At 67.6% G+C, this 56,863-nt stretch carries 52 protein-coding genes (2 of these 52 only partly in view); 31 read left to right on the top strand and 21 right to left on the bottom strand.

From position 1 onward, the window contains the following. From AKI39_RS20235 to AKI39_RS20300, 14 genes are all read left to right on the top strand, one after another. A protein-coding gene (locus AKI39_RS20235; RefSeq protein ID WP_066640159.1) for an ABC transporter transmembrane domain-containing protein crosses the window boundary here: on the top strand, positions 1-2,201 show its 3' portion. Its footprint begins 496 nt before the window's first position; 2,201 of the gene's 2,697 nt are visible here — the last part of the coding sequence; its start codon lies beyond the left edge, outside the window; it ends in the stop codon at positions 2,199-2,201. Positions 2,202-2,407: 206 nt separating this feature from the next. Further along, entirely contained in the window at positions 2,408-3,694 is a 1,287-nt protein-coding gene (locus AKI39_RS20240) for a glycosyltransferase (protein WP_066640162.1), read from the top strand. A 12-nt stretch (positions 3,695-3,706) separates the two neighbouring features. Beyond that, positions 3,707-4,435, top strand: a complete 729-nt coding sequence (locus AKI39_RS20245) for an SDR family oxidoreductase (protein WP_066640165.1) — start codon at positions 3,707-3,709, stop codon at positions 4,433-4,435. Beyond that, positions 4,426-5,022 (top strand): D-glycero-alpha-D-manno-heptose-1,7-bisphosphate 7-phosphatase, encoded by a 597-nt coding sequence (locus AKI39_RS20250; protein ID WP_066640168.1) that lies wholly within the window; start codon positions 4,426-4,428, stop codon positions 5,020-5,022. The genes AKI39_RS20245 and AKI39_RS20250 overlap by 10 nt, the downstream gene beginning before the upstream one ends. After that, positions 5,019-6,299, top strand: coding sequence for a glycosyltransferase family 9 protein (locus tag AKI39_RS20255; RefSeq protein ID WP_235610687.1), 1,281 nt, complete (start codon positions 5,019-5,021; stop codon positions 6,297-6,299). The genes AKI39_RS20250 and AKI39_RS20255 overlap by 4 nt, the downstream gene beginning before the upstream one ends. A 90-nt stretch (positions 6,300-6,389) precedes the next feature. Continuing rightward, positions 6,390-8,129: a carbamoyltransferase family protein gene (locus AKI39_RS20260; protein ID WP_066640173.1), complete on the top strand. Its 1,740-nt coding sequence runs from the start codon at positions 6,390-6,392 to the stop codon at positions 8,127-8,129. A 65-nt stretch (positions 8,130-8,194) separates the two neighbouring features. After that, complete coding sequence (locus AKI39_RS20265; protein WP_066640176.1) at positions 8,195-9,178, top strand: glycosyltransferase family 2 protein; 984 nt, start codon at positions 8,195-8,197, stop codon at positions 9,176-9,178. Next, positions 9,175-10,317, top strand: a complete 1,143-nt coding sequence (locus AKI39_RS20270; RefSeq protein WP_066640179.1) for a glycosyltransferase family 9 protein — start codon at positions 9,175-9,177, stop codon at positions 10,315-10,317. The genes AKI39_RS20265 and AKI39_RS20270 overlap by 4 nt, the downstream gene beginning before the upstream one ends. Then, the gene (locus tag AKI39_RS20275) at positions 10,307-11,278 is read left to right on the top strand and encodes a glycosyltransferase (RefSeq protein WP_066640181.1); all 972 of its coding nucleotides are present in this window, start codon (positions 10,307-10,309) and stop codon (positions 11,276-11,278) included. The genes AKI39_RS20270 and AKI39_RS20275 overlap by 11 nt, the downstream gene beginning before the upstream one ends. Then, positions 11,275-12,273: a UDP-glucuronic acid decarboxylase family protein gene (locus tag AKI39_RS20280; protein WP_066640183.1), complete on the top strand. Its 999-nt coding sequence runs from the start codon at positions 11,275-11,277 to the stop codon at positions 12,271-12,273. The genes AKI39_RS20275 and AKI39_RS20280 overlap by 4 nt, the downstream gene beginning before the upstream one ends. Positions 12,274-12,329: 56 nt before the next feature. Continuing rightward, on the top strand, positions 12,330-13,061 hold the full coding sequence (locus tag AKI39_RS20285; protein ID WP_158515194.1) for a PIG-L family deacetylase: 732 nt from the start codon (positions 12,330-12,332) through the stop codon (positions 13,059-13,061). Further along, positions 13,058-14,134: a glycosyltransferase family 2 protein gene (locus AKI39_RS20290; protein ID WP_066640186.1), complete on the top strand. Its 1,077-nt coding sequence runs from the start codon at positions 13,058-13,060 to the stop codon at positions 14,132-14,134. Before AKI39_RS20285 ends, AKI39_RS20290 begins: the two co-directional genes overlap by 4 nt. A gap of 683 nt (positions 14,135-14,817) precedes the next feature. After that, complete coding sequence (locus tag AKI39_RS20295) at positions 14,818-15,297, top strand: hemerythrin domain-containing protein (RefSeq protein WP_066640189.1); 480 nt, start codon at positions 14,818-14,820, stop codon at positions 15,295-15,297. Between the two features lie 30 nt (positions 15,298-15,327). Further along, positions 15,328-15,540 (top strand): hypothetical protein, encoded by a 213-nt coding sequence (locus AKI39_RS20300; RefSeq protein ID WP_066640192.1) that lies wholly within the window; start codon positions 15,328-15,330, stop codon positions 15,538-15,540. 126 nt (positions 15,541-15,666) lie between these two features. Here AKI39_RS20300 and AKI39_RS20305 read toward each other — a convergent pair whose 3' ends face one another. Further along, on the bottom strand, positions 15,667-16,275 hold the full coding sequence (locus AKI39_RS20305) for a DUF4142 domain-containing protein (protein ID WP_066640195.1): 609 nt from the start codon (positions 16,273-16,275) through the stop codon (positions 15,667-15,669). Positions 16,276-16,474: 199 nt separating this feature from the next. Here AKI39_RS20305 and AKI39_RS20310 point away from each other — a divergent pair, with 199 nt between their 5' ends. Continuing rightward, a complete protein-coding gene (locus AKI39_RS20310; protein ID WP_235610688.1) occupies positions 16,475-17,383 on the top strand; it encodes a glycosyl transferase in 909 nt (302 codons plus the stop codon). A gap of 50 nt (positions 17,384-17,433) precedes the next feature. Here the strand turns inward: AKI39_RS20310 and AKI39_RS20315 are convergent, their stop codons facing one another. Then, positions 17,434-19,161, bottom strand: coding sequence for a chloride channel protein (locus tag AKI39_RS20315; RefSeq protein WP_066640201.1), 1,728 nt, complete (start codon positions 19,159-19,161; stop codon positions 17,434-17,436). Between the two features lie 62 nt (positions 19,162-19,223). Next, positions 19,224-20,120: a LysR family transcriptional regulator gene (locus AKI39_RS20320; RefSeq protein WP_066640207.1), complete on the bottom strand. Its 897-nt coding sequence runs from the start codon at positions 20,118-20,120 to the stop codon at positions 19,224-19,226. 88 nt (positions 20,121-20,208) lie between these two features. Between AKI39_RS20320 and AKI39_RS20325 the strand changes: the two genes are divergently transcribed. Continuing rightward, a complete protein-coding gene (locus tag AKI39_RS20325; protein ID WP_066640209.1) occupies positions 20,209-20,550 on the top strand; it encodes a 2Fe-2S iron-sulfur cluster-binding protein in 342 nt (113 codons plus the stop codon). 56 nt (positions 20,551-20,606) lie between these two features. Here AKI39_RS20325 and AKI39_RS20330 read toward each other — a convergent pair whose 3' ends face one another. Beyond that, complete coding sequence (locus AKI39_RS20330; RefSeq protein WP_066640212.1) at positions 20,607-20,834, bottom strand: hypothetical protein; 228 nt, start codon at positions 20,832-20,834, stop codon at positions 20,607-20,609. Positions 20,835-21,078: 244 nt separating this feature from the next. On the opposite strand from AKI39_RS20330, the gene AKI39_RS20335 reads away from it, so the two are divergent. Next, the gene (locus AKI39_RS20335) at positions 21,079-22,053 is read left to right on the top strand and encodes a tripartite tricarboxylate transporter substrate binding protein (protein WP_066640215.1); all 975 of its coding nucleotides are present in this window, start codon (positions 21,079-21,081) and stop codon (positions 22,051-22,053) included. A gap of 135 nt (positions 22,054-22,188) precedes the next feature. Here AKI39_RS20335 and AKI39_RS25765 read toward each other — a convergent pair whose 3' ends face one another. Continuing rightward, a complete protein-coding gene (locus AKI39_RS25765) occupies positions 22,189-22,812 on the bottom strand; it encodes a hypothetical protein (protein ID WP_066643439.1) in 624 nt (207 codons plus the stop codon). Between the two features lie 435 nt (positions 22,813-23,247). Between AKI39_RS25765 and AKI39_RS20345 the strand changes: the two genes are divergently transcribed. The 3 genes from AKI39_RS20345 (at position 23,248) to AKI39_RS20355 (ending at position 26,070) form a co-directional block, all read left to right on the top strand. Continuing rightward, positions 23,248-23,940 carry a DUF2239 family protein gene (locus AKI39_RS20345; protein ID WP_066640218.1) on the top strand — a complete coding sequence of 231 codons (693 nt, stop codon included), beginning with the start codon at positions 23,248-23,250 and terminating at the stop codon, positions 23,938-23,940. 49 nt (positions 23,941-23,989) lie between these two features. Continuing rightward, complete coding sequence (locus AKI39_RS20350) at positions 23,990-25,438, top strand: NYN domain-containing protein (RefSeq protein ID WP_066640221.1); 1,449 nt, start codon at positions 23,990-23,992, stop codon at positions 25,436-25,438. Between the two features lie 68 nt (positions 25,439-25,506). Next, positions 25,507-26,070: a Dps family protein gene (locus AKI39_RS20355; protein WP_066640224.1), complete on the top strand. Its 564-nt coding sequence runs from the start codon at positions 25,507-25,509 to the stop codon at positions 26,068-26,070. Positions 26,071-26,072: 2 nt separating this feature from the next. Here the strand turns inward: AKI39_RS20355 and AKI39_RS20360 are convergent, their stop codons facing one another. The 3 genes from AKI39_RS20360 to AKI39_RS20370 all read right to left on the bottom strand — a co-directional run bounded on the left by AKI39_RS20360 (position 26,073) and on the right by AKI39_RS20370 (position 29,276). Continuing rightward, positions 26,073-27,350, bottom strand: a complete 1,278-nt coding sequence (locus AKI39_RS20360) for an RNA polymerase sigma factor (RefSeq protein WP_066640227.1) — start codon at positions 27,348-27,350, stop codon at positions 26,073-26,075. A gap of 186 nt (positions 27,351-27,536) precedes the next feature. After that, positions 27,537-27,890: a YciI family protein gene (locus AKI39_RS25595; RefSeq protein ID WP_066643441.1), complete on the bottom strand. Its 354-nt coding sequence runs from the start codon at positions 27,888-27,890 to the stop codon at positions 27,537-27,539. An 81-nt stretch (positions 27,891-27,971) separates the two neighbouring features. Beyond that, positions 27,972-29,276 (bottom strand): methyl-accepting chemotaxis protein, encoded by a 1,305-nt coding sequence (locus tag AKI39_RS20370; RefSeq protein ID WP_066640229.1) that lies wholly within the window; start codon positions 29,274-29,276, stop codon positions 27,972-27,974. 286 nt (positions 29,277-29,562) lie between these two features. On the opposite strand from AKI39_RS20370, the gene AKI39_RS20375 reads away from it, so the two are divergent. Continuing rightward, on the top strand, positions 29,563-30,000 hold the full coding sequence (locus tag AKI39_RS20375; RefSeq protein WP_145925333.1) for a hypothetical protein: 438 nt from the start codon (positions 29,563-29,565) through the stop codon (positions 29,998-30,000). A gap of 187 nt (positions 30,001-30,187) precedes the next feature. Then, positions 30,188-30,787, top strand: coding sequence for an NAD(P)H:quinone oxidoreductase (gene wrbA, locus AKI39_RS20380; RefSeq protein WP_066640234.1), 600 nt, complete (start codon positions 30,188-30,190; stop codon positions 30,785-30,787). 53 nt (positions 30,788-30,840) lie between these two features. Here the strand turns inward: wrbA and AKI39_RS20385 are convergent, their stop codons facing one another. Next, complete coding sequence (locus AKI39_RS20385) at positions 30,841-31,740, bottom strand: ketopantoate reductase family protein (protein WP_066640236.1); 900 nt, start codon at positions 31,738-31,740, stop codon at positions 30,841-30,843. A 286-nt stretch (positions 31,741-32,026) separates the two neighbouring features. Here AKI39_RS20385 and AKI39_RS20390 point away from each other — a divergent pair, with 286 nt between their 5' ends. The 3 genes from AKI39_RS20390 to AKI39_RS20400 all read left to right on the top strand — a co-directional run bounded on the left by AKI39_RS20390 (position 32,027) and on the right by AKI39_RS20400 (position 35,349). Next, positions 32,027-33,292: a DUF445 domain-containing protein gene (locus AKI39_RS20390; RefSeq protein WP_066640239.1), complete on the top strand. Its 1,266-nt coding sequence runs from the start codon at positions 32,027-32,029 to the stop codon at positions 33,290-33,292. A 215-nt stretch (positions 33,293-33,507) separates the two neighbouring features. Further along, positions 33,508-34,011 (top strand): hypothetical protein, encoded by a 504-nt coding sequence (locus tag AKI39_RS20395; RefSeq protein WP_066640242.1) that lies wholly within the window; start codon positions 33,508-33,510, stop codon positions 34,009-34,011. A gap of 375 nt (positions 34,012-34,386) precedes the next feature. Beyond that, the gene (locus AKI39_RS20400) at positions 34,387-35,349 is read left to right on the top strand and encodes an N-carbamoyl-D-amino-acid hydrolase (RefSeq protein ID WP_066640244.1); all 963 of its coding nucleotides are present in this window, start codon (positions 34,387-34,389) and stop codon (positions 35,347-35,349) included. Between the two features lie 711 nt (positions 35,350-36,060). Here AKI39_RS20400 and AKI39_RS25770 read toward each other — a convergent pair. Then, on the bottom strand, positions 36,061-36,606 hold the full coding sequence (locus tag AKI39_RS25770) for a hypothetical protein (RefSeq protein WP_066640246.1): 546 nt from the start codon (positions 36,604-36,606) through the stop codon (positions 36,061-36,063). On the opposite strand from AKI39_RS25770, the gene AKI39_RS25775 reads away from it, so the two are divergent. Continuing rightward, positions 36,515-36,868, top strand: coding sequence for a fucose-binding lectin II (locus AKI39_RS25775; RefSeq protein ID WP_235610689.1), 354 nt, complete (start codon positions 36,515-36,517; stop codon positions 36,866-36,868). The genes AKI39_RS25770 and AKI39_RS25775 overlap by 92 nt on opposite strands. A 198-nt stretch (positions 36,869-37,066) precedes the next feature. After that, positions 37,067-37,846, top strand: coding sequence for an SGNH/GDSL hydrolase family protein (locus AKI39_RS20415; RefSeq protein ID WP_083228955.1), 780 nt, complete (start codon positions 37,067-37,069; stop codon positions 37,844-37,846). Here AKI39_RS20415 and opgC read toward each other — a convergent pair. Then, the gene (gene opgC / locus AKI39_RS20420; RefSeq protein WP_083229142.1) at positions 37,827-39,077 is read right to left on the bottom strand and encodes an OpgC domain-containing protein; all 1,251 of its coding nucleotides are present in this window, start codon (positions 39,075-39,077) and stop codon (positions 37,827-37,829) included. The two genes, AKI39_RS20415 and opgC, sit on opposite strands and share 20 nt — an antisense overlap. Before the next feature lie 404 nt (positions 39,078-39,481). Here opgC and AKI39_RS20425 point away from each other — a divergent pair, with 404 nt between their 5' ends. Next, positions 39,482-41,092: an EAL domain-containing protein gene (locus AKI39_RS20425; RefSeq protein WP_066640254.1), complete on the top strand. Its 1,611-nt coding sequence runs from the start codon at positions 39,482-39,484 to the stop codon at positions 41,090-41,092. 79 nt (positions 41,093-41,171) lie between these two features. On the opposite strand, the gene AKI39_RS20430 is transcribed toward AKI39_RS20425, so the two are convergent. Next, positions 41,172-42,575, bottom strand: coding sequence for an MFS transporter (locus tag AKI39_RS20430; RefSeq protein WP_066640257.1), 1,404 nt, complete (start codon positions 42,573-42,575; stop codon positions 41,172-41,174). A 149-nt stretch (positions 42,576-42,724) separates the two neighbouring features. Between AKI39_RS20430 and AKI39_RS26185 the strand changes: the two genes are divergently transcribed. Next, positions 42,725-43,075, top strand: coding sequence for a DUF378 domain-containing protein (locus AKI39_RS26185; RefSeq protein ID WP_255364351.1), 351 nt, complete (start codon positions 42,725-42,727; stop codon positions 43,073-43,075). A 101-nt stretch (positions 43,076-43,176) separates the two neighbouring features. Here the strand turns inward: AKI39_RS26185 and AKI39_RS20440 are convergent, their stop codons facing one another. Further along, the gene (locus AKI39_RS20440; protein WP_066640260.1) at positions 43,177-44,118 is read right to left on the bottom strand and encodes an AEC family transporter; all 942 of its coding nucleotides are present in this window, start codon (positions 44,116-44,118) and stop codon (positions 43,177-43,179) included. Between the two features lie 173 nt (positions 44,119-44,291). Here AKI39_RS20440 and AKI39_RS20445 point away from each other — a divergent pair, with 173 nt between their 5' ends. Beyond that, on the top strand, positions 44,292-45,170 hold the full coding sequence (locus AKI39_RS20445; RefSeq protein WP_066640263.1) for a LysR family transcriptional regulator: 879 nt from the start codon (positions 44,292-44,294) through the stop codon (positions 45,168-45,170). A 9-nt stretch (positions 45,171-45,179) separates the two neighbouring features. Further along, positions 45,180-47,030 (top strand): ABC transporter ATP-binding protein, encoded by a 1,851-nt coding sequence (locus AKI39_RS20450; RefSeq protein ID WP_274532988.1) that lies wholly within the window; start codon positions 45,180-45,182, stop codon positions 47,028-47,030. Between the two features lie 532 nt (positions 47,031-47,562). Here the strand turns inward: AKI39_RS20450 and AKI39_RS20455 are convergent. From AKI39_RS20455 to AKI39_RS20490, 8 genes are all read right to left on the bottom strand, one after another. Beyond that, positions 47,563-48,813, bottom strand: a complete 1,251-nt coding sequence (locus AKI39_RS20455; protein ID WP_066631610.1) for an IS256 family transposase — start codon at positions 48,811-48,813, stop codon at positions 47,563-47,565. Positions 48,814-49,956: 1,143 nt separating this feature from the next. Continuing rightward, positions 49,957-51,456 carry a M81 family metallopeptidase gene (locus tag AKI39_RS20460; protein ID WP_066640266.1) on the bottom strand — a complete coding sequence of 500 codons (1,500 nt, stop codon included), beginning with the start codon at positions 51,454-51,456 and terminating at the stop codon, positions 49,957-49,959. Continuing rightward, positions 51,453-52,715, bottom strand: coding sequence for a Zn-dependent hydrolase (locus AKI39_RS20465; RefSeq protein ID WP_066640269.1), 1,263 nt, complete (start codon positions 52,713-52,715; stop codon positions 51,453-51,455). The genes AKI39_RS20460 and AKI39_RS20465 overlap by 4 nt, the downstream gene beginning before the upstream one ends. Before the next feature lie 206 nt (positions 52,716-52,921). After that, positions 52,922-53,620, bottom strand: a complete 699-nt coding sequence (locus AKI39_RS20470) for an ABC transporter ATP-binding protein (RefSeq protein ID WP_066640271.1) — start codon at positions 53,618-53,620, stop codon at positions 52,922-52,924. Beyond that, entirely contained in the window at positions 53,617-54,384 is a 768-nt protein-coding gene (locus AKI39_RS20475) for an ABC transporter ATP-binding protein (protein ID WP_066640273.1), read from the bottom strand. The genes AKI39_RS20470 and AKI39_RS20475 overlap by 4 nt, the downstream gene beginning before the upstream one ends. Positions 54,385-54,532: 148 nt before the next feature. Beyond that, positions 54,533-55,516, bottom strand: coding sequence for a branched-chain amino acid ABC transporter permease (locus tag AKI39_RS20480; protein ID WP_066640275.1), 984 nt, complete (start codon positions 55,514-55,516; stop codon positions 54,533-54,535). Between the two features lie 76 nt (positions 55,517-55,592). After that, positions 55,593-56,450, bottom strand: coding sequence for a branched-chain amino acid ABC transporter permease (locus AKI39_RS20485; protein ID WP_066640277.1), 858 nt, complete (start codon positions 56,448-56,450; stop codon positions 55,593-55,595). Positions 56,451-56,619: 169 nt separating this feature from the next. Then, positions 56,620-56,863 carry the end of an ABC transporter substrate-binding protein gene (locus AKI39_RS20490; protein ID WP_066640279.1) on the bottom strand. Its footprint extends 956 nt past the window's final position, so only the last 244 of its 1,200 coding nucleotides appear in the window; its start codon lies beyond the right edge, outside the window; it ends in the stop codon at positions 56,620-56,622.

Here is a 56,863-nt window from a genome sequence, read left to right on the forward strand (position 1 = left end):
ACGACCTGTGGTTCGCCGGGATCGTTGGCGCCACCTTCGCGGTCTATGCCACCGTCACCTATGTGCTCACCAAGCGCCGCATTTTCTACCAGCGCATGATCAACGAGCTGGATTCCGCCGCCGGCGGTCGCATGGTCGACAGCCTGCTCAACTATGAATCCGTCAAGGTCTACACCAACGAAGCCACCGAATCGCGCCGGCTGCGCGAACTCCTGGACCGCTGGCGCGCCATCGGCATCGACAACCAGCGCGCGCTGTCGACGCTGCACATCTGCCAGAGCGCGGTCATCGCCCTGGGCGTGGGCGCCGTCATGCTGCTGGCCGGGATGAAGGTGACCGGCCGCGCGATGACGGTCGGCGACCTCGTCCTGGTCAACGCCTACATCATCCAGATCTGCCTGCCGCTGAATACCCTGGGACTGGTGTTCCGCCAGACCAAGGAAGCCATGATCAACGCGGAACAGGTGTGCACGCTGCTGCGCCTGCCGCCCGAGAGCGATCCCGATGTCCCGCTGCTTCCCTTCGAACCGACCCGCGGCGAACTGCGGTTCGACAGCGTCAATTTCTCTTATGAACCGGGCCGGCAGATATTGTGGGACGTCAGCCTGCACGTCCCGCCCGGCGGCACGTTGGCGGTGGTGGGCGGCAGCGGCTCGGGGAAATCCACGCTGGGACGCCTGCTCTTCCACTTCTATGAAGCCGATTCCGGGCGGGTCTGCGTGGACGGCGTGGACGTACGATCGGTGGACCCCACCAGCCTGCGCCGCTATCTCGGTATCGTGCCGCAGGACACGATGCTCTTCAACGACACCATCGCGTACAACATCGGCTATGGCAGGCAGGGCGCCTCGATGGCAGATATCATCGAGGCCGCCAAGGGGGCGCGGCTGCACGATTTCGTTCAGAGCCTGCCGGCGCAGTACGACACGGTTGTCGGCGAACGCGGCGTCAAGCTCTCGGGCGGCGAACGCCAGCGCATCGCCATCGCGCGCGCGATCCTGAAGAATCCCCCCATCCTGCTGTTCGACGAGGCGACCTCGGCGCTGGACACGCGTACGGAACGCGCCATCCAGGCCGAACTGGACCGCATCTCGCAAGGCCGCACCACGCTGATCATCGCGCATCGGCTGTCCACCGTCGTGGACGCCGACGAGATCGTCGTGCTCGAGCACGGACACATCGTTGAACGCGGCAAGCACCAGGACCTGCTTGCACGCAACGGCATCTACGCGCAGATGTGGGCCCTGCAGCGGCAGCAGAGCGAATTGGAAAAGGCCGGTACGCGGGAGTCCGCGCAACCCGTCAACCTGGCGGCGCTGGTTGCCGCCGTGCTGGACGGCATACGCCATGTCATCGACGAGAAATGCATCACGCTCTATACGGAACTCAGTATGGAGAATGCCCGCGTGACCGGCGACCCGAGCGTACTGCAGCAGACGATCTGGGACATGTGCCTGAACGCCATCGCGGCCACGCCTGCCGGCGGGCGTATCGAGTTGAGCCTGCGGCGCGCGCAAGACAGCGCGCGCCTGGCCGTCACGGATGGGCGTCTACCGCCGGCCGACGCGGCGGCGCTCGGTGTCGGGGAACAGATGAATGCCGTGCTTGCGGACAGGCCGCCGCTGGACGTGATGCATGCGCGCGCCGACATCGAAAAATTCGGCGGCCGTTTCGGCACCGAGCCGTCGCCGGCCGGACCGGGCCGCACGTATTGGCTCGAGATGCCGATGCGCGCGCCCTCCACGCCCACGCTGCCGCTGGTCGGCCCCGTCCCGCCGGTGTCCCTGCAGGGCGCGAGCGTCTTCCTGGTTGACGACAATGAAGAGGAGCGCGCTCGCGTGGGCGGCGCCTTGCAGAGCGCCGGCGCCACGGTGCGGAACTTCAAGACCGGCGCGGCCGTGCTCGATACGCTGCGCGACACGCCCGCCGAAGGCTGGCCCGATGTGCTGATATGCGACGTCACGCTGGATGACATGGACGGCTACGCCATGGTGGCCGCGGTACGCCAGCTCGAAGCCGAGCGCGGCACCAGCCTCGCGCACCGCTTGCCGGCCATCGCCATCTCCGGCCACTCCGCATCGGAAGGCCGGTTGCGCGCCTTGATGGCGGGCTACCAGACGCACTCCGCGCGGCCCGCGGACACGCAGTCGGTGATCCAGACCACCGCCAGGCTCATGAGTGAGAAGTTCCAAAGCGTGTAAACGCTACGCACATGCATGGATGAGCAGGGCATCCACCGGAGAACCGTTACACGAGAACCGTTACACGCGATGCGATATATCGGCACGGTGCTTGCGTTCGACGGCTGCCCGAGCAGAGGATGAGTCAACACACCACGCGACACGCGCGGCAAGCGGCTTGGTTCTCGATTCAGCGGCCTGAGATATCGACCGGTATGGAGAGAACTATGCGAAGAATCGCCATCGTGAGTGAACACGCGTCGCCCCTGGCGCTGGCCGGCAGCGTCGATAGCGGAGGGCAGAACATCTACGTCGCGCAGATCGCGCGGCACTTTGCCCGGCAGGGCCACCTGGTCGATGTCTTCACCCGCGCGGACAGCAGGCGTCTTCCCGCTGAAGTGGCATGGGAAGACAACGTACGCGTCATCCACGTGCCCGCGGGTCCCGCGCGGCAAATCCCCAAGGAACAGCTGCTGCCCTACATGGGCGCCTTCGGCGATTTCCTGTTGCGCCATTTCTCCGGCCATCCTCGCCGCTATGACATCGTGCATGCCAACTTCTTCATGTCCGCGCTGGCGGCGATGCCGGCAGCGCGCGCATGCGGCATTCCGCTGGCGGTGACCTTCCATGCGCTGGGACGCGTACGCCGCAAGTTCCAGAAAGAAGCCGACCTTTTTCCGGAGTGCCGCTTCGACATCGAGGATGACATCATCGCGCGCGCCGATCGCATCATCGCGGAATGCCCGCAGGACAGGCAGGACATGATGGAACTGTATGGCGCGGATCCGCGCCGCATCTCCATCGTGCCCTGCGGCTACGACCCCGCCGAGATGCTGCCCATGGACCGCGCGCGGGCGCGCGCCGAACTGGGCTGGAACGACAACCGGTTCACCCTGCTGCAGCTGGGCCGCATGGTGCCGCGCAAGGGCGTGGACAACGTGATACGTGCCCTGAGCCGCCTGCGACACCGCCACGGCGTCGATGCGCGCCTGTGCGTGGTGGGCGGCAACAGCGCGACACCGTCGGAAACCGCGACGCCGGAGCTGGCGCGGCTGCGCGCCATCGCGCGCGAGGAAGGCGTGCTGCCACACGTGGAGTTCACGGGACGCCGCGATCGCCTGCAGCTGCGCGCCTACTACTGCGCGAGCGATGTCTTCGTCACGACACCGTGGTACGAACCTTTCGGCATCACGCCGCTGGAAGCCATGGCCTGCGCCCGCCCCGTGGTGGGCGCGGATACCGGCGGCATCCGGTATTCGGTGCGCGATGGCGAAACAGGCTGGCTGGTGCCGCCCAAGGATCCCGACGCACTGGCCGACCGGCTGGCGCTGCTGGCGCGCGACAGCCTGCTGCGCCATCGCATGGGAGAGGCGGGACTGCAACGCGCGCGCAAGCACTTCACCTGGGATTGCGTCAGCCGCCAGTTGCTGGACATCTTCGAAGAAATCATGGCCCCGGCGACCGTGCCGGACGCCGTTCCCGCGCCCGCGGACAGCGCGCGCGCCATCGCCTGAGGAGCAGCTTGAATGCGTGATACCGATTCATTGACCCTGTCCGGCCGCGTGGCCATCGTTACCGGCGGCGGCAGCGGCCTGGGCAAGGCCATCTGCGAAACGCTGGCCGATGACGGCGTGCGCGTGGTCGTGGCGGACTACGACGCCGGTTCCGCGCAGCGCGTCGCGGAGGCGCTGCCCGACAAGCGCGGTACGGCCTTGCACCTGGACGTGGGCAACGAGGAACAGGTGCGCGATGCGCTGCGCCAGACTGCGGAACGGCATGGCCGGGTGGACATCCTGATCAACAACGCAGGCGTGGACGTGACCGCCCCGCTGGAAGAACTGCAGGTCGCGGATTGGGAGCGTGTGGTTCGCACCAACCTGACCGGCCCCTTCCTGGTGTGCAAGTACGGCCTGGACCATCTTGGCAAGGGCGGTCACATCGTGAACATCGCGTCCACGGCGGCGCGCCGCGCCTGGCCCAACGCGTCCGTGTACCACGCGACCAAGTGGGGCTTGATGGGCCTGTCCCACGCCCTGCACGCGGAGCTGCGCCCCAGGGGCATCAAGGTGTCGGCCGTCATCGCGGGCGGCATGCGCACGCCCTTTCTGCTGGATCGCTTTCCCGACATCGACGCCGGCACGCTGCAGGATCCGGCCAACGTCGCGCGTGCGGTGCGCTTCCTTCTCACCCAGCCCGAGGAAACCGTCATTCCGGAAGTGATGGTGCTACCCATGCGCGAGACCTCATGGCCATGAAGCCGGCAATCTTCCTGGACAAGGACGGCACGCTGCTGGTCGACGTTCCGTATAACGTGGACCCGTCGAAGATGGAGTGGGCCCCCGGCGCGCGCGAAGGGATTGCCCTGCTGGGCAGGCTGGGCCACCCATTGATCGTGATCAGCAACCAGCCCGGCGTGGCCCTGGGCCATTTCGACGAGGCGGCGCTGGGCGCCGTGCGCCGCCGCCTGGCCGTGATGTTCCGCGTCCAGGGAGCGCGCCTGGAGGGCTTCTACCATTGCCCGCACCATCCGCACGGCACGCGGCCCGGCTATGCCGTTTCCTGCCTCTGCCGCAAGCCCATGCCGGGCTTGTTGCGCCGGGCGGCCGCCGACCACGGCATCGACCTGCGCGCATCCTGGTTCGTGGGCGACATCCTGAACGACGTGGAAGCAGGCGCACGCGCGGGCTGCCATACCCTCCTGCTGGACAACGGACACGAGACCGAATGGGTGCGCGGACGATGGCGCACGCCGGACGACGTGGCCCCCGACCTCTTCATGGCCGCCCGCCTGATCGCCCAGAAACTCCGTTCCGCCACTGTGCGCGGCAAGGAGACGGCATGAGCGCCGCCGCGCGGCCGCCCGAAGGCGGCGCTCCCTCCCTTGGGGAGGCAGCCGCGCAGCGACAGGAGGGCTCATCATCCAGCGCGCCCGCGCGGCCGCCCGAAGGCGGCGCTCCCTCCCTTGGGGAGGCAGCCGCGCAGCGACAGGAGGGCTCATCGTCCAGCGAGACCCCCATGGCCGCGGGCTGGGACGAGGCGCGCAATGTGCTGTGCATCCGGCTGGACAACATGGGCGATGTCCTGATGACCACGCCGGCGATGAGGGCCTTGAAAGGCGCGTTGCCGGGACGCCGCCTTACCCTGCTGGCATCCCGCTCCGGCGCCGCGATCGCGCGCCACGTACCGGAAATCGACGAGGTCATCGTCTACGAGGCGGCATGGGTGAAGAATGCCGGCAGCCCCCCGGACACCTACCACGCGACCGTCGATCGGCTGCGCGCCTGCCGCTTCGATGCCGCCGTCATTTTCACGGTCTACAGCCAGAGCGCTCTGCCGGCCGCCTTGATGTGCCACGCGGCGGGCATCCCGCGAGTGCTGGCCTACAGCCGCGAGAATCCTTATCACCTGATCAGCGACTGGGTGCGTGAGGTCGAGCCGCTGCCCGAACCGCGGCACGAAGTACAGCGCCAGCTGGATCTGGTCGCGACGATAGGCGTGCAGGCCGTCGACACCGGCCTGTCCTTTCGCGTCGACGACGCCGACCAGGAAGGGCTGGACAGGACACTGCGCGCGCACGGCGTTGCGCTGTCGCACGGCTGGGTACTGGCGCATTGCGGCGCGACGGCCGAATCGCGCCGCTACCCCACGGCGCTGTTCGCGCAGGCCATCGACATGCTGGCGGGCGCGGGCGAACGCGTCATCCTGACCGGCTCGCCCGACGAGCGCACCCTGGTGGACGAGGTCGTGGCACGCAGCTGCGATCCACGCAGGCTGGCGAACCTGGCCGGCGCGCTCACGCTGGGGGAGTTCGGCGCCCTGGTCGCGCGCGCACGCCTGCTGGTGTCGAACAATAGCGGCCCGGTCCATATCGCCGCGGCCCTGGGCACGCCGGTGGTGGACCTCTACGCCCTGACCAATCCCCAGCACACGCCCTGGCAGGTGCCCCATCGGCTGCTGTATCGCGATGTGCCTTGCAAGTATTGCTACCGCAGCGTCTGCCCGCTGGGCCACCACGCCTGCCTGAGCGCCGTGGATCCCTCGCAGGTGGCCCAGGCGGCATTCGAACTGCTGGAAAGCCATGCGCGTGCACGGCCGCCGATCATGATCGAGGCGGCGTAGACGACCAGGCCAAGCTGCGCGACGGAAGCATCGCGGCCGGCACGGCCGCACCCGATCCAACAGGACAACGAGCGTCAAAAGGACAAGGCTATGTATACATTGGGCATCAATGCCGCGTTTCACGACTGTTCCGCCACGCTGGTGCGCGATGGCGTCGTGCTGGCGGCGGCGGAAGAAGAGCGTTTCACCCGCGTGAAGCACGGCAAGCGGCCGGTGCCTTTCACCACATGGCAACTGCCCTATCATGCCATCGATTACTGCTTGGCCCATGCCGGCATCGCCTTGCATGAGGTGGACCATGTCGCGTACTCCTTCGATCCCACGTTGCTGGTCGGCGCGCGCAGCCTGCCGGAGACCATCGCGCTTCCCCTGGAACCCTCCCGCCAGCCGCGCGGGCCGGACGGCCAATCGCCCTGGGATCCCCTGTTCCTTTCCTACATCGTCAATGCGCCGCGGCAGTTGATCGGCGGCGCGCCGCACCACCTGCGCAAGCGCTTCGAGGGCCTGACGCTGGAACAGCTGCAAAGCCGCTGGCATTTCGTGGAGCATCACCTCTCGCATGAGGCCAGCGCCTTCCTGGCGGCGCCCTGCGACGACTGCGCCGTGCTGACCATGGACGGCCGCGGTGAACGCGCGACCACCAGCTACGGGCATTTCTCGAAGGGGCGCTATCGCCGGCTGAAGCAGATCGACCTGCCCAATTCGCTCGGGCTGCTGTACGAGGACGTCACCGAGTACCTGGGATTCCTGCGCTCGTCCGACGAATACAAGGTCATGGCGCTGGCGTCCTACGGCAAGCCGGAGCACGTGGACCTGTTCCGGCAGATCGTGCGGCTGGACAAGGAGGGCGGCTACCTCATCGAGCCGATGAATCTGGTAAGCCGCTTCGGCCCCGCCCGCAAGTACGGCGCGCCGTTCGAACAGCGGCATATGGATATCGCGCATTCGCTGCAAAAGGTGCTGGAGGAAACCGCCCTGCACATGGCGCGGTGGCTGCACGCGCAGACAGGCGCGCGCCACCTGAGCATGGCCGGCGGCGTGGCGCTGAACTGCGTGATGAACGCACGCATCGAGGCGGAAGGTCCCTTCGAATCGGTATGGGTACAGCCCGCGGCGGGCGATGCCGGCACCTCGCTGGGCGCGGCCTTGTGGGTGGACTACGAGCGGCGCGAGTCGCCGGGACGCCACTGGACGATGCAGCACGCCTACCTGGGACCCGAGTATGCCGATGAGGAAATCGAGCGGCTGCTCGATCGTTCGCGGCTGGCCTATCGTCGGCTGGACAATGTGGCGGAGGAGGCGGCCGAGCTGCTGGCCCAGGAAAAAATCCTGGGCTGGTTCCAGGGCCGCATGGAATTCGGCCCGCGCGCGCTCGGTGCGCGCTCCATACTGGCCTCTCCCCTGGACACCGCCATGCAGGCCAGGCTGAACGGATTGAAGGACCGCGAGGACTTCCGCCCGGTCGCGCCCGTCGTCATGGAAGAACGCGCGCACGAATGGTTCGATGCGCGCGGCGCCGCGCGCATCTGCGCCCCCTTCATGCTGTTCGTCTACGACGTCCTGCCGCATCGCGAGCGGCAGATACCCGCCGTCCGGCACATCGACGGCACGGCGCGCGTGCAAACCGTGCGGCGCGACCAGCACGCGCTGTACTACGACCTGCTGGCCGCCTTCGAGCGGCGCACGGGAGTACCGGTGCTGGTGAACACTTCGTTCAATACGCGGGGCCTGCCCGTGGTGTGCTCGCCGCGCGATGCACTGGAGTCCTTCTGGACCTCGCCGTTGGACGCGCTGGTCATCGGCAGCTACGTCGTGGAAAAGCCGGTATGAACGGCATGGACAGGGCCGCGGCAAGCCGGCCTGGAGCGTATGAACCGACATGACAGGATGAACCGATGCGTGCAGAAGCCACACCCCGGATATCCGTGGTGGTTCCCACTTACCGCCGCCCCGACCTGCTCGAGCGCTGCCTGGGCGCACTGTTGCGCCAGACGCTGCCGTCGGCGGACTATGAAATCATCGTCTGCGACGACGGCCCCAGCGACGCCGCCCGCCAGACCGTCAGCAAGATGACACCCGTGGCCGGCGGACCCTCCGTGCGCTACATCCCGGTAACGGCCACCCAGGGCCCGGCGGGCGCGCGCAATGCCGGATGGCGCCACGCCCGCGCGGAGCTGATCGCCTTCACCGACGACGACACGGTTCCCGACCCGGCGTGGCTGGCCGCGGGCCTGGCCGCCTTCCGGCCCGGTGTCGACGCGCTGTCTGGCCGCATCGTCATGCCGCTGCCGCCCAACCCCACCGACTACGAGCTGGACGCCAGCCGGCTGCAGGACGCGGAGTTCGCGACGGCGAACGTGTTCCTGCGGCGCGCCGCCCTGGAGCACGTCGGCGGCTTCGACCCCCGCTTCCGCCTGGCCTGGCGCGAGGACTCGGACCTGCATTTCGCGCTGATGGAGCACGGCCTGCGCATCGAGCGCGCGCCGCAGGCCATCGTCGTGCATCCCATCCGCCCGGGCGCCTTCGGCGTCGGCATGGGCATGCAGCGCAAGATCGTCTTCGACACCCTGCTGTACAAGAAACATCCCAGGCTGTATCGCGAACGCATCCGGCCGCACCCGCCGTGGTTCTATCTGTCCGTGACGGCGCTGCTGCTGCTGGCGCTGGGCGCGCTTGCGGCCGGCTGGCTGCCCGGCGGCGTGGCGGCCCTGGCGGCTTGGGCGGCGCTGACGGGATGGTTCAGCCTGCGGCGCCTGCGCGGCACGCGCCGCACACCGGATCACATCGCGGAAATCGTCGTGACCTCCGCCGCCATCCCGCCGCTGTCCATTTTCTGGCGCGTCGTCGGTTCGCTGCGCTATCGGGCGGGGTTCCCATGATGGATGATCTGTGGCAGCCGCGGCCGCGCCGCATCGCCATCTTCCGGGCCCTGCAGCTGGGCGACATGCTTTGCTCGGTGCCCGCGCTGCGCGCGCTCAGGCAGCATAGTCCCGATGCCCACGTCACGCTGATCGGACTGGACAACGCCGGCCCCTTCGTCCGCCGCTTCCACCGCTACGTCGACGAGCTGCTGCCGTTTCCCGGCATCCCGGCCTTTCCAGAACAACCCGCGCGCCCCGACGCCCTGCCCGCCCTCTATCGCGAGGCCCAGGCGCGGCGGTTCGATCTGGCGGTGCAGCTGCACGGCAGCGGCACCTTGTCCCTGCCCATCGTCCGGGCCCTGGGCGCCCGCGCCCATGCGGGCTTCGTACCGCGGGCGGACATGGCCCGGCCCGGCCGGCTTATGCCATGGCCCGACCATCTGCCGGAACCGCTGCGCTACACCGACTTGATGCGCTTCCTGGGCGTGCCGGTGCACAGCGATGCCCTGGAGCTGCCGCTGTCCGCCGAGGACCGCGACGAGGCGCGGCTGCTCGCATCGCAGGCGCGCTTCGATCCTGAACGCACCGTCTTCGTCCACCCCGGCGCCCGGCTGCGGTCGCGGCGCTGGCCCGCGGAGCGATATGCCCAGGTCGCGGCCGCGCTGACCCGCCAGGGGTGGCGCATCGCCGTCACCGGCAGCGATGGCGAGCGTGCCTTGACGGCGGAGGTGTTGCAGGCCGCCGGCCCCACCGCCGTCGACCTGACAGGGCGCACGTCGCTGGGCGGATTGGCGGCGCTGCTGTCGCGCGCGCCCCTGCTCGTATGCAACGACACCGGCGTGTCGCATATCGCCGCCGCGGTTGGCACGCGCAGCGTGGTGGTGGCCTGCGGCAGCGATACGCATCGCTGGGCGCCGCTGGACCACGCGCGCCATACGGTCATCGCCGACTATCCTCCCTGCCGGCCCTGCGCCCATGAAGACTGTCCCATCGGGCATGTGTGTGCCCTGAACGTTTCCGTTGCCGCGGTGCTGCAGGCCATCGCCGCCAAGCTTGGCGAGGACGCCGTGCGCATGGTGGACGGCTTGCCGCCGCCGCGCGCGGTGGGCGTCGTCGCCCACCCGGCGATGGAAGAAAGGAGCAGCCATGCCGCGTAGCGCCATCCCGTCGCGTCCGCTGCGTATCCTTACCTGGCATGTGCACGGCAACTATCTCTATTCGCTCACGCGGGTGCCGCATGAATTCCTGGTGCCCGTGCGCGCCGGCAACCCGTCCGGATACGGGGCGCTGGGCAATCGCATTCCCTGGGGCCCGCATGTGCGCGAAGTGGCGGCCGATTCGCTGCGCGACACGGCGTTCGATTGCGTCGTCTACCAGTCGCGCGCCACCTACGAGGAGCGGGAGCGGCTATTGTCCCCCGAGCAGCTCGCGCTGCCCTGCGCCTACATCGAGCATGACCCGCCGCTGCCGCACCCCACGGATACCGCGCACGTGTTCCAGCACGAACGCGGCATCCTCGTCCATGTCACCCACTACAACCGCGCCGCCTGGAATAACGGCGGGATGCGCACTGCCGTCATCGAGCATGGCGTACCCGCGCCGCAGCTGGCGTCGGAACAAGCCCGGGTGGCGCGCGGCATCGCGGTGATCAACCATCTGCGCCGGCGCGGACGGCGCATGGGCGCGGACTTGTTCGAGCAGGCGCGCGAACAGGTGCCGCTGGACCTGATCGGGATGGATTCGGAATCGATGGGCGGATTGGGCGAAATCCCCAACATGGAAGTCGGCCCCTTCGTATCGCGGTATCGCTTTTTCTATAGCCCCATCCGCTACACCAGCCTGGGCCTGGCGCTGATAGAAGCCATGATGGCGGGCCTGCCCGTGGTCGGCTTCGCGGCAACCGAGCTCGCGCGCGTCATCGACAACGGACGCAACGGTTATATCGATACCGATCCCGGCCGTCTCATCGACGTCATGAAAACGCTGATAGACGACCCGCGCCTGGCGGCATCCTGGGGTGCGGAAGCAAGAAAGACAGCGTTGCAGCGCTATGGCATGGACCGCTTCGTGGGGGATTGGAACGCCCTGTTCCACAGGCTTATGGGAGATACGCAATGATCCAGGCTTTTCCTCGTCCTTTGCGCGTGCTCGTGTCGGGCGGCGCCGGCTTCATCGGCTCTCATCTGTGCGCGCGGCTGCTCGACAAAGGGCACACCGTCCTTTGCCTGGACAATTTCTATACCGGCCAGGTCCAGCACGTCGAACCCCTGAAGAACAATCCGCGCTTCACCTTGATCACGCACGATGTCGTGGAGCCCTTCGACGCGGAGGTCGACCGCATCTACAACCTGGCCTGCCCGGCCTCGCCCATCCACTACCAGACGCAGCCGGTGCATACGCTGCGCACCTGTTTCATGGGCGCGATGAACATGCTGGAGCTGGCCCGCAAGACCGGCGCGCGCATCCTGCAGGCATCCACCAGCGAAGTCTACGGCGACCCGCAGGTGCATCCACAGCGCGAAAGCTACTGGGGCCACGTCAACCCCATCGGCGTGCGCTCCTGCTATGACGAGGGCAAGCGCTGCGCCGAGACGCTGTTCCACGACTACGCCCGCGTATACGGGGTCAAGATCAAGATCGCGCGGATCTTCAATACCTACGGCCCCAGCATGGCGCCCAACGACGGCCGCATCGTCTCGAACTTCATCCTGCAGGCGCTGCAGGGCCAGGCCATCACCATCTATGGCGACGGCAGCCAGACCCGCGCCTTCTGCTACGTGGACGATATGGTGGATGCACTGGAGCGGCTGATGGAAAGCCCGGAAGACGTGACCGGGCCGATCAACCTGGGCAACCCGGAAGAGCTGACGGTGCTGGACATCGCCAAGCGCATCCAGCGCCTGGCGGGCACCGACGTGCCGCTGGTGTTCCATCCGCTGCCGCCGGACGACCCGACCCAGCGCTGCCCGGATATCGGCCTGGCGGCGCGCGAGCTCGGGTGGGCGCCGCGCGTGCCGGTCGACGAAGGGCTGCGGCATACTATTCGCTACTTCAGCCAGTTCGTGAACGCCGATATCGTGCGGTCGCCCGCGCGCGCCGATGCGTCGCTGTAGGCGCCGCCGATACGGAATGGCGCACGCGGTATCCGCGTGCCAGCGAGGAGACCAAGGTGCAATCCATCGATGATCCTGGCGTGCTCGCGGCGGTGTCGCCGCATCTGGACGATGCCGTCGCCGGCTGCGGCGCCCTGCTGGCGGGCACGCCGGGCAGCACCGTCATCACGGTGTTCGCGGGCGTGCCGGATGCCGCCCTGCCGCTGACGGAATGGGACCGGCGCTGCGGCTTCGGCGACGGCGCCTCCGCCATGAAGTGGCGTCTGGGCGAGGATGACAAGGCGCTGCATCTGTTGAAGGCGCAGCCGGTGCGGCTGCCCTTCCTGGATGATCAGTACGTGCGCGCCATGGAGCGCGCAACGCCCAAGGCGGACAAGATCGCGCACGCGCTGGAGGGCGTGCTGGAAAAAGCGGGCGCGCGTACCGTGCTGTTTCCCGTGGGCATTTTCCACCGCGACCATATCCTGGTTTCCGACGCCGCGTTGATGCTGTTCGCCAGCAAGCCGGAGCGGCGCTGGGTGGCCTACGAGGACGCGCTGTACCGCACCAAACCGGGCCTGCTGCATGCGCGCCTGGTCCAGTTCTATACCCGCGGCATCAGCCTGACGCCGGTGTCGTTCCGCAATACGAACACGCACCGCAAGGCCACCGCGATGGCGGCCTATGGCAGCCAGATGCCGGAACTGGGCATCACCAGGAACGAAGGCGATACCACCGCGCCGGAACGCTACTGGCTGCTGAGCGAATCCATCAAGCAGTCACCGGAAGCGGGGGCGGAGGCGCGATGACGGGCCGCCAGCCGGCCGGCACGAACGGACAGCCGCCCCACACGGACGGCCGCGGCTCGCGCATGGACGGTCCGCCCGCGCGCGGAGAGGACGAGCCGCGGCCCGCGGACCGGGACGCGCCCCGCGTATCGGTCGTCGTCCTCACCCACGAACGGCGCGATGAACTCCTCAGCAACCTGGGCCGGCTGCGCGAGCGGCACCCCGGCGTGCCCGTGATCGTGGTGGACAACGGTTCGCGCGACGGCACCGCGCAGGCGGTCGCGGCCGCCTTTCCGGAAGTCACGCTGGTACGGGCGTCGGGCAACCTGGGCGCGGCGGGCCGCAACCTGGGGGTCTCGGCCGCCAGGACGCCTTACATCGCTTTCTGCGACGACGACACCTGCTGGGAAAGCGGCGCGCTGGAAGCGGCGCAACAACTGCTGGACGCGGCGCCCCGGGCCGGCGTCATCAGTGCCTGCGTGCTCGTCGGCCCACACGGGTCGGTGGACCCCACATGCGACATCATGGCGCGCAGCCCGCTGGGACCCGGGCCGGCGGGCACCATGCGGCTGATGGGATTCATGGCCGGCGCCTGCATCGTGCGGCGGGAAGCGTACCTTCAGGCGGGCGGCTATGAGCCGCGCTTCTTCATTGGCGGCGAAGAGGAGCTGCTTACCCTGGATATGGCAAGGCTGGGCTGGGAGATGCTATACGCGGGCCATATCCGGACTTGGCATCATCCGTCGCCCCGGCGCGACCGCCCACGCCGCGTGCATCTGCTCAGCCGCAATGCCCTATGGACCGCCTGGCTGCGACTGCCCCTGCGAGCAGCCTGGGAAGAGACCCGCTCCGTGCTGCACCAATGCGCGCGCCCCGGCCAGGCCGCCCGGGTCTTGCTGGCCGCGCTGGCCGGCGTGCCCTGGATCCTCCGGTACCGTGCCTGCATCCCGCCGGAAGTCGAACGGCAACGCCGCCTTGTCGTGGGCCCGCGTGCGAGCGCTACACCCGGGACGCTGGCGCGGACGGGCCGGCAGGCGCTTCCAGCATTGCCGCATGAAGCGGAAAATTGGCGCGCAAAGCGGTCAGGGCGGTAAGGATCCCTGCCCGGCGGTCCGGGGCGTCCTCGTCCAGATCGGGCAGCAGCCGGTCCAGCACCTGGAGTGCCTCTTCCCACGCAAGGATCAAGCACGCGCAGTGCGGTGCGACAGACGTATCCGCGGGGATCTCCGCCTGCGCGGCTTTCATGGCGTGGAGCGCGCGGCATGAGCAGGCGGCAGGGTGCCGCCGGGGGACGGGAATTGCATACATGGCCGGCGCGCCCTACTCATCCAGGTAGGCATTTTTTCCAAAGACACGCGCCGCGCCCCCGGGCATGCCGGCTGCGAGTCATTCCGGACCCGGAGCCCACCGGCGCAGGAGCAGCCATGAGCCAGGAACCCAAACCAAAGGAGCGCGCGAGAGAACGCGCCGCTTCTGACCATAGCGGCGATGCACAAGATCACGCGATCTTACGACCGGACACAGGTGCCCGCGAGGACCCGCCCGCCCGCTCGCTGCAGAACCGTCCGATCGATCCTAACTCCGCGGCGGAGAAGACATTTCCGCCCGGCGTGGACGCCAGGGACGTCGCCGATCCTGGGCGCCAGACACCCGGCGCCCCACCCGTGGACAACCGCTCAGGCAAGAAAAGGTAGACAGGGACAGGTCTCCGGGCACGGTGCTTGCTTAGATGCCGCGCCGCGCCATTGCGGCATCCCCGTGGACAAGGAGAACCAGTATGAATAAGGCGGAAATCCCTCTCGCGCAGCGCGACGCCCTGACCTTGATGTTGGACGGTCATTGCGCGGTCAAGAAGCTCTTCAAGGACTTCGGGAAGACGGCTGATCCGGAGATCCGCGAGGCGATTGCGCACGAGGCGTGCATGACCTTGACCGTGCTGGCCCAGATCGAAGAAGAACTGTTCTACCCATTCCTGCGCGCGCAGAATCCCGCCGCTTTCGGCCGCCTGCTGGACAAGGCCGTGGTCGAGCATGGTGTCGCGCGCAACCTTATCGCGCAGATCCAGGGTATGACCAGCGATGACCCGCTGTTCCATGCCCGCGTGTCGGTCCTGGGCGAATACATCGGCCACCACATCGAGGAAGAGGAAGGCGAACTCTTTCCCAAGCTGGTGGTGCTGAATGTCGACCTGCGTGATATCGCCAAGAAACTGCAGCAACGCAAGGAAGAGATCGCCACCGTGGCACATCTGGCATGACACCGGGACGCCGGCGGGGATAGGAATGCGATGAAAATCCTGACTAAGGAAACCCCCAGCTCCAGGGCGACGCTGTGGTTGGCGCCCACCATGCAGGGGGGTTTCCGCTGGGAAGTCGAAGTCGTCGATACGGGTAAGACGGCGGTACCTCAGGTGATCCAGTCCCAATTCGTGTTCCGCACGCCTACCGACGCCGCGCTGGACGGAATCCGCGCGCTCGAGGAGCTGGCCGTGCCGCCCTGAGTGCCGTGACTGCCGTGAGGGAGCTCGCGCGCGGATGGACCACCGGGTTTCACGCCGCGCCGGCAAGAATGAATCGAAGCGCGCCGCACTTGCGGCGCGCTTTTTATATGCGCCCCCGTGTCGGCGCTACGGCCGGGGCGCGCCCCGGTCGCCGGGCAGCAGGCTGGGGGGCGCCTCCCGCGAAGCCGGCGATACCGTGCCGGGAGCGGCACCCGCCGGCACGCTTTCCTCCGGGCTGGCCTTGCCGCTGGCCGCCAGCGTCTTGCGCAAGGCCATACCGGCGTCCAGGTGTGATTTCAGGCTGGGCAGGCCCTGCTGCGCATAGGCCTTCACCTCCGGATCCTTGGCGTGCTCTGCGGCATCCACGAAAAGCGCTACCGCGTCATTGTGCGCCGCGATCGCGACGTCGTCGGCATATCGCCTGTCGAAGCGCGTGCCGGTCTCGCCCTGCAAGGACTTGAGCGTACGCGCCTGGCTATCGGACATATCGGCGGGCAGTGCGACGCCCTTGGCGGCGGCCAAGGCCTTGAGCTGGTCCGCCATGGCGGCATGGCCGTCAATCATCGTGCGCGCATAGCGCTTGACCTCATCGTTCTCGGCGTTGCGGAGCGCCCATTCGCTGGCCTGAACCTCGAACGCGTCCGCCTGCGCCGCCCGGACCATGAATTGTGCATCGCCGCGATCCAGCCCTTCCCCGTGCGCGGTTGCAACAGTGGCCAGGAAAAATATTGACATTCCCACGCGTATCCAATATTTCACGGTTATCTCCTTCGATGCGAGGCCCGCGCTCGGGGCCGCGCAACCTCTGTGCCCATCCAGGGCGGCAGTCGTGGAGGCCACCGTGGAAACGCCCCACGAGGCGCGTGGGACGAAGGGCAAGATGCCGGTACAGAGCAGTTCCCCGTCGGCGGCAAGGCGGGGCTCCCGATAAGAGATGTCTCGTTCGAATGACACGCTGGAGGAAGCTCAAATGCAGGACGCGATGGAGATTTTTGTCGGCTGCGATCCCAACAACGGGGATCTGGAACAGATGATGGTGCTGGAGTACAGCCTGCGCAAGCATGCCTCGCTGCCCGTGCATATCCATTGGATGCGATTGACGCGCGATCCCGGCAGCCCCTGGTTCTGCGATCCCGCCACGGGCCAGGGCTGGCGCACCGAGACCTGGTCCACGCCGTTCTCGGCACTGCGCTGGAGCCTGCCGGCCTGCATGGACTACCAGGGCCGCGCCTTGTACATGGATGCCGACATGCTGGTGCTGGACGACATCGCACGGGTGTGGACGATGCCCATGGCCGAAGATGCGGTGATGGCGGCGCGCCGGAATGGCAACGAATGGCTGTACTGCGTCACGCTGTGGGATTGCGCGCGCGCCCGGCACCATCTGCCGGCGCTGCAGGAGATGCGCGCCGATCCCAAGGCCCACCGCCGCCTCAAGCAGTATTTCTCGCGCCATCCGCGGCTGATCCAGCCATTGGACACGCGCTACAACTGCGTCGACGGCGAGGGCTGCGCCGCGTCGGAAATCGGGATCCTGCATTATTCCGACATGAGCACGCAGTTCAGCCATCGCCATGCGCTGGCGCGGCGGCGCGCGGAGGGCGGAGAACACTGGTACGACGGCCCCGTGCGCGATCATCCCCGCGCCGATCTCACCGCCCTGTTCGACCGCTATTACCAGGAAGCCCTGGACGCGGGATATCGTCCCGAGCACTATCGCACGGAGCCGTTTGGCGCGCTGCCCAAGGCGTCGCAGCAGGATTATCCCGGCAACGTGCGGCGCGCCCGGCAGCGCTGGACGCGCCGCTTGTTATCGCCCGCCGGCTGGTTCAGGCGCGCGTGATCCCGCCGCGCAGGCGGACCGGTCCTGGACCCGAACCGCCTCAGCAGGCCCTAGGCGAACAGGTTGCGCGCCTGCTTCAACAGCTCGCTTTTCTGCAGCATGCCCACCACGCGGCGTTCGTCGCGATCGCTCAGCACCGGGGTGCGTTCGGCGGGCGATTCCACCACCGTCTGCCAGACATCCAGCAGGCGCTGCCCGGCATACACCACCGGGAAATCCGTCGTCGCCATCCGCGTGAGCGTCGCGTCGCCGCCCTCTCCCGCGTTGACGCGCGCCATCAGGTCGTTCACCCATACTGCCCCGAGAAAGCGCTGGGCATCGTCGACCAGGAAAACGAAGCGATTACGCTGCTTCAGGCCGATCTTCAGCGCGTCCTCCAGCGTGGCGGAGACCGGCGCCAGCAAGCCCGTTGGCCGCATCATGCCGCCCGCGGTCGCGTCGGCAAGAAAGCTGCGGCGTTCATCGCGCGCACGGTGGCGCGCGATGACCTCGTAGGTACCGGTCAGGCGGAACAACATGGATACGGCATAGGCCGCGGCCGTCGCGATCATCAGCGGAAAGACGAAGGAGGGTTCGCGCGTCATCTCGAACACCATCAGCGTGGACATCAAGGGCGCCTGCGTCGTGGCCGCCAGCGATGCCGCCATGCCCAGCACCCCCAACAGCACCACGCCGTCCTGCAGGCCAAAGATGTGCGCGGCGGCGGGCGCACAGACCCCGCCAGCCAGGGCGCCGATCAGCAGCGACGGGGTGAACAGCCCGCCGATGGCGCCGGAGCCGACGGTGGCCGCGGTCGCCAGCACTTTCAGCGCCAGCAGTAGCAATAGCGAGGTGGCCAGCGGATGGCCGTCCAGCATGCGCGCGATGGGCGCGAACCCGTTGCCCGTGACGTCGGGCGCCACCAGCGTGACCATGCCGACGATCAAGCCGCCCACGCCCATGCGCAGCACCACGGAGGGAAAGGCACGCGCGAACAGCTTGCGGGCCAGGCGCGTGATCCACAGGAAGGCCGACCCCACCGTGCCCGCCACCAGTCCCAGCGCGAGGGCAGCCAGCACGCCGCTTCCCGTGACGCCGAAGGCATAGGGCGGCAGGTCGTACAAGGGATTGAACTGTCCCATCACGCTGGTCATCCACGTGGATGCGACGGCCGCCGTGAAGAGATAGCCGATGCGGCGCAGTTCGAGCGAACCGAAGGCGATCTCCGCGACGAAAATCGCGGCCGCCAGCGGCGTGTGATACACCGCCGTCAAGCCGCCCGTGGCGGCCATCGCGACGGCCAGCCGGAAATCCGCGCCCCGCACACTGGGCAGCAGGCGCGCACAGAAGGCGGAGCCAGCGGTCGCGGACAGCTGCACCATGGCGCCTTCCTTGCCGATGGAGCCGCCTGACACGATGGAGAAGAAAGAGGACACGCAGCGCAGCAACGAGGGCAGCACCGGGATGCGCGCCATCTTGCCGTCGATGGTCTCCAGGTATTCGGACACCACGCCCGCCCGCTTCTCGCGGCGCTGCGCCTGCGCCAGGAACAGCGCCGCGATGGCGCCACCGGCCGTGGGCAAGGCGATGCGCGCGTACCAGGGCAGGCTGGCGAAGACCTCGGTAATGTCGGCATCCGTGCCGAACAGCCCTGCCGATGCGTGCTCCAGGCACCAGCGGAAGACATGCGCGGCCAGCGCGCCCAGGATGCCCGCGGCGACGGCCAGCACGATGCCGCGCAGGTAATCGGCAACGCTGCGTCCTTCCCTGTCCAATTTATCGAGGAAGTGCACCGCCATGTCTCTGTCCTTTTTCCACGAATGTTTTTTTGCGGCGCCGCCCCTGCGGCACCACCTTCGATCTATGACCGGTTCTTCAGCACCGCGCGAAAGGCCTTCATCATCGGCGACCAGACCGCCTGCCGCCGGCTGAGCAGCGAGATATCGCGCTTCAGCGGCAAGGCCGCATCGACGGGCAGCGCCGCCACGCCGGCCTGGGCGGTGTCTTCCAGCAGGGACGCGGGCGCGACCGTCAGCAAGTCGGTGCCGGCCACCAGCTTCAATACTCCCGCCGAAATGAAGTCCACCTCCAGCACGGCGCGCGGCAGCGGCTGGTCCGCGCGCGCGAACGCCGCATCCAGCCGCTGGCGCGCCACCGATGTGCGCTTGGGCAGTATCCAGCCCCGATCCGCCAGGTCCGCCAGCGAAATGGCGGCGCGCTTGAACAGTGGATGGCGCCGGCCGGCCACCAGCCGCAGCACGTCGTGGCCCATCGCATCCTGGCGCAGCACGCCACCCCGCGTGCCGTCCGACGGTGCAACGGCCAGATCGAGATCGCCGCGTTCCACGAGATCGGGCAGCTCGTCGGACAGTCCCAAGGTGAGCACGACGCGCAGGCCGGGCTGCGCCGGCAGTAGCGCTTCCAGGGCGGGCATGACGACGGTGTCCATGGTCGCGGCCGTGGCGCCCAGGCGCAGCAGTCCGCCGCCGCCGGCGCGCAGGCCTTCGGCATGGCGTACCGCGTCTTCGTATTGGTTGACGACCTTGCGCGCATGCTCGGCGAAGGCCAAGCCCGCCGACGTCGGGCGTATGGCGCGCCCCGCCCGGTCGAACAAGGCCAGGCCGGTCTCGTCTTCAAGCCGCTTGAGGGACTTCGACAGGGCAGGCTGGGTGACCGCGCAGGCCGATGCCGCGCGCCCCAGGTGACCGTGGGTCACGACCGCCAGGAAGTACGAAAGGTCGCGCAGCGAAAGATCCATGAACCCGAGTTATGCAATCGATAACCGAAAGGAATCCAAAGTGTAGCGCGGGCCGGGGCCGAAATCCATTTGCCCTAGAATCCAACGCATGAGCGATACCCCGGGCCCCTATTCCGTGACGCTGGTGCCGGCAAACTGGCGCTTCGACGCCGGTGCGGACGAAGCACTGGTGGCCGCCGCCGCGCGCGCCGCCATCCGGCTGCCGGCGTCATGCCGCAACGGCACGTGCCGCACGTGCATGTGTTTTCTGATCGAGGGGGAAGTCGCCTATCCCGGCGGCCGGCCGGGCCTGACGGCGGAGGAAATGGAAGAGGGCTGGATCCTGCCCTGCGTGGGGCGGGCGCGCACCGATTTGCGTATCGAAGTGCCGGACGCCGAGCCCCTGGAGGAAGCCGCGCCGCGCCCCATCATGACGGGGCCGCGGCGCTAGGGCGTGTTAACGATGAAGCCGCGGCGCGGATGACCACGGCGGCGCGCATGGGCGTATCAGCCCGCGGCGATGCGGTAATGGCTTTCGCTGAATTCGACACCGGTCCCTTGGCTGGCGGAGCTGTCGAACGGCTGAATGGCGCCGGCGGCGGCTGCATCGCCACGCGGGTCGATGCGGGGCAGCCTGCGCTCAGGCTGGGCCGCGACGCTCGGCGGTAAAGCCTGGTTGGGAACACCCAGCAAAGTCAGCTCGGCACCTATCAATCCCTTGAAAAGCTCGTTCATAACCGCTACTCCTTGATCCAGGTCATACCGGCGACGTGTTGTCCGGTATTTATGGATGGACAGGATAGGAGAAGTCAGGTTCCCCCGGAAGGAAAATGCTTCTATCGCGGCGATTCAATGATCCTATCGGCGCGATACACGCGAAGGATGCGGCGCATTCCGTGGCTGCGTGCCGGCGATGGAAAAACGCCAAGCCAAGGACTAGACTTGGCGCGCAGAAACACAACAAAACCGGAGAAGACAAATGGGATCGACCTTCAAGGCGGCCGCGGCCGCAGTGGCGCTGTGCGCCGCCTCCCTCTGCCAGGCCCAGAACGGCTGGCCCGCCAAACCCGTCACCATGATCGTGCCGTTTCCGCCGGGCGGCGTGGCCGATACGGTCGCGCGGCCGGTAGCCGATGCGATGAGCCGCGTCCTGAAGCAGTCGGTGGTGGTGGAGAACCGCGCCGGCGCGGGCGGCGGACTGGGCATGGGCGTGGTGGCGCGCGCCGAACCCGACGGCTATACCGTGCTGATGGCGCTGTCGTCCATCTCGATCATCCCGGAAGCCGACCGCATACTGGGCCGTCCGCCGATGTATCAGCTCAAGCAGTTCAAGCCCATCGCGCGTTTTACCGCCGACCCCACCGTCCTGGTGGTGCGCGCCGATAGTCCGTGGAAGACCGCGCGGGAACTCATCGATGACCTGCGCCGGCCGGACGCCACGCCCTTGACCTATGGCTCGTCGGGCAACTACGGCACCATGCACGTTCCGATGGAGATGTTGCACAGCGCCGCGGGCATCAAGGTATTGCACGTTCCCTACGGCGGTGCGGGGCCCGCCATCGTCGCGCTGCTGGGCGGGCAGGTACAAGCCCTGTCGACCGGCCCGGCGTCGGTATTGCAGTACATCCAGGCGGGCAAGGTGCGGGCGCTGGCCACGTGGGGCGACACGCGGCTGGCGGCGCTGCCGGACGTACCCACGCTCAAGGAACTGGGCTATGACGTCACGTTCGCGCAATGGTCCGGGCTGTTCGTGCCGGCGGCCACCCCGGAGCCCATCGTCCAGAAACTGCGTGCGGCGGCGGAAGCCGCGGCCAAGGATCCGAAGGTGCGCGACACCATCCAGCAGGCGGGCAGCCCCGTGCTTTACCTGGATGCGCCGCAATTCCAGCAGTACTGGGATGCCGACGCCGCGAAGATGACGGAGGCGGTGCGCAAGATCGGCAAGGTGGAATGACGGGCTTCGGCCACGGCACCCAGGCCTGGATGCGCGCATGCCGGGTACGCAGCAGCGCCGGTGCCAGCCGACGCGGGCGGCTCTCCAGGTCCGGACCCAAGGCCAGGGGCGCCGCGCCATGCGCGGCGCCGCGGCTCAGCTGACGGAGTATCCCCGTCCGGTCATGCAGGCGGACATCGCGCGGTTATAGGAATCCACCATCACGCCGGTGGTCCATTCGTTGGGATGTGCCGGATCGTAGCCGCTCTGGTTCATGGCCCAGCCTTGGCATTCGCTGCGGTCTCGGGTCTGCTGCGCCTGGGTCTGGCCGCGCGCCGGATAAGCGATCAGATTGCCGGTCGGCGCCGGGGGCGGCGCATACACGGGCGGCGAGGTATAGGCCACGGGGGGCGCCGCATACACCGGAGCACCGTATACCGGTGCGCCGTAGACCACGGGTGGCGCGGCATACACCGGTGTGGTGTAGACCACGGAAGGACCGGAGTTCGCGGCGATGATCGCGCCCGCCGCGCCCAGCGCCAGCGCGCCGCCTATCCACCAGCCGGCGGACGAACTGCAGCAATATCCCCCGTGGTGCCAGCCGCCGCCATGCCAGCCGCCGCCATGCCAGCCGCTGCCGCCGCCATGCCATCCGCTGCCGCCGCCGTGCCATCCGCCGCCGCCGCCGTGATAGCCACCCGCCATCGCCGGCGGCGCAACGCCGGCAGCCGTCGCGATGGCGAGGGCCGCGACAGCGATTCGTAAGGTAAACGCTTTCATCTTGCGTGCTCCCAGGTCCCCCGGGTGCAGTGCCTCGGGAGATATGATCATTACTCTACTCACTTCGACTGATTTCCGGCGAGCGAATTCCATGCCGCCATATTGCCGTCGTTTCAAGCCGTTTCGGGCGGCGGGGGAACGGGGCGGCGCCCCCGGGATTCCATAAAAATTCAGTGTTATGCCAGCTGACGGCGGGGCTTCGGGACCGCGCCCCTGCCCTACCCGGGGACATTCCCGCCGAAGTACGAGGCGATCTCGCGCATGCGCCGGGCCCGCGCGTCCATCGATCCTTGACCGCCGTGGACCGCGCGAGGCGGCGAGACCTATGGGTCCCGTGGACGGATAATTTTAATCCGGGTAAAATTGTGCCCGTTTCGACCTTCCCACATCCTGGCCTAGCCCGACCGCGCCCCGTGCCGGGCTGGCCGACGCATCATGACACTTACCGTCCAAACCCCATGTACCGCCTTCGACGGCCATCGCCGCCTGGCGGCCGGTCCCCTTGCCGACGTGGCGCTGGCCGTGAAGGCCGCGCTCGAGGATGCGCCGTCCGGCCGGCAAGGCGATGTGCTGACCTTCGATGACCTGACGGGCCGCGTCGTTGACATCGATATCCGGGGCAGCCGCGAGGATGTGCTGGCGCGGCTCGCGCGCGCCCATGCGGCCATGGAAGCCGCGACGGCCGGCAACTCGGCCAGGGAGGCCGTCGCCGCGCCGCCCACGCCGGACGATGCCGCCGTCCCGGCCGGCGATGCGTCCATCCCGTCCGCCGGCGATGCCCCCGCTTCGAACGGGCCGCGCGGCCGCGGCCGGCCGCGCCTGGGCGTGATCGCACGCGAAGTCACCCTGTTGCCGCGGCACTGGGAATGGCTGAACGCGCAGCCGGGCGGCGCGTCGGTCGCGCTACGCAAGCTCGTCGAAGCCGGCATGCGCGACCGCCGCGCCCGCGAACGCGGGATGCGCGAAGCGGCATATCGGTTCATGTCCGCCATGGCCGGCGATATGGCGGGCTTCGAGGAAGCGGCGCGCGCCCTGTTCGCCGACGATGCCCGCGCCATGTCCCGGCACATGGCATCATGGCCGGCCGACATCCACGACCACGCGCTGCGCCTGGCGTTCGGGCAGTAGGCCGAGGCCATCGCCAAGGATGGTCCTTACGCATTCCACTGGAGCCTTGATGATCTCTTCCCACGACAACGTCAGCATGGCGCTGTTCTGCGATTTCGAAAACGTCGCGCTGGGCGTGCGCGACGCCAACTACGAGAAGTTCGACATCCGCATGGTGCTGGAACGGCTGCTGCTGAAGGGCAGCATCGTCATCAAGAAGGCCTATTGCGACTGGGATCGCTACAAGGCCTTCAAGGCGCCGATGCATGAAGCGAATTTCGAACTCATCGAAATCCCGCACGTGCGCCAGTCCGGCAAGAATTCCGCCGACATCCGCCTCGTGGTGGATGCGCTGGACCTTTGCTACACCAAGTCCCACGTCAATACCTTCGTGATCATCAGCGGCGACTCGGATTTTTCGCCGCTGGTATCAAAGCTGCGCGAAAACGACAAGCATGTGATCGGTGTGGGGGTGAAACATTCCACCTCGGACCTGCTGATCGCCAATTGCGATGAGTTCATTTTCTACGACGACCTTGTCCGCGAAAACGCGCGATCGGCGTCCCGCCAGGCCGGCCGGGACGGCGCCGCGGGCGGACGGCGCGGCGGGGGCGACGACCGCCGCCGCAAGGAAGACGCCGATGCCCGCAGGAGCCAGGCCATCGATATCGCGGTCGAGACCTTCGATGCCCTGGTCGCGGAACGCGGCGACACCGGCAAGATCTGGGCATCGGCGCTGAAGGACGCCATCAAGCGCCGCAAGCCGGACTTCAACGAGTCGTACTACGGCTTTCGCGCATTCGGCAACCTGCTGGAAGAAGCCCAGGCGCGCGGCCTGCTCGAGGTGGGGCGCGATGAAAAGTCGGGCACGTACGTGTACCGCTCGAATGCAGGCGCGGGAGATCGCGCGGCGCCGTCCCGCGACGGCGTCGGCGGCGATGCCAGGACGCTGGAGCCGCGGGAAACGCCCGATACCGCCATGACCGCGGCCTCACCGGCGCCGGACGCCGCCGGCCATGCGCAGCACGACAAACCCAAGCGCGGCAGCCGCCGCCGCGCGCGGCCGGCCGCGCCGGCATTGCCCGCAGGCCAGGGAGAAACAGCCCCGGAGGGATCCTTCGAAGCAGCCTTCGCCACCGGGACGCCGGTCGAGCCCACCGCCGGGACACCGTCCGCATCCACCATCGGCACACCGTCCGGATCTCCGGTGGACATGCCCGCCGACGCACTGCCGGAACAGGCAGCGGCCGTGGCCGACAGGACGCCCGGCACATCCCGGCGCGGCGCATCGAGGCGAGGCGGCTCGCGTGCGCGGACCACGGATGCATCGCCCCCGGCATCGGCCACGGACGCGTCCTTGCCGGCGCCGCCGCACGGCACCGAGCAAGCCGCGCCCGCCATGGCGAGCCAGCCGGACGCACCCGCCGACGCCGCTTCGAGCAAACCCGCGACAGCGCGCAAGACCGCCGCGCGGCCGCGGCGCGCACGCAAGACGGCGCCCTCCGCGTCCGAAACCTGAGCTAGACTGCCGCTTGGTCCCTCCGCCCGGATGGGAACTTCCCAGACGGCTTCTCCCAGGTGATACCCATGAAGAAACCCGCAAGCAACTCGAAGAACTCGACCAAGAAAGGCAGCCTCGAAAAACGCCGCATGGCGCCTTTGGCGACCCCGTCGGATATCTCGTCCGAAGGTACGCGCGATATCAGCGGCGCGCTGAATCGCCTGCTGGCGGACGTCTTCGCCCTTTATATGAAGACCAAGAACTTCCATTGGCACGTCAGCGGCCCGCACTTCCGCGACTATCACCTGCTGCTGGACGAACAGGCGACCGAGATCTTCGCGATGACCGACCCGATCGCCGAGCGCATCCGCAAGCTGGGCGGCCCGACGCTGAAGTCCATCGGCCATATCGCCCGCATGCAGCGCCTGCTGGACAACGATGCGGACTACGTGCAGGCGCTGGACATGCTGGCCGAGCTGCAGGAGGACAACAAGAGCCTGACGTCGTTCATGCGCGAAGTGCATGACCTGTGTGACGAGCATCGCGACATCGCCACGGCCAGCCTGATCGAGAACTGGATCGACGAGACCGAACAGCGCACCTGGTTCCTGTTCGAGACCAGCCGCCGCGGCGACTCCACCGGCCACTGATCCTACTGGCCGTCGTCCAGTGCCCGCGCCCGCGCCAGCAGCATGTCGCGGTCGCGCGTGTTGCGGGTCATGGCGGCGGCTTCCTCGAAAGCCGCGCGCGCCTGCGCCTTGCGGCCCAAGCGGGCCAGCAAGTCGCCGCGCACGCTGGGTAGCCACGGATACTTGCGCAAGGCAGGCTCCTCACCCAGCGCTTGCACCAGCGGCAGGGCCTCGGCAGGCCCCTGCGCCATGCTTACCGCGACCGCCCGGTTCAAGGCCACTACCGGCGAGGGCGCGCGCTGCATCAGAAGGTCGTACAGCGCCACGATGCGCGCCCAATCGGTTGCGTCCGCCGTCGGCGCCCGCGCATGGCACGCCGCCAGCGCCGCCTGCAATACGTAGGGCCCCTGGCCGCCCAGGGCTTCCGCCCGCGCCAACGCATCCAGCCCGCGACGAATCTGCTCCCGGTCCCAGCGGCCGCGATCCTGGTCCGCCAACAGCACTGGCGCTCCCTGCGCATCCACCCGCGCATGCAGGCGCGAGGCCTGCAGTTCCATCAGGGCCACCAGGCCGTGCACTTCGCTTTCGCCGGGCGCCAGGCCGGCCAGCACACCACCCAGCCGGATGGCTTCCTGGCATAGCGCGGGGCGCATCCAGTCATCGCCGGCCGTCGCGGCATAGCCTTCATTGAAGACCAGATAGATCACTTCCAGCACCGACGCCAGCCGTTGCGCGCGCAGATGCGCCGGCGGCACCTCGAAGGGAACGTTCGCCTTGGACAGCGTCCGCTTGGCTCGCACGATGCGCTGCGCGATGGTGGGCTCGCCGACCAGGAATGCGCGCGCGATCTCGTCCGTGGTCAGGCCGCACAGCAGCCGCAAGGTGAGCGCCACGCGGGCATCCATGGACAGCACGGGGTGACAGGCCGTGAAGACCAGCCGCAGCAGGTCGTCGCCGATATCGTCCTGGCGCGCGGCATCCAGCGCGTCGACGAAATCGGGTTCGACGCTGGTTTCCAGCGCATCCATGTCCTGTGCCAGCTGTTCCTGCTTGCGCGCATGCAGCGCGTCCTGGCGCAGGCGGTCCAGCGCCCGGTGCTTGGCCGTCGTCATGAGCCAGGCCCCCGGGTTATCCGGCACGCCGGTGCGCGGCCAATGTTCCAGCGCGGCGACCAGCGCATCCTGGGCGTAGTCTTCCGCCAGACCGACGTCCCGCACCAGCCGGGCCACGCCGGCGATGACCTTGGCGGCTTCGCGGCGCCATACGGCATCGATGGCCGCGTGCGTGGCCGCCGGATTCATGGCGCCTCCGTCCCGCTACCCGCCGGATCCGCATGGATGGAAATCGCATGGAGGCCTCCCGTCGCACATCGCGGCCGCGGCGCGGCCCATGCCTGTACGACGGGCGCCGCGCGGGGCTTTCGACAGCCGGGCGGCGGCGTGGGGGAAAACCCCAGGCGGGGAGCGGGGGCCGGCACGACGGCGAACCTATTCGTAGCAGGGCGCCGTGCGGCGGACCTCGACGGTGCACCAGGCGGCCGCCGGGCACTCCGCCGCGATGGCCAGGGCTTCCTCGCGGGTCTCGCAATCCAGCAGGAAAAACCCGCCCACCATTTCCTTGGCTTCCGCGAAGGGCCCGTCGGTCAGACGCTGCCGCCCTTCGCGCACCTGGACACGGGTACCTTCGCTATCGCCCGCGAGCGATTCGCAGGCAATCAGCTTGCCCCGCGATTGCAGCTCCCCGGCGAAGCGGCGCATTTGGTCGTAGACCTGGCGGCCTTCGGCTTCGGTGCGCTGGGCGCGCTGGCCGCGCGGCTCGACGATAAGCAGCATGTACGACATGATGGCCTCCTGTTGGCGGGCGCGATAGCCTGGAGGCATTGTATCCGCGGGCCGCCGCGGCGGCATGCGGCGCGGCGGGCGCTAACGCTCCGTCAGGGTGTCGGTGACGGCGCCCAGCGTACGCGACTGCGACAGGGAGACGTCGACGACTTCGGCCATGATGCCGGTGACGCGCCGCGACGAGGCAACGATATCCTCCATCGTGCCGCCGGCCGACTGTACCAGGGCCGCTCCCTGCTCGATCTGCTGGACGGATGCCTGGATCAGGGTCTTGATTTCCTTGGCCGCGGCCGCGCTATGTTGCGCCAGGTTGCGCACCTCCGCCGCGACGACGGCGAAGCCCTTGCCATGGCTACCCGCGCGGGCCGCTTCGACAGCGGCGTTCAGCGCCAGGATGTTCGTCTGGAAGGCCACGCCATCCATCACGCCGTTGATGTCGGCGATACGGCGCGAACTTTCCGTGATGGCGCCCATGGTTTGCACGACCTCGCGCACCGTCCGGCCGCCCGCCTCCGCGACGTTGGCCGCTTCCAGCGCCAGCGCATTGGCCTGGGAAGCACGCTCGGCGTTCTCCGTCAGACCTTGCACCGCTTCGCCCAGCTGCTGCGCGGCAACGACGCGGCGGGTGATGTCGGTAGCGAACTTGACCACCTTGAAAGGCCGGCCCTCGCCGTCCAGGATAGGGTTGTAGCTGGCATCGATCCACACTTCGCGGCCGCCCTTGCCGATGCGCAGGTATTTGCCGGTGTCATGCACGCCGGCAGCCAGGCGGCGCCAGAACTCCTGGTAGGCGGGCGATTGCCTTTCCTCGGGCAGCACGAACATACTGTGGTGGCGTCCCGCCACTTCGTCCTCCTCGTAGCCCAGGGCGTCCAGGAACAGCCGGTTCGCCCGGATGATAGTGCCGTCCAGTTCGAATTCGATGATGGCCTGGACCTTGGAAATGGCGGCAAGCTGGCCGGCGGCATCGTCGCTGCGACGCTGATCGGCCGTCACGTCGCTGGCGATCTTCACGACCTTGACGGGCCGGCCATGGCGATCGAAGACGGGCGTATAGCTGGCCTGGAGCCAGATACAGCTGCCGTCTCGCGCGTAGCGCTTGTAGCGACCGCTCTGGAAAGCGCCTTGTGTGAGCTGTTCCCAGAATCGCGCATACGCGGGCGATGCGCCTTCGGCCCGGCCGACGAACATGCGGTGGTGCCCGCCCTGTACTTCTTCGATGCCGTAGCCGAAGAGCGACAGGAAGTTGTCGTTGGCCTGGAGGACGTTGCCGTCCAGATCGAATTCGATGACGGCTTGCGCGCGATGAAGCGCGGCCAGTTCGCCGGCGTCGCCGACATCAGGCCGCCGCGCGCCAGACAGCCGGCCCGTGATGAAACCGAACATTCTTTCCTCCCTGTCCCGTGTCCGCCGGCACGGACCGGCCGTGGCCGGCATGCGGCCCATGGCTGCGCCGCCCATCCGTCCACACGCCGTGGACGACGGCGCCGTCTGCCCGCGAGCCCGCGGGTGCGCAAGCTATTCCACCCTGAACGTTACCCTGCGATGGCAGGCCGTTAAGCCCGATCAGCGGCCGATATGCCGGCTTATTTGCGGTTTGTTGCGGCCGTCATCGTGTCCACAATACGTCAGCCGTCGTCCCATCGCGCTCGCCGCAACTTGAGTCATGACCATGATGCTCAGCCATATTCCGGATGGCGATTCCCATCGCCTGGTATCCAAGGGCTTTCTGCGCCTGCTCGCGGGCCTGGGGGGCTGCGTGCTCGCCGGCGCGGTGCTGGGCTGGCCGGGCGATGCCCACGCCGCCACGCAAGCGGCGGGGAGCCTGACCGCCATGCGGCAGAAACTGGTGCCCGGCAACGTCCAGCAATGCCGCTCGCTGTTGGATCGCAAGCCGCAGCTGGATCCCTACGCGCCGAAGTCCGCCAGCGGCTGGGACGGCTATTGCGCCTGCGTGGGCCAGACCTACGTGTCCAATATGCCGGACAACGTCGTGCTGGCCTTCGCGTCGGGCAAGTTGCCGCAGGAGCGCGGCGAGCAGTCCGCGCGACTGCGGGCGGCCGCCGTCAGCCTGGACGCGGCGCGGGCGCGCTGCGCCAGCGCGCGCTAGTCTTCGCCGCCCGGGCGCCGCTTTCCTCGCCCCCACGCCTGGGCCGTTTCCCGGCCCCGATCCATCCATGGCATGGATCGATTCCATCGAAATATATAGGCTTCTTTACATAGAGAACGCCCGTTAATCTTGCCGCAACGGTGGACCGCCCGGGCCGCCGACCATCGATCAACGGCAAGGATACGCAATGGCTAAGGTTCTCGTTCTCTACTATTCCTCCTACGGACATATCGAGCAGATGGCGTATGCCATCGCGGAAGGCGCGCGCGGCGAAGGCGCCCAGGTCGACGTCAAGCGGGTGCCGGAAACGGTGCCCGAAGAGATGGCCAAGGGTGCGCACTTCAAGCTGGACCAGCCGGCCCCCGTGGCGACGCCCGCGGAGCTGGAAAACTACGACGCGATCATCATCGGCACCGGCACGCGCTACGGACGGATGTCCTCGCAGATGGCGGCGTTCCTGGACCAGACCGGCGGCCTGTGGGCCCGCGGCGCGCTGAACGGCAAGGTCGGCGCTGCCTTCGCTTCGACGGCCACGCAGCACGGCGGCCAGGAAACGACGCTGTTTTCCATCATCACCAACCTGATGCACCTGGGCATGGTGGTGGTGGGCCTGCCCTACAGCCACCAAGGCCAGATGAACATGGAGCAGGTTGTCGGCGGCGCGCCGTATGGCGCGACCACCATCGCCGGCGGCGACGGCTCGCGCCAGCCCAGCGCCATCGACCTGGAAGGCGCCCGGCACCAGGGCGCCCTGGTCGCGCGCACGGCGTCCAAGCTGTTCGGCTGATCGTCTCGGGCCGCGGGCGGCGCCGGTTGGACGCCGCCAGGGGCCTGTTAACGCTAGGAGGCGCCCGCGCGGCTTTCCAGCAGCGTGACCAGGGCGTGCAGCGTGCGATTGACCGGTGTGGCGATCGCGCGCTCACGCCCCTTGCGCTCGATGTAGCCGTTCAGGTAGTCGATCTCGGTGGGCTTGCCGCGCGCCATGTCCTGGGCCGTGGACGAGAACTGGGTCGGCATGGTTTCGACGATCTTCAGCACGGCGGCCCAGCTGTCGCCGGGCACATCCACCCCTTCGGCCTGGGCGACGGCCAGGCATTCATGCACGACGTCGCGCATGACCTGCTGCACGCCGGGCGCTTGGTACAGATCGCCGTAGGGCATGCGCGCGATGGCCGACAGCGCGTTGTAGGCGCAGTTGACGATCAGCTTGGCCCACAGCGCCCCAATGACGTTGTCGGAGATGTCGACGGGCACGCCGGCCGCCTCGCAAGCGTCGGCGAAGCGCCGGCTGCCGGCCGATGCGCCGATGACCAGTTCGCCTCGCCCGTGATGCCTGACGTGGCCGGGACCGGCCATTTCCGTGGCGACATACACCACGGCGGGGACGACCGTCTGCGGCAGGATGGCCTGCAGGCGCTCGGCATTGTCCACGCCATTCTGCAGGCTGAGCACCAGGGTGTCGGCCCCCAGGTGGGGCGCCAGCGCGCGGCCGGCGCTTTCCGTGTCGGCGGACTTCACGCAGAAGAGGACGGCGTCGGCGCCGCCGGCCGCGCCGGGCTCGGTATCGGCCCGCATGGGCACGTAGGCCTGGAACGTCCGGGTGTCCAGGTACAGCCCCTTGGACCGGATGGCTTCCACGTGGGCCGGACGGCCAATCAATGCGACCTCGTGGCCGGCGCGGGCCAGCATGGCCCCGAAGTAGCAGCCGACCGCGCCGGCACCCATGACCGCGACTTTCATGCCTGTCTCCCGTAATGCGGCGGCGCTTGCGCGCGCGTCCGCCCGCTGCCCGCCTCGCCCGCCGGCGCCGCGCGGGACCGTTGCTTGCACGCGCCGATGGCGCGTTACACATCCTGAGAGATACTAACCGCATTGGCACCATCGCCCATAGATGCCGCGTTGCGCGTTCCCACCGGACGCATGGCGCTTTCCCGCGATACCCATTGCGCGTTGCGCCGAACCGCGTTGCACCCAGCCTGGAGACCCGTTTTTGTCAGCCGATCCCCGCCGGACATCCTTGCGTCGCATGAAATCCCTGGCCATGGCGTCGCTGGCCGCGACACTGGCCGGCGTGGCGGTCAGTTACGCGATGGGTGGCCACGGCGTGTGGGCCTGGATACGCGCCTTCTGCGAAGCGGCGACGATAGGCGCGCTGGCGGACTGGTTCGCGGTGGTGGCGTTGTTTCGCCGGCCCCTGGGACTGCCGATTCCGCACACGGCCATCATCCCGGCCAACAAGGCACGCATCGCGGACAACCTGGCGGTTTTCGTGCGCGACCACTTCCTGGACCCTGTGTCGCTGCTGGAACGGCTGCGCGTCTTCGATCCGGCGGCGCGCCTGGGCCAGTGGCTGAGCGATCCGCGCCAGGCACGGGTGGTGGCTGATACGGCCCGCACCTGGGCGCTGCACGCGATGGAGCTGCTGGATGAACAGGCGGTGCGCGACGGCATCCATGGCTTCGTGGTGCGGCGCCTGCGCGAGTGGAACGCGGCGCAGACCGCCGGTGAACTGTTCGACCTCCTGGCCCGGGATGGCCGCCATCATGCACTGCTCGACGAAGCGCTGAACCGCCTGGCGGCGTATCTGCAAGGCGAACAGGTGAAGGAACGCGCGTCCGCGCTGATGGTGAAGTACGCCCGCAAGGAATGGCCGCGCATGGCCAAGGCCCTGAACCTGGTCAAACCGGTGGACGACATTGCGGATACCCTGGCCGATCGCCTCGCGCGGGCGTTGCTGGACGAACTGCACGACGTGCTCGCGCAGCCGGACCACCCGCTGCGGCGCGACTACGAAGCCTGGCTGGGCGGTTATGTCGCGCGGCTGCGCGACGATCCGGATCTGCAGCGCCAGGTGGAACAGATCAAGGAACGCGTCATCGCGCATGAGCAGGTGCGCGAGTACGTGCAGGGCATCTGGGAAGAGGTGCGCAGCGCCCTGCGGCGCGATCTGTCCAGCGGCGATTCGGCCCTGGGCCGGCACCTTGCGCAAACGCTCACGGCCCTGGGCCGCAACCTGGGCGCGGAGCCGGCACTGCGCGACGCCATCAACCAGCACGTGCTGGCCGGCGCGGAGCGCCTGGCAGCCGGCCTGCGCCAAGGCATCACGGACCACATCGCGCAAACCGTCCGTAACTGGGACGAGCGCCAGTTCGTCGATGAACTGGAACTGAGCATAGGCCGCGACCTGCAGTACATCCGCTTCAACGGCATGCTGGTCGGCGGCCTCATCGGGCTGGTGCTCCACGCCTGCGTGCGCCTGGCGCAGTCCGGCGGCCTGTTCGGCACCGCGTGATTGCGGCCTGCGTGTAGGCCGGCGCGGCGGCGTGCCCGCCTCGCACGCCCGGCATGGAGGCGGGCCACCGGCAGGAACAAACCCAAAAAACGGATGGCGAGATGACCGGGGCCGGCGTTAAGCTCGAGCCGCGACACCGAGTTTCTTCCCCCCGCGCCACGGCCACCGGAGCGCGGCCCGGCCATCTCCCCTTCGGCACTCTGCAGGAAACCGCCATGATCCGCCCGTCCTTGCGTGCCCGCGCCGCCCCCCTGTTCATCGCCGGCCTGCTGGCCGGCTGCGCCAATATCGCCGACGCGCCGCGGGGTATGTCCCTGGCGGATATGCAATCGCGCTACGGCGCCCCGACTTATACCTGCACCCGCCCCGACGGCACGCGCCGGGTGATCTGGTCGCAACTGCCTTCGGGCAGCTATGCATGGGGCACGGACCTGGACGCGCAAGGCCGCGCGGTGCGCATGGAAGCCCTGATGTCGCCCGAACACTTCGAGCGCCTGCGCCAGGGCGACTGGACGCCCGAGGCCGTGCGGTGCGAATTCGGGCCGCCCGCCCAGGTGGGCGCGGTGGGACTGGGCGACAAGTATGAAGTGATCTGGTCGTACTACTACGTGCTCAGTGGACGGTGGCACTCGGTGATGTACGTGTATCTCGGCCCACGGGGCGACCGGGTCACCCACTACCATTCCGGGCCAGACCAGCGCTACCAGCGCAGCGAGTAGCCGCACCGCGCGGGGGCCTCACGCCATGCCCGGGGCGTCCGGCGCTACCCGGACCTGACGGCCACCACGCTCCCGGGTACGGCCCGACGCCATGCGGCATGGGTGGCCTTGCCCCGACGCCATCGAGATTTGTACGGCGCCTATAAGGCGGCGTTATGTCCGCGGGTACGCCGGCCGGGTGTGCGGACAAACTATCCCTTTCGTATCATGAACTTACGCCACCGAACCCGATGTTGCGCCGCGGCCGGGCACGCGCCGCCGCGGGTTCCCCGCGCCGCCACCTTCGCGCATCATGCGCACGTTCCCTGTGAATCACGTCCCTCATGCGCGGCCATGGGCCGCGCATGGCCCCCACCCCTTCCGGAGCCCTGCACCATGACCCAGACATCCCGCGCCCGCAAATTCGGACTGGCCGTTGCCCAGATGGGGCCCGTCCACCTGGCCGACACGCGCCAGGCCGTGGTCAAGCGACTGGTCGACATGCTGCGCGAAGCCGCCGCGCGCCAGGCCACCTTCGTGGTCTTTCCCGAGCTGGCCTTGACCACCTTCTTCCCGCGCTATTGGATGACCGAAGCGGAGGCCGTCGAACGCTATTTCGAACGCGCCATGCCCAATGCCGACGTGCAGCCGCTGTTCGACGCCGCGCGCGAACTGCGGGTGGGCTTCTACCTGGGCTATGCCGAACTCACGCCCGATGGCCGCCGCTTCAATACCGCCGTCCTGGTGGACCGCAGTGCCAAGGTGGTCGGCAAATATCGCAAGGTGCACCTGCCCGGCCATGACGACCACAAGCCGGACGCCCCCTTCCAGCATCTGGAAAAGAAATTCTTCCAGGTCGGCGACCTCGGCTTCCCGGTATGGAATACGCAGGACATCAACGTCGGCATGTGCATCTGCAACGATCGCCGCTGGCCGGAAACGTGGCGCGCGATGTCGCTGCAGAGCGCCGAACTGATCGTGCTGGGCTACAACACGCCGTCGTGGAACATCCACTGGAATGAACCCGTCCACCTGCGGACTTTCCACCACGAGATCGTGCTGCAGGCCAGCGCTTACCAGAACGCGGTGTGGATCGGCGCCGCGGCGAAGTGCGGCTCGGAAGACGGCTTCCACATGATCGGCAGCTCCATGATCGTGGCGCCCTCCGGCGAGATCGTGGCGCGGGCCAGCGGCGAGGAAGACGAGGTCATCACCGCGCAGATCGACCTGGACCTGGGCGCGACCTTCCGCCAGCATGTCTTCAATTTCGCCAAGCACCGCAGCCCGCAGCACTACCGGCTGATCGTCGAACGTACCGGCGCCGGCGAGCCGCTGCCGCTGCCGCCCGAGGCACACTGATATGGCGGCGATGCGGCTCCAGGAGGAGCCGCATCCGCCGTCCCCCCGCATCGCGCTTCCCGTCTGCCTCGTTCCCGGGCGCGCCGGCGTTACGACTGGTGCGCAGAGATTACGGTGATCGTCCACGTGCGGCGCCCCACCGCCGCTACAGTAGCCCCCTGTCCGTCCGACATGATCGCGCGGCAGCGGCCCTGAAGGCGCCCATGGCGCCCAACGGGACAACTGGTATCCATGCATCGGGGGAAGGCACATGGCGGACGAGGTCGAATTCGGACAAATCGTTTATCTGCAAAACGGGCAAGGCGACGGTACGGGTCCGGACGGAGCATCCGGCGGAAGTCGCGCCTTTGCCGCGAACCGCTACCTGGCCGTACAGGCCACGGACGGGCGGTTGACCATAGCGTCGCCGGTCGGAACCGCTATCCCGATCCAGTATTTCCAATGGGAATTCGCGCCCGCGGCCGTTCCAGGGGCCACCGGGCCGGTGCCCGCGTCGCAGCGTGTCCTGCTGCGCAATGTGGGAAGCAACTATTTCCTGCATGGGAGGAGCACAGGCCAGCTGTACACCGGGAGCGTCACTGCCGAGGATCCCGATCTCGCGAACGCCGAATGGCTGGTTTTCTGCACCGACACGGTCAGCCAGAATTCGTCCACGGACGTGGTCTACCCTGGCGGCAATCCCATCAGTCCCCTTATCGCCGGCGACAATTGTTATTGCATGATCGCCAGCGGCAACGCCGCATTGGGCAAATTGGGGCCCGCCGACCTGGTGGCCGGCACAGGCGGCGACTTCACCACCTGGTGGAGACTGCGCCGGGATACCACGTACTCGGCCCCGCCTGCGCCCTCGCCTTCGCCTTCGCCGTCGCCTTCGCCTTCGCCTTCGCCCTCGCCGTCGCCCTCGCCTTCGCCTTCGCCTTCGCCTTCGCCCTCGCCCTCGCCCTCGCCGTCGCCTTCGCCGTCGCCGTCGCCCTCGCCGTCGCCCTCGCCTTCGCCTTCGCCCTCGCCCTCGCCCTCGCCGTCGCCTTCGCCGTCGCCGTCGCCCTCGCCGTCGCCCTCGCCTTCGCCTTCGCCCTCGCCCTCGCCCTCGCCGTCGCCGTCACCTTCCCCTTCGCCCTCGCCCTCGCCCTCGCCTTCGCCTTCGCCCCCGCCGTCTCGCAAGGGCGTGCAATGCTGCTTCAATATCCCGGCCAATACGCCGTTCTCCGTCTCAGCGACCAGCGGGGTCCAATGGGCCAGGACCGTGCATGTGACCATCGACGGTGTCGCGGCCACGCCCCTCAACCTGCCCGCCCATGGGGCCGTCGCCCGGGCATACACGTCCGGCGCGGGCAAGCCCTCGACAGGGGGGAAAAGCACACTTTGCGTCTCGGTGAGCGATACGCAGAACGGGCAATTGAACCTGGGTTGGCTGCCGCCAGCCGTGATCGGGGACGGACACTTCGTGAACGTGGGCGCCCAGAAAGCCGACGAGAGCGGCTATAGCGACGTTGCGGTCACCGTCCGCTGGACGGCGTAGAGGTGCACCGGCCCGGATGATGGCGCGATGGCGGACCCGGATGGGTAGCCAGCCGCCGCATCCCCCGGGCGCCCGTCGCGCCGCCGCCACAAAATTCCTCCTAATTGGCAGGTTCAGGGGAACCGCTAATACTTCTTGACGCAGAAAGGCCGCATGATGGCGCTGGATTGTTCCTGACTCCAGACAATAAGTATCCGGATGCATTCACCACGCGGCTTCGCTTTCCTGACCGCGGCCTTCCTGGCCGCCGTGACGCTCGCCAGCAGCCTGCCTGCTGCCTCCGCGCACGCGCAGGCAGCGGCCGCGGGCACCGGATCCACGATTATTGCGGCACCCAAGGGGAATACGGCGCCCGCGGCCGGGACAGCCGTCGCCGTCAGCGCGGCGAACGACCGTTGGGCGGAAAGCCTGGCGGCGTTCGCCGCCGCTGACCAGGCGCATCCGCCGACGCCGGGGGGCGTCCTGTTTGTCGGCAGCTCTTCCATAAGGCTCTGGAACGGCCTGGAAACGGAATTCCAGTCGCTGCCCGTGGTGGTCAAGCGAGGGTTCGGCGGATCGCGCATGCTGGACTGCACGCGCCATCTGCACCAGTTGGTGGAGCCCTACAAGCCCCGCCTGGTGCTGGTCTATGCCGGCGACAACGACCTGGCCGAAGGCCGCACCCCCGAGCAGGTATTGCACGCCTTCACGGCGTTCGTCGATGGCGTACGGGCGACCATGCCCGCCACCCGCATCGCGTATATCTCCATCAAGCCCAGTCCCTCGCGCGCGGCGCTGATGCCGGCGATCCGCCAGACCAACGAGCTGATCCACGCCTACACGCTGAAGACCCGCAACACCGACTTCATCGATGTCTACACGCCGATGCTGGATGCGGCCGGGCACCCGCGTCCGGACCTTTTCCGCGACGACCGGCTACACCTGAACCCGCAAGGCTATGCGCTATGGAAAAAGGTGATTACGGCGCATCTGAATTGAGCCGTGGGGGATGCGCCGCGGGCACGGCGGGCACGATGGGCGCGGGGCCCGGTGCCGTGGCGGTGCGCCGCGTCTTGTTGCCCCCCACCAATCGCGCCACGACATAGAGCGCGAAGACACTGCCGCCAAAGAGCAGCAGGTCCTGCCACAGCGGACGGTCCGGAGACGGTTCGCCCACGATGCTCAATACCATCAGGACAATGACCAGATGGGCGCAAAACACCGACAGCGACGCCCGGCCCATGGTCTCCAGCCAGCGCATGCGCGGCAGGCGCGCCTTTAGCCAACTGCCGAAGTGCATTGCCAACACCACCAGGCAGACGAAGTTCAGCAGGCGCAGAATGCCCAGGTGCCACTTGTCGAACAGGAAGTTGAGCGGATTGCCGTCCGGGAAAGCGCCCAGCCCGGCGATATGGCGCCAGATGAAGAAGGTGACCGCGATCACCGCCGCGCCGACCACCACCGCCGGTGGCATGGGCCGCCGCTGTTCCGGCGGCACACGGGCATGCAAGGAGCCCAGCCACAGGCCGAACACCCACAGCAGCTGCCAGCCGTAAGTCTCGAAGGCGCCTGTTTCGCTGAACGGCACCGGCAGGCCCGTCATGGACACCACGCCGCCGTACAGGAACCGCGACAGTTCGAATTGCGTCGCGAACCACAGCACGCCGCTCAGGATCAGAATGCCCCGCCAGCCGCGCCGCAAGCCGTAGGTCAGCACCCAGGGGCTGGCCAGCATGAAGAGCACGTAGACCGGCAGGATGTCCAGCAAAGGCGGGTTATAGACCAGGCCCAGACTGGAGATGAACGCCGTGACGGGCTGCTGCAGGTAGAACCAGACCAGTTTCTGCACCGCCGGCTGCGGCAGCGTCAGCCCCAACCCCGCGATCACGGTGAACAGGAACAACAGCGACGCCGCCTGGCAGCCGTACACCACCAGCGCGCGCTTCAGGAAAGCGCGCTGCATCGCATGCAGGCCGTAGCGCAGATAGCGCTGGGTATAGACCAGCCCGGCCATATAGGCGGACAGCATCACGAAGCCTTCGGCGGCGGACACGAAACCCAGGGGCTGGCTGGTGGGGATGCCGAAGTTGGTAGGCAGGTGCGTCGACAGCATCAGCACCAGCATGAGCCCGCGCAAGGCGTCCAGCTCCCACAGCCGCGGGCGGGCTGCCGCGGCGGCCGCGGGAGCGGCAGCAAGCGGAATGCGCGACAGGCAGGGGGACGAGGACATGGCCATGCAGCATCGGGGAATGGGGTAAACCCGTAAGAGTACATCACGCTGGGGAAAACCCGTAAGTCTGAAGATTGACACTCATGTGGGCGATACGCACGCCATCGTTGTACCGCTTTGTTTCCCGTTCCGGGGTCAGCGCGCGGCGAGGTTGCATCCCGGAACAAGCATGGGGCCATCATGTGGGCCGGCGCTCCTTCCGCACCGCGCGCCCGCGCCGCATCCCGGAAGCGGACATGGTGGCTGCCGGCCGCGGGCGCCATCCACACACCGGCCATGAGATTGCGAAAATTCCCACAGTTGATCGAATTATCAGTTATTTACATTTTGTCTGGATTCTGCTGACATAGCGCGGCGCCGATGGTCCACTCCGGGTCACGGGCATGGCCCCGAGGAAGTTGCGCGTGCCTACCAGCCTATCGATCCGACGCAGGATCGCCGCCATCTTGGTCACGCTGGCCGCCGCGGCCCTGCCCTTCGTTCTGATCCTGCCCATCGTCGTGCACGAATCGCAGCGGCAACTGGCCGGCGAAGCCAGAGTCACCGCCGCTGTCCTGCGCCGGCAACTGGAGAACATCCTGCTACGCGCGCAGGACGTCACGCAACGGCTGACCCCCAGCCTGCGTCGCCCCTGCGGGGAAGTGCTGAACCTGCTGCGCCAGCTGGGATCCCTGCAGCCCTATTTCCGATCGCTGCTGCTGGTGCGCGACGACATCGTCTACTGCTCGTCCATCTACGGCATGCCCAACACGCCTCTGATCGCGCTGTCGCCGCAGGAGCACGTCCCGCAGGGCATGTATGTGATGCCCGTTGCCGGAACCCTGCTGGTGCCGGACCGGCCCGCCGTGATGGTGTCCCTGGGGTTGCGCGACGGTTACGGCGTCGTGGCCTTTCTGGACGCGCAATACCTGTACGACCTGAAACTGGCCGCCGCCCGTGACGGCGTCTATGACGTCGACATCCTGCTCGGACGGCACGACATGCCGCTGTTGGATGCCGGCGAGCGCCAGCGCGGCGCGCGCATGCCGGAACCCGACACGCAGCAATCGAAATCGGCCATGTTCCCCGTGCAAGTGCGCGTGACGCCCCTGGATGCGCAGCGCGATGCGGTGCGGGCACACGTATGGCGCGGCTATGCGGCTTTCCTGGTGCTGGCCAGCATCCTGTGCGGCTATGGCGCCTACCGCCTGTACGGCTGGCGCGTCTCGATTCCGGGTGAAATCCGCAAAGGGATGCGCCAGCGCCAGTTCCACCTGGTTTACCAGCCCGTCATCGACATGTCGACGGGGCGCATGTCCGGCGTGGAGGCGCTGCTGCGCTGGCGCCACCCCAGGCTGGGCAACGTGCGGCCCGACCTGTTCATTGCCGCCGCCGAGGAACACCACGTCATCGGCGACCTGACCCGCCATATGTTCGAACTGGCGGCCAACGACCTGGCCGAGCTGGACCTGCCGCCCGGCAGCCATCTGGGCGTGAACGTCTCCGGCGCCCACATGGTGTCGGACCGCTTCGTCGCCGATGTCGACGCGCTGTTGTCGCGCGTGCGCCGGCACGACGGCGTCATCCTCGTTCTGGAAGTCACCGAACGCCATCCCTTGCCCGATACGCCGGCGCTGCGGGCACATATGTCCGAGCTGCGCGAACGCGGCGTACGGTGGGCGCTGGACGACTTCGGCACGGGCCACAGGTCGCTGTCCTACCTGCAGAAGCTGCATGCGCATTTCCTGAAGATAGACCGCGCCTTCGTCAGCACCGCCGGCACCGAGGCGGTCGGCAACGTGGTGCTCGACACCATTATCGGCCTGGCGCAGCAGCTGGGCCTGGCCATGATTGCCGAAGGCATCGAAACGGAAACGCAGGAAGCCTATCTGCGCGACAAGGGCGTGCACTTCGCGCAAGGCTATCTGTTCGCGCGGCCCATGCCGCCGCGGGAGCTCGCGGCATGGCGCGCCGCGCGCGACCACGCCGGCCCGCCAGGGACGCCGCAGGTCTTGCCCGCGCCCACGACGGTGTAAGGCCGCCGGCACTCGCCGCGCGATGGAGCCGGGCAAGCACCTGCATCCACCGTCGCTTGCGCGGGCTTGCCGGTGACGGTCAGGCGTTGGAGGACGCGGGACGCTGGCGATACTTCAGCCGCATCACACTGGCGATGGCGGCCGCGCTGGCAAACAAGGCCCCCAGCCACAAGGCCAGGACGGCGCCGCGCTCGGTCGAGGCATGAAAACAGGCGGCCACCATGGCCGCGCCGCTGGACTGCCCGAGCAGGCGTACCGTACCGACCATGCCGCTGGCGCCGCCCGCACGTTCCGGCGGGGCCGCGGTGATGATGGCGCGCACATTGGGAGACTGGAAAAATCCAAAGCCCGCGCCGCACACGGCCAGGCGCCAGCACAGCCCGAACACCGACGGATCGGCCGGCATGGCGGCCAGCAGCGCCATGCCGACAGCCAGCATGGCCATACCGATGCCGGCCAGCATCCCGACGTGCATCCGATCGGACAGATAGCCCGCGATGGGCGCCATCACGGCCACCAGCACCGGCCACGGCGTGATCAGGAAGCCCGTTTCGACCTGCGTGTAGCCCAGCATGTTCTGCAGCATGAAGGGCAGCGAAACGAAGGCCAGCGATTGCGTGGCGAAGGAACAGACCCCCGTGGCCGCCGACAAGGCGAACACCGGCCGGCGCAGCAGGTCCACGGCCAGGAAAGGCGCCGGATGGCCCGCCTGGCGCTTGAGCAGCAGCAACAGGCACATGACGCACAGGACGGCCGCGATGGCAATGGTCTGGGGCGCGGCCAGTTGCGCGCCTTCGTTCAAGCTGAACACCAGCAGCGACAGGAAGCCCGCGCACAACACGGCGCCCACCGTATCGAAACGGCGCTTGGTGCGCGTGGTGACCGGCAGCGCGCGCAGGCAGAAATAGATCGCGATCAGGCCCATCGGCACGTTGATCAGGAAGAGCCAGTGCCACGTGGCCACGGTCAGCACCAGGGACGCGGCAGTCGGGCCGGCGGCGAAGGCCAGCGCGACCATGACCGAATTCAGCCCCACGCCGCGGCCGAGCAGTTTTTCAGGATAGATGAAACGCAGCATCGCCCCGTTCACCGCCATGGTGGCGGCCGCGCCCATGCCCTGCACCACGCGGCCGGCGACCAGCCATTCCAGGGTGGGTGCCATGCCGCAGGCCAGCGAAGCCAGCGTGAACAGCACCAGGCCGAACAGCATGATGCGCCGGTGGCCGACGATCTCGCCCAGCGTGGCGGCGGGCAGCAGGCCCGCCACCATGGACAGCTGATAGGAGCTGATTACCCAGATGGATCGCGCTTCCGAGGCCTGCAAATCGCGGGCGATGGCTGGCAACGCCGTATTCGCGATGGCGGTATCCAGGCTGGCCATGCACACGCCCAGCAGCAGGCCAAGCGCAGCGGCCCAGCGCTGGTTGGCGGGCATGCCCGCGCCGAAGGGATAGGCTTTTTGAACCGCGAAAGAGAGGAACATCCGACACCGAGAGGCAGTTGGAAAGGGTCCGGCCGTGCCGCACGCCCGCTCGCCGGCCCGCGACACCGCCGGGCCGGTAAGGTACAGCCAGGCAAAAGCGGGTAAGGGTGTACTGCTTCGAGGGTGACACTGTCAAACGGCGCCCCCATATGGGCATGGCCTTTGCTGCGGATCATGAAGCGGTCGGGCCGGCCCATCCGGGCGCCACGACCCACGGCCGCATCATCGTCAAGGAGGCCGCCATGGCCCTGAACATGACCCATACCACCTCTGGTAGTACGGCCGTCAGCGTGCTGACGCCCCTGGATTGGATCGCCCTGGTCCTTACCATCATCGGTGGCCTGAACTGGGGGCTGGTCGGCGCATTCAACTTCGATCTGGTGGCCGCCATCTTCGGCGCTGGCTCGGCGATCGCACGACTGATCTATATCGTGGTGGGACTGGCCGCGCTGTATCTCATCTACTTCGCGATCCGGGCCGGTTCGACGACCAGGGTCTGACGGCCCGTTGGCACGCCACGGCACGGTTCGATCTCGCCGACTCAAGCGCTACGTCGCGCGCCTTTCCGTCCGCTGCTGGGTGGGAAGGCGCGCGCGACACATCATGCGGCATGCGGCATCCAGTGCAGCAGCAGCGTCAGCGATACCAGCGATCCCACCGTCGACAACAGGATGGTGCGTGCCGAAACGAAGGCTTCGCGCCGATAGAACTCCGCCAGCATGAACGGGCCGGTGCCCGTGGGCAAGGCCGCCAGCAGCACGGCCATCTGCGCCAGCGGCGCGGGCATCGCAAACACGCGCACCGCCAGCCACCACGTGAGTGCCGGCTGCAACACCAGTTTGCCGGCGGCCAGGGCCAGCGAGGCCCGCGGCGGCTGGGTCGCCGGCTGCCGTTCGGCCAGGAACAAGCCCAGGCAGACCAGGGCGCACGGCGTGGCGGCGGCACCCAGCAGATTCAGGAAGGTATCCGCGCCCGCGGGCAGTTGCAGGCCGGCGAGCGGGACCATCGCGCCCGCCACGGGCGCCACGATCAGGGGGTTGCGCGCCATGCCGAGCAGCACCTTGAGCCCAGCCTTGTGCGGCCGGCGCTCCGTCTGCACGCCCACTTCGATGAGCGCCACGGTGATGGAGAACATGACCATCACCACCAGCAGCGTCGCGATGGTCGTGGGCACCACGCCCTCGTGGCCGAACAGCGCCAGGATCAGCGGAAAGCCGATGAAGGCGGTATTGGCATACGAGGCGGCGATGGCGTCCACACTGGCATCGGCCAGGTGGCGCCCGGCGCGCAGGCGCCATGCCAGCGTCACCAGGAACACGGCCAGGCTGGCCAGGCCGAAGGCCGCCATGAAGGCCGGCTGGTACAGCTGGTCCCAGGAGGCATGCGCCATCAGCTTGAAGAGCAGCGCGGGAAGGGCCAGCCAGACGACGAAGCGGTTCAGCTCGCTGCACGCGGCGGGACCGGCGACGCCGCGCCGGCGCATGATGAAGCCGGCCAGGATAAGGGCGAAGATGGGGAGCAGGATTTGCAGGGTGGAAAGCATGGCGAATAAGCTGGACCGTCAACATCGCGCGGCGGTCTCCGCGCGGCCGTCGCTGCTTGCCCGCGCCGGAATACGCATGCGCGGCGGAGGTCACGACGGTCCGTGCAGCGTAGTGCGCGGCCGCAATACAATCCAATGCTTTATCAAGCCTTGGACAATACCTTTTTCGCATCGTGCTCGACATCAAGCCTTTACGCTATTTCGTCACCCTGGCGGAAACGCGCCATTTCGGCCGCGCCGCCGCGCGCCTGCACCTGTCGCAGCCGCCGCTCAGCCGCCAGCTGGCGGCGCTGGAAGCGGCGCTGGGCGTCAAGCTGCTGGACCGCAATCCGCGCATGGTGTCCTTGACGCCCGCCGGCGAGCGGTTCCTGGCCGACGCCAAGGCCATCCTGGCGGCGCTGGAGCAGGCCGGCCGCAATGCGCAGGCGGCCGCGCGCGGCGACGCCGGTGCCCTGTCCATCGGCTTTACCATGTATGCCGCCTACAGCGTCATCCCTGCCTATGCCAAGGCGTTCGGCGGCGCGTATCCCGACGTGGCGCTGAAACTGCGCGAGGTCGTCTCGCAGGACCTGGCGGCACAGGTCCTGGACGGCCGCGTCGACGCCGCGGTCGTCATGGCCGGCGGGCGGTTCGGCGAACTGTCCAGCCGCGTGGTGTTGCGCGAGCCGCTATGCGTGGCGCTGGCGCGCGGCCACCCGCGCGCACGGGCCCGCGGCGCGATGCGCATCGGCCAACTGGCGGGCGAGCCTTTCGTCATGACCTCCGGCGAAGTCGGCCCCACGCTGCGCGCCAGCATCGTGGCCCATTGCCGCCAGGCGGGTTTCGAACCCATAGTGCGACTGGAAGTACAGTTGCAGCAGACGGTCCTTAACATGGTGGACGAAGGCGTGGGCGTGGCGCTGGTGCCCGCGTCCATGCGCAAGTCGCGCCTGCCCGGCGTGGCGTTCCGGCCGCTGGCCAACGCACCGCAGTCCGAGCTTGTGCTGCTCTGGTCGCCGCGCAACCGCAACCCTTGCCTGTCCAATTTCCTGGCGCTGGCGGCGCCGGCCTAGAGAACCCCGATGCCCATTTCCCGCAACCTGATCTATCGCCGCTTCGAAACCCTGATCGATCCCTTTCGCCCGGCACAGGACGAGCCGCCGCCGGACGATGTCCTGCGCTTCTACCGGCACTATCTGCGCCAGGTACGCGCCGCCCTGCTCTTCCTGTTGCTGGTGGGGCTGGCCGGCGCGCTGATCGACGTGACGCTGTTCCGCTTCCTGGGACGCATCGTCGACCTGGTCAAGGACCAGCCCGTGGCCGCATTCTTCGAAGAACACGGCAAAACGCTGATCGGCATGGCGCTGGTGGTGCTGATGCTGCGCCCCGTCGTGACGGGGCTGCACGACATGCTGGTGCACCAGGCGCTGGCGCCGGGCCTGACCACGCTGGTCCGGTGGCAGAACCATCGCTATGTCGTCAAACAGGGGCTGGGCTTTTTCCACAGCGATTTCGCCGGCCGCATCGCCAACCGGATCCTGCAGACCGGTGTTGCCTTGCGAGAATCGACGCTGCAGGCGGTGGACGCGGTGTGGCATGTGCTGATCTACGCCGGCAGCGCGCTGATCCTGTTCTTCGATGCCGACTGGCGCCTGACGATTCCGTTGATCGTGTGGATCGTCGGCTACATCCTGACGCTGATCCGCTTCGTTCCGCGCGTGAAATCGCGCTCGGCCACGGCATCGGAAGCCAGCTCGAAGCTGATGGGCCGGATCGTCGACGGCTACACCAATATCGGGACGCTGAAGCTGTTCGCGCACAGCCAGCGCGAGGAGCTGTATGCGCGCGAGGCGATGGCCGAGCAGACGCGCAAGGCGCAAATGGCCGCGCGCCTGGTAACGGGAATGGGATTCACGATCGCGATCCTGAACGGCATCCTGATCGCCGGCACACCAGGATTGGCGCTGTGGCTATGGAGCCAGGACCGCATGTCGGTGGGCGATATCGCGCTGGCGACGGGGCTGGCGATGCGGATCGCCGACATGTCAGGCTGGATCATGTGGGTGGTGAACGGCATCTTCGAGAACGTGGGGACGGTGCAGGACGGCATCCGGACGATCGCACGGCCCCGGGTGGTGGCGGACCGCGTGGATGCCAAGCCGCTGCGTGTCACGCATGGACGGATCTGCTTCGAGAACGTGGGATTCGGCTATGGGAAGGGGGGACTGGTATTTACCCGGCTGAATCTGGACGTGGCGCCAGGCGAAAAAATCGGGCTGATCGGCCCGTCCGGCGCGGGAAAGTCGTCGCTGGTCAGCATCCTGCTGCGGCTGTATGACGTGGAGGCGGGCCGGATACTGATCGACGGGCAGGATATCACCAAGGTCTCACAGGAATCGCTGCGCGCGCAGATCGGCGTGGTGACCCAGGATACGTCGCTGCTGCATCGCTCGCTGCGCGAGAACCTGCTGTATGGGCGCCCGGATGCCAGCGAAGAAGCGTTGCTGCATGCGATCCGGCAGGCGCGTGCGGACGAGTTCATCTTCGACCTGACGGACGGGGATGGGCATCGTGGGCTGGACGCCAATGTGGGCGAACGGGGCGTGAAGCTGTCGGGCGGGCAGCGGCAACGGATCGCGATTGCACGGGTGTTGCTCAAGGACGCACCTATTCTGGTGCTGGACGAGGCGACATCGGCGTTGGATTCGGATGTGGAGGCGGCTATCCAGGAAAACCTGGAAACGTTGATGCTGGGGAAGACGGTGATCGCCATCGCGCATCGACTATCGACGATTGCGAAGATGGATCGGTTGGTGGTGATGGAGCAGGGGAATATCGTCGAGATGGGGACCCATGCTGAACTGCTCGCCGTGGATGGGGTGTATGCGAGGTTGTGGCGGCGGCAGACTGGGGGGTTTGTGGGGGTGGAGTGAGTTGCTGGTTGGTTTTCTTATGCCGTCCGTTGTTGGTTTGCTAATGCCGTCCGCCGGGGGTGAGGCCTGCCGGGCCCGGCCCGGAGGAGCCGGTCCGCCGCCTTCGCGGCGGACTTCCGCGTCGTCATCCTCGTACGGCGGCCGAACGTTGTTTGCGTTCTTGTGGCTTTTTTGCCCGGCCGTCCTCCCTTCGGATTCCCTCGCGCGGCTCCTACGGGCCGGACCCGGCAGGCCTCACCCCCGGCGGACTCCGTTGTGCCTTAATCACGGTCGCTGGGGCGGGTGGGTTTCTTGCGCTTCGTGGGTGATGTGAATCAGCCGATCGAAGATCTTGTGTTGCCCGTCGTTTCGGGGCCGCCCAGCGCGGCCCCGAAACGCCTACGCCGCTGCGTCATGCCGCGGTTGTTGGCGTGCGTGGATCGGAGCTGACAAGTGGAAACCGATGCCTGCGCAGGTCGGGGGACTGTCAGGATTTTTGTGTTTGAGGCATTTGAACGTCGTCGTGTTTCTGACTCTCCAGGTTCATGCTACTTCAGTGATATGGGTCGGTGAAGCGTTCTGCATAGATGATGGCAAACTGGTTCATGGCCAACCTCCAGTCGTGCGTGGCGCAGCCCCAGGTGCCCGTGATATTGCGCAGGACTAACCACAATAACTTGGTTGCGGCGTCGTCACTGGGGAAGTGTCCACGGGTCTTTACCGATCGGCGCAATTGCGCATTCAAGCTCTCGATGGCATTGGTGGTGTAGATGATCTTTCGGATCGCCGGGGGAAACGTAAAGAACGGGATCACGCGGTCCCAGGCGCGATGCCAGGTCTGGGCGATGGTCGGATATCTTTGGCCCCAACTGCCTTGCTCGAACACTGCCAGCGCCGCTTGCGCAGCCTCCACGGTCGGTGCGGTGTAGATCGGCCTGAGAGCCGCAGCCACTATCCGGCGCTCCTTCCAGCTCGCATATTCGACGCTACTGCGCATCAGATGCACGATGCACGTTTGCAGTGTGGTGCTTGGAAATACCGCGTTCAGCGCCTGCTCCATTCCCTTTAAGCCGTCGGTGACCGCGATCAGGATATCCAGCGTGCCCCGAGTCTTGAGTTCGTTGAACACCTTCATCCAGAACTTCGATCCCTCGGTCTGCTCGATCCACAGGCCCAGGATGTCACGAGTGCCGTCCGGCAGGATCGCCAGCGCCAGGTACACCGCCTTGTTGCGTACCACGCCATCTTCGCGGATCTTCACCCGCAACGCGTCGAAGAACACCACCGGATACATGGTCTCCAAAGGGCGGTTCTGCCAGGCGATCACCTCTTCCATAACCGCGTCGGTCACCGAACTGATGAACTCGGGCGAGACTTCCGTGCCGTACTGCTCAAGCAGAAAACCTTGGATCTCGCGCACCGTCATCCCCCGGGCGTACATGGCGATGATCTTGTCATCAAATCCCGTAAATCGACGCTTGTGCTTGGGAATCAGGATCGGCGCAAAACTGCCTTGCCGGTCCCGGGGAATGTCCACGCGGAGCGGCCCATCGTCGGTTATCACCGTCTTGCCACTGGTGCCGTTGCGATGGTTAGTGCTGCCTTCGGGCGGGTCCGTGCCGGCGCCATAGCCCAGGTGCTGGCCCATTTCCGCGCCCAGCGCCCGTTCGATCAGGGCCTTCTTGAACGCCATCGAAAGGTCCTGCACCGACTCCGGCGTCATCGGACCTTTGACGAACTCATCCATCAGATTTGCAGGAATCGATGGCAATTCCCTCGGAGGTGCCTTTTGCTTGGTAGCCATAATGTGCTCCTCTGGAGCAGCTATGTTAGGCCTCAAACACAAAATTTATGACACTCCCCAGGTCGGATCATCGCTGGCGCTGCCCGCCTTAGCCGATGAAAGATCTCACCACGCCCGTCGCTTCGAGGCCGCCCAGCGCGGCCCCGAATCGCCTACGCCGTTGCGTCATGCCACGGTCGTCGGCATGCGTGGATCGGGGTAGGCAAGTGGAAGCCGATGCCCGCGAAAAGCGGATCACCGCTGGCGCTGCCCGCCTCAGCCGATGAAAGATCTCACCATGCCCGTCGCTTCGAGGCCGCCCAGCGCGGCCCCGAATCGCCTACGCCGTTACGTCATGCCGCGATCGCCGACATGCGTGGATCGGGGTGGACAGGTGGAATCCGATGCCTGCGCAGGTCGGATCATCGCTAGCGCTGCCATCCCAGCCGGTGAAGGGTCTTGCCATGCCCGTCGCTTTGATGCCGGAGCGCGGCCCTGAATCGCCTAGGCCGTTGTGCCATGTCTCGGATGCACACGATCGGCATATGCCGCAACCGCGTAGGCGCTTGTGGGCCGCGCTGGGCGGCCCACAAGCAACGGGCATCGCAAAATCTTCCCTCGGCAGGACCCCGGGCAACTTCAGCCACCAACGGCCATCCGCCAGCATGGCATTCCACTTGTCATCTCGGAACCACGCACGCCAACAACCGCGGCATGACGCAATGGCGTAAGTCGGATCAGGGCCGCGCTGGGCGGACCTGATCCGACCGGCAACACAAGATCTTCGATCGGCTAATCACATCACCAACGAAGCGCAAGAAACCCACCCGCCCCAGCGACCGTGATTAAGGCATAACGGAGTCCGTCGGGGGTGAGGCCTGCCGGGCCCGGCCCGTAGGAGCCGCGCGAGGGAATCCGAAGGGAGGACGGCCGGGCAAAAAAGCCGCAAGTACCCAAACGACGTTCGGCCGCCGTACGAGGATGACGACGCGGGAGTCCGCCGCGAAGGCGGCGGACCGGCTCCTCCGGGCCGGGCCCGGCAGGCCTCACCCCCGGCGGACGGCATCGGCAAACTAACCACCGACAGCAACCCCGCACGGCAACAGAACACCACCCACACAGGCGCCCATCACACCTCAATAGCAATACACCACCCAATAACACTCAAGAAACCCCACCCCCAACATCAAACCCCGCCTCTTCAAGCGGATACAAAGGCCGACTCCGCTTAACGTAAGGAAAAATCGAATAATCCGACGTCGTGACGCCAGGGCTGTCGCATTCGACCAAGCCGTCGGATATCGGCACGAACACCGGCCGGCAATACATCCGCGACTTCAGCAGCAGAAAACGCGCTCGCCGAGGATCCTGCCCCACGCTTTCGAACACCGCCAGATCCCAGGGCTCATGCGTTTGCTCGGATACCACCACGCGCGCATCTCCCAGATCCAGCACCGCCGTGCGCCCCATCCCCACGCGCATTCCGGTATAGGTTGGCCCCGTGATCACATACTCGCCATCGGTGATGGCCAGCACCGTACCCGTCGCCTGCATCGGCCGCGCATGGATACCCAGGAAAGCCAGCGAGCGCTTGTTCCCCAGGGGCAAGGTCACGCGGGCACCTACACCTGCCCCCGCCATGCGCGCCACCGCCTCCGGGTCGCAGATGATTCCCGCCAGGATGTCCTTCATCCCACGCGCCAAGGCCGCCTCCAGCACGGCGGTCGTATCGCAGGTTCCGCCGGAATTGCAGTTGTCCCCGTGATCCAGGAGCAGGATGGGCCGCCGCGCATCCTGCGCCATCACCTGCGCGCGAGCCAGCGAATCCGCCAGCGGTTCGCTGCGATACACGAAGCCATCGCGCTGCGCCCAGATGCCCGCGGCAATCCGTTCCGCCGCGGCTTCCGCCAATTCTCGATCTCCATCCGCCACCACCACCACGCTGATGCAAGGGTGGGGAATGTCGGCCAGGCCGAAACCCGCCAGCACCGACGCCGCGGCAATGCCGTGGGCTTCCTCTTCCCGCGCCGCGCGCACCGCGTCGCGCATCGCGCCGGTGTCCGTCGCCGACCGCAGCGTATGCGTCATCAGCGGTGGACGGCGCCAGGCCATCACGGGATGGAATTCACCCGCGATCATGCGCCACAGCAGCCGCCCGGCATGCTCGCCGGTTTCGTACATATCGACGTGGGGATACGTCTTGAAGCTGACCATCACATCGGCGTTTTCCACCATCCGCGCCGTCACATTGCCGTGCAGGTCCAGCGCCACGGCGATCGGTACGCCCGGCGCCGCCGCGCGCACGCGGGCCAGCAGGTCGCCTTCCCCGTCGTCGCTGTTCTGCGCCACCATGGCGCCATGCAGGTCCAGGAAAATCGCGTCGCAGCCGGGCACGTCCGCCAGGATGCGTGCGCACATCTCGTCGTAGGCATCGGCATGCACCGGCCCGCTCGGATAGGCCCAGGCCGACAACGGTGTCACCATCTGCGCGCCATGTGCTTTGGCCAGGTCGATGAAGGCCCCCATGGCCGTGCGGGCGCCTTCGTTCTCGCGGCGGGCGTCCGCGCCATGGGCAGGGCCGTTGCGGCCGAACGCGGACAGGGGCGTGGGGACCGGCGAAAACGTATTCGTCTCGTGATTCATCCGCGCGATCAGCACTTTCATGCGGCGACCTCCCGTGCGGCGACACCCGCGGTTTGCAGCACCGCGCGCAGCAACACGTTGCAGCCCGCTTCCAGGTGTTCGGGGCGGGCGTCCTCGATCTCGTTATGGCTGATACCGTCCTTGCATGGCACGAAAATCATCGCCGTGGGCGCCACGCGGGCCAGGTAGACGGCATCGTGACCGGCGCCGCTGACGATGTCCATGAAGGACAGCCCCAGCGCCCGCGCGCTGCCTTCCAATGCCGCGATCAGCGTGGCATCGAAAGGTTGCGGCGGAAAGTACACGACTTCGCGGACATCCACGGTAACGCCCGGCCGTGCGGCGCAATACGCGCGCAGGGCCTGCGCCATGGCGGTCAGCGTGGCGTCGTCCGCGGCGCGCAGGTCCACCGTCAGTTGTACGCGGCCGGGAATGACGTTGCGCGAGTTCGGATAGGTATCCAGGCAGCCGACCGTGCCCCGCGCGTGCGGCGCGTGCGCCAGGGCGATGCGGTTCACCTCCTTGACGATGTCGGCCGCGGCCAGCAGCGCGTCCTGGCGCAGCGCCATGGGCGTCGGGCCCGCGTGGGCCTCCATGCCCGTGACGGTGATGTCGAACCAGCGCTGCCCCAGCGCGCCGCGCACCAGCCCGATCGTCTTGCCGGTGGCTTCCAGGATGGGGCCCTGCTCGATGTGCGCCTCGAAATAGGCCGCCACCGCGCGCCCGCCGACGGCTTGCGCGCCGTCGTAGCCGATCGTCTTCAGGGCCTCGTCCACGCTGATGCCGTCGCGATCGCGTTGTTCCAGCGCATGGGCCAGGGTGAAGGCCCCGGCGAAGACACCGGAGCCCATCATGACCGGAACGAAACGGGAACCTTCCTCGTTGGTCCACACGACGACTTCCACCGGGGCTTCCGTGGCGATGCCGTGCGCATGCAGGGTGCGCAGCACCTCGATGCCGGCAAGCACGCCGTAATTGCCGTCGAATTTTCCGCCCGTGGGCTGGGTATCGATATGACTGCCCGTCATGACGGGCGGCAGATCGTCGCGGCGGCCGGCGCGCCGCATGAAGATATTGCCGATGGCATCGATGCGCACGGTGCAGCCCAGTTCGCGTGCCCATTGCACGACCAGGTCGCGGCCCTGGCGGTCGAGATCGGTCAACGCCAGGCGGCGTACCCCGCCCTTGTCAGTCGCGCCGATTCGAGCGAGCGTCATCAGCGATTCCCACAGGCGCGCGCCGTCGATGCGCGGGAGAGACGGGATTTCAGATTCGGACATGTCGGTTTCCCATAGAGAGATAATGCGTTGCGCCAAGGCGTGGGCCTGGGGCCGCCGGAATCGACTTCGACGGGCCGTGGCGCACACGCGCGCCACGATGCACCGGCGCGGCAGGTGGCTCCGTGATGTACCGGCGCCACATGCGGCGCGGCAATGCACGGGACGCGGGATGCAGGCCGCCCGCCTGTCGCCCGGCCACCCTGGCCTCAGACGCCCACGCCCAGATAGCGGTCCTTGATTGCGTCATCGGCTGAAAAATCGGCGTTACTGCCCTCATACACGATAGCGCCTTGTTCGATGATGTAGTGCCGGTCGGCCAGCTGCATGCAGACCTCCAGGTTTTGCTCCACCAGAAGGATGGGCACGCCCTGCTGCCGGATCAGCTTCAGCTGCGCGACGATCTCTTCCACGATGACCGGCGCCAGCCCTTCGACCGGCTCGTCCAGCATCAGCAGGCGCGGATGGTTCATCAGCGCGCGGCCGATCGCCAGCATCTGCTGCTCGCCGCCTGACAGCTGGGCGCCGCCGTTACGCCGGCGCTCCTTCAGGCGCGGAAAAATGCGATAGATGTCGGCCAGCTGCCAGGGCGAACGGCGGCGCGCGCCCAGCAGCAGGTTTTCCTCCACGGTCAGCAGCCGGAAGATGCCGCGGTGTTCCGGGACCAGGCACAAGCCCCGGCCGGCCACCCGGTGCGCCGGCAGGCCGCCCACTGCCGCGCCGTCGAAAATGATTTCCCCGCGCGCCGCGCGCAGCGCGCCGGCGATGGTCTTCAACGTGGTGGACTTGCCCGCGCCGTTGCGGCCCAGCAGGGTGACCAGCTCCCCTTCTCCCACGGCCAGCGTAACGCCCTGCAGGATATGGCTCTTGCCGTAGTAGGCGTGGACGTCGCGCAATTGCAGCTTCATGCGCGGCCTCCGGTGATCATATTGCCCAGGTAGGCCGCGCGCACGCGCGGATCGTCGCGGATGGCGGCCGGCGGGCCTTCGACCAGCACCTTGCCCTGCTGCATCACGGTCACGGTATCGGAGATGTCCATCACGATATTCATGTTGTGCTCGATCAGCACCACGGTATGGTCGGCGGCCAGGCCGCGGATCAGTGCCTTCATCGCATCCAGGTCGTCCACGCCCATGCCGGACGTGGGCTCGTCCAGGAAAATGGCGCGGGGGCGCGCCGCCATCGCCATGCCGACCTCCAGGCGCCGCTGCTGCCCGTGCGACAGCGCGGCCGCGGCGACGCCGGCGCGGGGGCGCAGCGCCAGGCGGTCCAGCAGGCTGTCGACCATGCTATTCAGGGCGGCGTCGCGTCCGGGACGATGCCACATGTCGAAGGCGCCCGAGGCATGCGCGCCCTGTGCCGCCAGGCGCAGGTTTTCGCGCACGTCCAGGTTGGCGAACAGGCTGGTGACCTGGAACGAGCGCGCGATCCCGCGCCGCACGCGCACGTTGTCCGGCTCGCGCGTGACGTCGTGGCCGTCGAAGACGATGCGGCCGCTGCTGACGGGCAGGGTTCCGGTCAGGGTATGGAACAGGGTCGTCTTGCCCGCGCCGTTGGGCCCGATCACCGAATGCACCGTGCCGGGCATCACGCGCAGATCGACGCCGGCCAGCGCGGTGAACTTGCCATAGCGCTTGACGATGCCGGTGGCGTCCAGGATGGGGCTGCTCATGGACACACCGCCCGCTTGAGACGTCCCGGCGGCCGTGGGCGCGGATAGGCGTCCCCTCGATCGTGCGCCCGGGGAACAGCCGATCGGCCATGCGCCCAGGAAGCATCCGCTCGATCGGGCAAGCGCGAGACTTCGCGGCGATCGCTCGTCATATCCGGTCCTCTTCTGCGCGGGGCGCCGCGGCGCCCCGCCGGGCCTTCCACAGGCGTTCTCCCAGGCCCCACAGGCCCTTGTGCATGAACAGGCTCACGCCGATCAGCAGCAAGCCCAGCAGCATCAGCCAGCGCGGCCACAGCGTGGACAGCCAATCCGATACCAGCACATAGAAGGCGGCGCCCAGCACCGACGCGTAGAGATTGCCGGTGCCGCCGATGACGGTCATGACCAGGATCATTTCGCTGGTGTGGTATTCGATATTGGACAGCGGCGCGATGCCCGTCATCAAGGCGTGGAAGGCGCCCGCCAGCGCGGTGACCGCGCCCGACAGGGCGAAGACCGCCAGCTTCAGCGCGCGCGTGTCGTAGCCGACGGCGCGCGCGCGGCCTTCGTTTTCGCGGATGGCCAGCAGCGTGCGGCCGAACACCGATTCCGTCACGCGCCGCAGCAGCCAGAACACCGCCAGGAAGCAGGCGCCCACCAGCGCATAGAAGCGCCATGGCGTATCCAGGCGCATCAGCGTCAGGCCGCCCAGCGCCAGCGGCGGGCGCGGGATGTCCAGCAGGCCGTTGTCGCCGCCCGTCCACGACGGCACGCTATAGGCCAGGAAATAGAACATCTGCGCGAAGGCCAGCGTCAGCATGACGAAGTACGCGCCGCGCTGGCGTATCGCGAACCAGCCCACCAGGCCCGCCACGGCGGCCCCCACGGCGACGGACGCCAACACGGCGGCGGGCAGCGGCAGGCCGGCGCGCGTCATCAGGATGCCCACCGCGTAGCTGCCCACGCCGAAGAAGATCCCCTGGCCGAAGGACAGCAGCCCGGTATAGCCCAGCAGCAGATTGCAGCCCAGCACCGCGAGCGCATAGACCAGGACTTCCGTGGCCAGGGTGCCCGAAGTCAGCACGGCCGGCAGCAGCAGCACGGTCGCCGCCGCCAGCAGCAGGTCCGCATGGCCACGCAGGAGCCGGATCATCGGCGCCCCCCCATGAACGCATGCCCGCGCAATACCGGCGCCGGCGTCGTTTCCGCATGCACGGGCAATGGCCGCATCATCCCCTCCCGAACAAACCGTGCGGACGCAGCAGCAGCACGGCGGCCATCGCCACATAAATCATCAGGCGCGCGCCTTCCGGCCACAGCGTGCTCATCACGCTTTGCACGATGCCGATCAGCAAGCCGCCGGCGAGCGCGCCCCCGAAACTGCCCATGCCGCCCACCACGACGATGACGAAGGCCACGCCCAGCGCCTCCAGGCCCATGAAGGGATCCACGCCGCGGATGGGCGCGGCCAGGGCACCCGCCAGGGCCGCCGTGCCCGCGCCGAGCGCGAATACCAGCCCGAACACCCGATACACATTGATGCCGAGCAGCGCGACCATTTCCGCGGATTCGCTGCCGGCCCGCACGGCGCTGCCCAGCCGCGTGCCTTCCAGCAGCCACCACAGCAGCAGCGCGAAGACGGCGGTAAAGCCGATGACGAACAGGCGGTACTTGGGGTAGACGAAGCCGCTCCACATGACCACGCCTTGCAGGACGTCGGGCGTGGCGACGTTGTCGCCCAGCGGCCCCCAGCCCAGGATCACCGCTTCCTGCAGTACCAGGGCCAGGCCGACGGTGATCAGGATGTGGAATTCATGCGGCTGGTCGTAGACCCGCCGCAGCAGCGTGCGTTCGGCCAGCCACGCCAGCAACGCCACCAGCAGGGGTACGGCGCCCAGCGCCAGCCAGAAGTCCAGGCCCCAGGCGACGGCCTGGTAGCAGAAGTAGGCACCCAGCAGGTAGAACGCCCCATGCGCGAAATTGACGAAGCGCAGCAGGCCGAAAATGATCGACAGGCCCACCGCCAGCAGGAAATAGAGCATCCCGATGCCGACGCCGTTGACGACTTGCAGCAGATAGACGTTCATGAATGCAAAGGCACACGGGACGCTTGCCCGCGGGAAACGAAGGATGCCCACGGTCCGGGCGCGTCCCCGCCTTGAGTAACCGCGGTGCCCGGCGCCGCAGCCGCGGACGCTGAAGCGGCAGGCACCGGCTGGTCAGGCAAAGAGATGCCGGGCATCGAACCGCCGGGCCTTAAAGCTTGCAGCCGGTCTGCGCCACGGGCAGGAAGGATTTGCCGGAACTGAGGATGTCGGCGTAGTCGTCCTTGTCCTTCATGGATTTCTTCGCCTTGCCGCGCAGCAGATAGTAGTCTTTCAAGACCTGGTGATCCTGCGCGCGGATTTCCTCGTCGCCCGTCAGGCCCGTGTACTTCATGCCTTCCAGCACGGGGATCACCTTGGCGGGATCGTCCGTGCCGGCCTTGACGATGGCATCG

Source organism: Bordetella sp. H567 (assembly GCF_001704295.1).
In the GTDB taxonomy this organism is placed as follows: Bacteria; Pseudomonadota; Gammaproteobacteria; order Burkholderiales; family Burkholderiaceae_B; genus Bordetella_C.

Bases quoted from the DNA above. Each gene is read 5' to 3' on its own strand.
- AKI39_RS20400 (WP_066640244.1), top strand. From the start codon at position 34,387: ATGACCCAGACATCCCGCGCCCGCAAATTCGGACTGGCCGTTGCCCAG.
- AKI39_RS20355 (WP_066640224.1), top strand. From the start codon at position 25,507: ATGAAGAAACCCGCAAGCAACTCGAAGAACTCGACCAAGAAAGGCAGC.
- AKI39_RS20275 (WP_066640181.1), top strand. From the start codon at position 10,307: ATGCCGCGTAGCGCCATCCCGTCGCGTCCGCTGCGTATCCTTACCTGG.
- AKI39_RS20250 (WP_066640168.1), top strand. From the start codon at position 4,426: ATGGCCATGAAGCCGGCAATCTTCCTGGACAAGGACGGCACGCTGCTG.
- AKI39_RS20375 (WP_145925333.1), top strand. From the start codon at position 29,563: ATGATGCTCAGCCATATTCCGGATGGCGATTCCCATCGCCTGGTATCC.
- AKI39_RS25765 (WP_066643439.1), bottom strand. From the start codon at position 22,812: ATGAAAGCGTTTACCTTACGAATCGCTGTCGCGGCCCTCGCCATCGCG.
- AKI39_RS20370 (WP_066640229.1), bottom strand. From the start codon at position 29,276: ATGTTCGGTTTCATCACGGGCCGGCTGTCTGGCGCGCGGCGGCCTGAT.
- AKI39_RS20290 (WP_066640186.1), top strand. From the start codon at position 13,058: ATGACGGGCCGCCAGCCGGCCGGCACGAACGGACAGCCGCCCCACACG.
- AKI39_RS20415 (WP_083228955.1), top strand. From the start codon at position 37,067: ATGCATTCACCACGCGGCTTCGCTTTCCTGACCGCGGCCTTCCTGGCC.
- AKI39_RS20335 (WP_066640215.1), top strand. From the start codon at position 21,079: ATGGGATCGACCTTCAAGGCGGCCGCGGCCGCAGTGGCGCTGTGCGCC.
- AKI39_RS26185 (WP_255364351.1), top strand. From the start codon at position 42,725: ATGGGCATGGCCTTTGCTGCGGATCATGAAGCGGTCGGGCCGGCCCAT.
- AKI39_RS20320 (WP_066640207.1), bottom strand. From the start codon at position 20,120: ATGGATCTTTCGCTGCGCGACCTTTCGTACTTCCTGGCGGTCGTGACC.
- AKI39_RS20390 (WP_066640239.1), top strand. From the start codon at position 32,027: ATGAAATCCCTGGCCATGGCGTCGCTGGCCGCGACACTGGCCGGCGTG.
- AKI39_RS25770 (WP_066640246.1), bottom strand. From the start codon at position 36,606: ATGGTCACATGCACGGTCCTGGCCCATTGGACCCCGCTGGTCGCTGAG.
- opgC (WP_083229142.1), bottom strand. From the start codon at position 39,077: ATGTCCTCGTCCCCCTGCCTGTCGCGCATTCCGCTTGCTGCCGCTCCC.
- AKI39_RS20245 (WP_066640165.1), top strand. From the start codon at position 3,707: ATGCGTGATACCGATTCATTGACCCTGTCCGGCCGCGTGGCCATCGTT.
- AKI39_RS20385 (WP_066640236.1), bottom strand. From the start codon at position 31,740: ATGAAAGTCGCGGTCATGGGTGCCGGCGCGGTCGGCTGCTACTTCGGG.
- AKI39_RS20305 (WP_066640195.1), bottom strand. From the start codon at position 16,275: ATGTCAATATTTTTCCTGGCCACTGTTGCAACCGCGCACGGGGAAGGG.
- AKI39_RS20255 (WP_235610687.1), top strand. From the start codon at position 5,019: ATGAGCGCCGCCGCGCGGCCGCCCGAAGGCGGCGCTCCCTCCCTTGGG.
- AKI39_RS20315 (WP_066640201.1), bottom strand. From the start codon at position 19,161: ATGGCGGTGCACTTCCTCGATAAATTGGACAGGGAAGGACGCAGCGTT.
- AKI39_RS20485 (WP_066640277.1), bottom strand. From the start codon at position 56,450: ATGAACGTCTATCTGCTGCAAGTCGTCAACGGCGTCGGCATCGGGATG.
- AKI39_RS20395 (WP_066640242.1), top strand. From the start codon at position 33,508: ATGATCCGCCCGTCCTTGCGTGCCCGCGCCGCCCCCCTGTTCATCGCC.
- AKI39_RS20350 (WP_066640221.1), top strand. From the start codon at position 23,990: ATGATCTCTTCCCACGACAACGTCAGCATGGCGCTGTTCTGCGATTTC.
- AKI39_RS20430 (WP_066640257.1), bottom strand. From the start codon at position 42,575: ATGTTCCTCTCTTTCGCGGTTCAAAAAGCCTATCCCTTCGGCGCGGGC.
- AKI39_RS20360 (WP_066640227.1), bottom strand. From the start codon at position 27,350: ATGAATCCGGCGGCCACGCACGCGGCCATCGATGCCGTATGGCGCCGC.
- AKI39_RS20480 (WP_066640275.1), bottom strand. From the start codon at position 55,516: ATGATCCGGCTCCTGCGTGGCCATGCGGACCTGCTGCTGGCGGCGGCG.
- wrbA (WP_066640234.1), top strand. From the start codon at position 30,188: ATGGCTAAGGTTCTCGTTCTCTACTATTCCTCCTACGGACATATCGAG.
- AKI39_RS20325 (WP_066640209.1), top strand. From the start codon at position 20,209: ATGAGCGATACCCCGGGCCCCTATTCCGTGACGCTGGTGCCGGCAAAC.
- AKI39_RS20345 (WP_066640218.1), top strand. From the start codon at position 23,248: ATGACACTTACCGTCCAAACCCCATGTACCGCCTTCGACGGCCATCGC.
- AKI39_RS20455 (WP_066631610.1), bottom strand. From the start codon at position 48,813: ATGGCTACCAAGCAAAAGGCACCTCCGAGGGAATTGCCATCGATTCCT.
- AKI39_RS20465 (WP_066640269.1), bottom strand. From the start codon at position 52,715: ATGTCCGAATCTGAAATCCCGTCTCTCCCGCGCATCGACGGCGCGCGC.
- AKI39_RS25595 (WP_066643441.1), bottom strand. From the start codon at position 27,890: ATGTCGTACATGCTGCTTATCGTCGAGCCGCGCGGCCAGCGCGCCCAG.
- AKI39_RS20470 (WP_066640271.1), bottom strand. From the start codon at position 53,620: ATGAAGCTGCAATTGCGCGACGTCCACGCCTACTACGGCAAGAGCCAT.
- AKI39_RS20280 (WP_066640183.1), top strand. From the start codon at position 11,275: ATGATCCAGGCTTTTCCTCGTCCTTTGCGCGTGCTCGTGTCGGGCGGC.
- AKI39_RS20300 (WP_066640192.1), top strand. From the start codon at position 15,328: ATGAAAATCCTGACTAAGGAAACCCCCAGCTCCAGGGCGACGCTGTGG.
- AKI39_RS20450 (WP_274532988.1), top strand. From the start codon at position 45,180: ATGCCCATTTCCCGCAACCTGATCTATCGCCGCTTCGAAACCCTGATC.
- AKI39_RS20440 (WP_066640260.1), bottom strand. From the start codon at position 44,118: ATGCTTTCCACCCTGCAAATCCTGCTCCCCATCTTCGCCCTTATCCTG.
- AKI39_RS20270 (WP_066640179.1), top strand. From the start codon at position 9,175: ATGATGGATGATCTGTGGCAGCCGCGGCCGCGCCGCATCGCCATCTTC.
- AKI39_RS20295 (WP_066640189.1), top strand. From the start codon at position 14,818: ATGAATAAGGCGGAAATCCCTCTCGCGCAGCGCGACGCCCTGACCTTG.
- AKI39_RS20310 (WP_235610688.1), top strand. From the start codon at position 16,475: ATGTCTCGTTCGAATGACACGCTGGAGGAAGCTCAAATGCAGGACGCG.
- AKI39_RS20460 (WP_066640266.1), bottom strand. From the start codon at position 51,456: ATGAAAGTGCTGATCGCGCGGATGAATCACGAGACGAATACGTTTTCG.
- AKI39_RS20265 (WP_066640176.1), top strand. From the start codon at position 8,195: ATGCGTGCAGAAGCCACACCCCGGATATCCGTGGTGGTTCCCACTTAC.
- AKI39_RS20260 (WP_066640173.1), top strand. From the start codon at position 6,390: ATGTATACATTGGGCATCAATGCCGCGTTTCACGACTGTTCCGCCACG.
- AKI39_RS20475 (WP_066640273.1), bottom strand. From the start codon at position 54,384: ATGAGCAGCCCCATCCTGGACGCCACCGGCATCGTCAAGCGCTATGGC.
- AKI39_RS20240 (WP_066640162.1), top strand. From the start codon at position 2,408: ATGCGAAGAATCGCCATCGTGAGTGAACACGCGTCGCCCCTGGCGCTG.
- AKI39_RS20330 (WP_066640212.1), bottom strand. From the start codon at position 20,834: ATGAACGAGCTTTTCAAGGGATTGATAGGTGCCGAGCTGACTTTGCTG.